Below are 55,444 nucleotides of genomic sequence, written 5' to 3'. Positions count from 1 at the left end.
AGCTCCATACCGGTGCCCACCAGTGGTGCCTCACTGCGCACCAGCGGAACCGCCTGGCGCTGCATGTTGGCACCCATCAGGGCGCGGTTGGCGTCGTCGTGCTCGAGGAACGGAATCATGGCGGTGGCCACCGACACCATCTGGCGCGGCGACACATCCATGTAGTCCACCTCGGACGAGGACACGTACTCCACCTCGCCGGCCTTCCGGCGAACCAGCACGCGGCCTTCGGTGAACCGGCCTTGCTCGTCGAGCGGCGAGTTGGCCTGCGCGACGACGTGGCGGTCTTCCTCGTCGGCGGTCAGGTACTCGATCTCGTCGGTGACCACGCCGCCGACCACCTTGCGGTACGGCGTCTCGATGAACCCGAACGGATTGACCCGCGCGTACACCGAGAGCGAGCCGATCAGGCCGATGTTCGGCCCTTCCGGGGTCTCGATCGGGCACATCCGGCCGTAGTGGCTCGGGTGCACGTCGCGGACCTCCAGCCCGGCGCGCTCGCGCGACAGACCACCGGGGCCCAGCGCCGACAGGCGGCGCTTGTGGGTCAGCCCCGACAGCGGGTTGTTCTGGTCCATGAACTGCGACAGCTGGCTGGTGCCGAAGAACTCCTTGATCGCGGCGACCACCGGCCGGATGTTGATCAGCGTCTGCGGCGTGATGGCCTCGACGTCCTGAGTGGTCATCCGCTCGCGGACGACCCGCTCCATCCGGGACATGCCGACCCGGATCTGGTTCTGGATCAACTCACCGACCGTACGCAGCCGACGGTTGCCGAAGTGGTCGATGTCGTCGGTCTCCACCGGCACCTCGACGCCGCCGGGAACGGTCATCGAGGCCTGACCCTCGTGCAGGCGCACCAGGTATTCGATGGTGGCGACGACGTCCTCTTCGGTCAGTGTCGTCGACGAGGTGTCGGCCGGCCTATCGCTCAGCCCCAGCTTCTTGTTGATCTTGTAGCGGCCGACTCGGGCCAGGTCGTAGCGCTTCTCCTTGAAGAACAAGTTCTCCAGCAGGGTCTGCGCCGACTCCTTGGTCGGCGGCTCGCCCGGGCGCAGCTTGCGGTAGATGTCCAGTAGCGCCTCGTCGGTGCCGGCGGTGTTGTCCTTCTCCAGCGTCGACATCATGTTCTCGGAGAAGCCGAACCGGTCCCTGATCTGCTCGGCGGTCCAGCCCAGCGCCTTGAGCAGCACGGTGACCGGCTGACGACGCTTGCGGTCGATGCGCACACCGACGGTGTCACGCTTGTCGACGTCGAACTCCAGCCAGGCACCGCGGCTCGGGATCACCTTGACGCTGTGCAGCAGCTTTTCGGTCGACTTGTCGATGCTCTCGTCGAAGTACACGCCCGGCGACCGGACCAGCTGGCTGACCACCACACGCTCGGTCCCGTTGATGATGAAGGTGCCCTTCTCGGTCATCATCGGGAAGTCGCCCATGAACACCGTCTGGCTCTTGATCTCACCGGTGTTGTTGTTGATGAACTCGGCGGTGACGAACAGCGGGGCCGCGTACGTCATGTCCTTGTCTTTGCATTCGTCGACGGGCGCCTTGACCTCGTCGAACCGTGGATCGGAGAAGGACAGCGACATCGAGCCGGAGAAGTCCTCGATCGGCGAGAGCTCGTAGAGCACCTCTTCGAGGCCGCCGACCGGTTTGGCGTCGCCGCGGGCAGCCGCGACCTCGCGCCAGCGCGGCGCACCGATCAGCCACTCGAACGAGTCGGTCTGCACATCCAGCAGCCCGGGCACCTCGAGTGGTTCGCGCAGCTTGGCGAAGGAAATTCGGTTAGGAGCTCCAGGTACGGAGCTGTTAGAGGAGGTAGAACCCAAAGAACCTAGTGGGTTTTTCTTGCTCTGGCGGGAGAGTGCCAAGATGCATCCTTCCAGCACCTAGTGCGACTAACGGTGCCGGCGGCCACCGGACCTATTCGTCGCTATAACTGTGTCGGTTCGGCTGGCGGACGAACTGTCCGGATCACACGCACGCAGCTAGGTCACTGAGCCAGAAACGGGCTCAGGCTGGGACCACGGTGTCAAGTGGCGGGTGAGGTGGGCAGGAAGCAGCCAGCGCAACGTCCAACAATAGCGCAGGACTGCGCATTCCTCAACTACCGTGCTCAGGGATATCGGCGCTGGCTGGCGTCTGTATCTACCCGTTCACGCATACTGCCCAACAGATTGGCCCCTTCGGGCGCTTCCGTCAAGAGGTGACGCGCCAAGTTGGTGGATCAACTCCTTCCGGACAGGCCAAACAGAGGTCAGTAGCCCCGCTGGGTGGGAATGGATGCGGTGTCCGCGTCATCGTCGCGGTGCCGGCCGGTGGGGTCGTAGTCCTGCACGGGGTATTTCTGGTTGCCGCCCTCAAGCGACTCGAGGATCGCTTTCTGCGCATCCTTGGGTAGCAGGTGCAGGTTCTCCCGGACCCGGGCCTGCCGACGGCCGACCGCCTTGCGCTCCGGCATCCCGGGAGTGGTGGTGATCTGCGGTGGCACGCCCTCGATCTCGTCGACGCCGCCGTCATGGTGGCCGGCGTCCAGGTGGGCCTGCTCCTCGGCCATGGTGGCCTCGTCCTTTTCCTCCGACATACCGATCGGGCCGATACGACGACCGTTGAGGAACTGCCGCACCACCGGCTCGTCGCTGGTCAACAAGACCTCACGGGGACCGAACATCACCAGATGCCGGCGGAACAACATGCCCATGTTGTCCGGCACCGTGCGGGCGATGTTGATGTTGTGCGTCACGATCAAGATCGTGCAGTCGATCTGCGCGTTGATGTCGATGAGCAGCTGGCTCAAATAGGCGGTACGGACCGGGTCCAGACCCGAGTCCGGCTCGTCACACAGGATGATCTGCGGGTCGAGGACCAGGGAGCGGGCCAGGCCGGCGCGCTTGCGCATACCACCGGAGATCTCACCGGGAAACTTCTTCTCATCCCCGCCCAGACCCACCAGCTCCAGCTTCTCCATGACGATGTCACGGATCTCGCCTTCCTTCTTCTTGGTGTGCTCACGCAGCGGGAAGGCGGTGTTGTCATAGAGGTTCATCGACCCGAACAGCGCGCCGTCCTGGAACATGACACCGAACAGCGTGCGGATGTCGTACAGCTCCTTGGCCGAGCACTCGGTGATGTCGGTGCCATCGACGATGATCGAACCCCGCTCCGGGCGCAGCAGGCCGATCAGCGACTTCAAGAAGACGGATTTACCGGTACCCGACGGCCCCAGCAGAACACTGACCTCGCCCTCCGGGATCTCCAACGTCACGTCTTCCCAGATTCGCTGGGACCCGAAGGACTTCGTGAGTCCCTCAACCTGGATACCAATACCCATGCGAAAACCCTCCCACTGACGTTGGTCACCGCTGCCCAAGCCCAGCTTGTGGCATGAGTCACTGTAGCGCACCGGTGATGAAGGGGTCGCGATGTGCGCCTATCGCTGAAAATTCATGATCGGCCACGATTCCGTCACGCGCAAGGCGACCAGTTGCCATGAAAGCCCATCGGAACTCGCTGCGGCAAGTGCACGGTGGCTACCGATTCGCAGGTTTGCGCGTCGAGCAACACCAGTTGGCCCTCGTCGCGGCCGCGGTGGTAGCCGTATCCGATCAGGATGCCGTCATCCTCGGCGGCGTCCGGCGAGCCAGCGCCGGGACGCGGGACGAAGGACATTTCACCGATCAGCAACTCGGGGTCGAGTGGGGCGACCGTGCTGGATCCGGTCTCGTAGTCGTGCTTGTACAGCGATGTCGACAATTGCGTTCTCCCTGAGTCGAGGAAGCCGCCGTCGATGCCCACGGTGTAGCCGAAGCGATGCCGGCCACCGAGCAGGGTCTCGTTGATCCTGGGGAACTCCTGCGCACGGTCGTCGCGGCGTTCGCTGCTCACCGCTCCGGTCGCCAGGTTGATCGTCCACCGGTCCAAGGTCGGCCTGCTCTCTCCGGGCCCGCGCCGATCGCGGTCGAACATCCGCTGGTAGCGCACCACGTCGAGCACCAGCACCTCGCTGCCACCGCGAATTTCGGAGTAGGCGTTGAGCGGGTGGTAGACGTAGCAGGGTTCGATGTCGAACCACCGGATGTCGTCGTTGGTGCCCTCGCGGGGCATGACGCCGATGCGCGCCGGGTAGCGGGGATTCCATGCGTAGGGCAGCCGATAGGCCTGGCGCTCCTGGCGGTTGACCATCGCCGCGATCGGCCCGGGTACCCGCAAGCGTCCGATGACAGATTGGGCCACCAGCTTGGCCGGGTGTCGCATCCAAGCGGGCACCTTTGTTCCTACGACCTGCATGGGGTCGAGTGTCACGGGCAGGTCGTAGAGCACCACATATTTGTCGGTGAGCGAGAAGTCGTGCATCATCGGCGACCCCGACACCTCGATGTCGACGGTGCGGCGAGCGTGGCCGTGATTGTCGATCACCGAGTACTGCACGGTCCGACCGCGGGCGAAGGAGTAGGACACCGCGTGCAGTTCGCCGGTTCTCGGATCGCGGTGGGGATGTGCGGTGTAACCGCCGGGCAGGGTGCCGTCGAAGTCGCATGCGCCCACGGTGTCGAGCTCGTCGGTGAGTTCGTAGTTGGCCACGCCGCCTTCGACGAGAGCCAGGGTCTTTCCGGCGTGGGCCAGCACATTGGTATTGGCGCCGAGGGACTGCATTCCGGCCAGCAGGTTAGGCGCGGCGGTTGTCGGCTCACCAAGGGCCGCGCGCACACCCGCGCTGCGGACCCAGCGGTTGCGGTACCAGCCGGCCTTGCCGCCCTGCAGTGCCACTCCGTGCACCATGCCGTCGCCGGTGAACCAGTGGTAGGTGGCGGGGTCGACCTCTGCGACGGGGTTGGGCCCGTTACGCAGGTAGCGCCCGTCGAGGAACTCGGGGATGTGTCCGGTGACCGGCAAGTCGGTCGCGGTCACCTCGGCGTTCACCGGCGCCAGGACGTCGTCGAGATACGGGTTCGCCGGTGCGGCGGTGGCGGCAGTGGTCATGTTGGCCTCCTAGCTCGCATAACATTGATATTTCATTGTTATACACACTGAGCGCGGGCTGTGTCAAGATGCAACCGTGACTTCGCAGGCCGAACGCGACGTGCGAGCCGAGTTGCTGCATGCTGCCGTGCAGATCCTCAACGAGGACGGCCCCGACGCGTTGCAAACCCGCAAGATCGCCAGCGCCGCCGGAACCTCGACGATGGCGGTGTACACGCATTTCGGCGGCATGCCTGCGCTGATTGCCGCGGTTGCCGCGGAGGGGTTGCGCCAGTTCGATGCCGCGATGACGATGCCGTCGACGGCGGACCCCGTCGCGGATCTGATGGCCACTGGGATTGCCTACCGGCGTTACGCCATCGAGCGTCCGCATATGTACCGGCTGATGTTCGGCAGCACCAGTGCACACGGCATCAACGCGCCGGCACGCGATGTTCTGACCTTGACGCTGGCCGAGATCAACGACCACTACCCCAGCTTCGCCCACGTCGTGCGGGGCGTGCACCGGTCGATGCTGGCTGGGCGGATCGCCGCGGGATCGCCCTCCGACGACGCCACCGTGGTGGCCATCGCCGCTCAGTTCTGGGCGTCAATCCACGGCTTCGTGATGCTCGAGCTCGCGGGCTATTACGGCGCTCAGGGCAGCGCTGTCGGGCCGGTGCTCGGTACGTTGACGACGAACCTTCTTATTTCACTTGGCGATTCGCCTGAGCGAGTGCGACAGTCGCAGCGGCTGGCGGTGCAGCGCTGAGTACACGAAACCCCCGGAGCCTCGGTGGCTCCGGGGGTTTTCGCTGAGTCGACTACTTGACGGTGACGGTGGCGCCGGCGGCCTCGAGCTTGGTCTTGGCCTCCTCGGCAGCCTCCTTGGGGGCCTTCTCCAGGACCGCCTTGGGGGCGCCGTCGACCAGGTCCTTGGCCTCTTTGAGGCCCAGGCCGGAGACGATCTCACGGACAACCTTGATCACGCCGATCTTCTTGTCGCCGGCGGCCTCGAGGATGACGTCGAACTCGGACTGCTCCTCGGCTGCCTCGGCGGCCGGGGCGGCCCCGCCAGGAGCGGCGGCGGCAACGGCGACCGGGGCGGCCGCGGTTACCTCGAAGGTCTCCTCGAACTTCTTCACGAACTCCGAGAGCTCCAGCAGGGTGAGTTCCTTGAACGCGTCGAGCAGTTCGTCGGTGGACAACTTGGACATGGTGTGGGTCCTTCCTTGGTGGGTTTGGGGTTATTCGGTGGATTCGGTCGCTGCGGCCTCTGCGGCCGGAGCCTCGGTCTCTGCGGCCTCGGCGGCTGGGGCCTCGGCGGCCGGAGCCTCCGGAGCCTCCGCGGCTGGGGCCTCGGCCGGCGCCGCAGGCTCTTCTGCGGCTCGCTTCTCCTGCAGCGCGGCAGCAAGCCGGGCCACCTGCGAGGCCGGCGCGTTGAACAGCGCGGCTGCCTTCGACAGGTTGGCCTTCATCGCCCCCGCCAGCTTGGCGAGCAGCACTTCGCGCGACTCGAGGTCGGCGATGCGCTCGACTTCGGCGACGGTCAGCGGGTGGCCGTCCATGTAGCCGCCCTTGATGACCAGCGCCTTGTGCTCCTTGGCGAAGGTCTTGATCGCCTTGGCGGCGTCGACCGCCTCGCCGCTGACGAACGCGATCGCGGTCGGTCCGACGAACAACTCGTCGAGGCCCTCGATGCCCGCCTCCGAGGCGGCCCGCTTGATCAGCGTGTTCTTGGCGACCGAGTAGGTCGCCGAGCCGGCCAGCGACCGACGCAGGTCGGCCAGATTAGCGACGGATAGACCGCGATATTCGGTGATCACGGTGGCAGTGGAAGCCCTGAACTGCTCGGCGATGTCCGCAACGGCGGTGGCCTTATCAGCGTGGGCCATGCATACCTCCTTGGGGGTCACGGCCCGGAAATAACGAACGCCCCGACGCAGGAAGCGGTCGGGGCGCGAACTGTGCGTCGGCGTACGCCGACGAGGGTCTGCCTCGTCCTCCTGCGTGGGCCGCCGGGAATTCCCGGACCTTCAACCGATTGCTCGGTGACCGACGGTCTTCGGTGGATCGGGCTCCACAATAGCGTGGCCCGCCGCTATCAGCCAAAACGGTCAGACCCGGTGATCGGCCCGCAGCGTGAGTACTCGTCGATGAATCCGGTGCTCGGTGCTGCGCGGCAGTTGACCGGGACCGTATACGCCGCGCGCGAGGCGGCGCGCCCTCCCGCGGCGCCGCTCCCACCGCAGCGCGTCCGACACGGATTTACCGGCCGGGCTGTCAACCACGAACCCGTGGAGGCAAGCGCCTCGACCAAGTCTTTGATGGTGGCGCGGCCGTGGACGGCAAGGTGCATCGTGAGTACGTAACGCAGCTCGATACCCCGCAGCTTGTTCATCGTCGGACGGTCGCATGTCGATACGACATCCCCCCGAAATCGCTCGTAGGCGGGCACAAAGCCCCCTGGCCTGGATCCGCCGAGTGACTCAAGTGACAGATGCGACAAGTGCTGCCGCGCCGATCAATCCGGCGTCGCCCCCGAGCGCTGCCGGTACCACCCGCAGGCCTCGGATGAATTCCAGACGCGCGTAGCCGGCCAACGCCTCGCGCAACGGGTCGAACAGCGTCCGCCCCGACTTGGCCACTCCGCCCCCGATGACAACGAGATCCAGGTCGCACGCCGCCGCGACCGAGGCGATCATCGCGGCCAGCGCGGTGGCTCCACGGCGAAATGCCCGGACCGCCACCGCGTCACCGTTGCTGGCTGCTTCGGCCAGCGCCGCCGCGTCAGCCCCGGGCGCCGCCGCCCAACCGTTGGCCACCGCCCACCGTGTCAGCCAGGGTCCGGCCGCGATCGTCTCCACGCAGCCGTGGCCGCCGCAGGAGCACGGCTGCCCGTCCGGTTCGACCACGACGTGACCGACATGTCCGGCATTGCCGGTCCGCCCGTGATACGGCGCACCATCGAGCACCAGCCCACCGCCCACGCCGGTGGAGACCACCATGCCGAGCAGGAAGTCGACGCCGCGCCCGGCGCCGCGCCAGTGTTCGCCGAGCGCCATGCACACGCCGTCGCCAGCCAGTCGCACCGGCACGCCCGGCACCGCGGCCGCAACCCGGTCCCGCAGCGGAAAGCCACGCCAGGAGGGGATGTTGATCGGGCTGACGGTTCCCGCGGCCAGGTCGATGGGGCCGGCCGACCCGATACCTACCGCGCAGACACCACCCCCGGCGGTTTGTATCGCGTCGGCGATCATCCGGCGAGTCAACGACCAAACCTCTTCTGCGCCATGGTTCTTCGGCGTCGGCCGGGTAGCGGCCTGCACGAGCGTTCCGGCCTGGTCGACCAGGCCGGCGGCGATCTTGGTGCCGCCGATGTCGAGGGTCAGGGTGAGCATGCGGGGCTTCAGTGCCGGTGGGTGTTGTCGGGTTGACGCGGGTCGCCCGGATGCTCGTATCCAGGTGCCAGCCGCACCAGCTCAGCCCGGCGTTCGTCGAGCCATACCCGGAAGGCTCGGCGCCGCGCCGCCGCCCGCAGATGGTCGGCGATCGCGGCGCGCACCTGATGCAGCGGCGGGGCGGCGACGGCCGGGCCTCGCCAGCCGTGGCGGTCGGGGCTCGCCGCGGCGAACCGCAGCGGGTTTCGGGCGTGGTAGCCGGCCACGTCGTCGTCGGTGACGTCGACCGCGGCGGTGACGCGGGCGAACACTGCGCGCGCTGAAGGGTCTGACAGCGCCCCCGCGGCGATGCTGCCGATCTCCAGCCGGGCCGTGGTGTCGGGTAGCAGCTCAGCCTCGCTCGGCGCGTTCCGAGCGGTCACGCCCAGCGCAGCGGCCTCGGCGGCGACTACCCGCTCGGTCACGATCAGTTGGGTCAGCCAGCGACGCAGCTGCCTGCCTTCACTGGTACCGGCCGCCGGCAGCGCAGCCGCCAGCGGGCCGTCGCGCAGCCGCGCCTCGCGCTCGTCTACCTCGTCGATGCGGACCGCAACACCGCCGACCGTCGCGACATTCATCGGACCGTCACCTTCACCGTGGGTGAGTACACCAGCCGGCCGGCGCAGCCCACCCGGACCAGCGCCCACCACTGTCCGGGTTCTACCCAGGCCGGCGGGTTCACATCGAACCCGAGCTCGACCGTGCCGCCGGCCGGCAGCACCGCGCCTCGCGTCGCCGGGCCGATCCACTCCCAGGTCCCCCACGGGCTGATCAGATGGGCCTCCAGACTCAGGTCAGCGCACGCGTCGGTGCCGATCGTGACGGCCAGACGAGCTGAGCCGCCGGCGACCACCTCGACGTCAGTCGGCCCGTCGACCAGGTACACCGCTCGGCCATCGTCAGCGCCTCCGACCGAGACCATGCACACGTCTTCGACGACCTGGCGCCAGGCAGGTGGCACGTCGGTGCCGGTGAGCTCCAGCTGGGCCCGCACCGGATACAGGCCGGAAACGACACCCGGCAGCGTCTTCAGCACAACATCGGCCTCCAGGTGTCCCCCGGGTTGCAGCGTGAAGGGCAGCGTGGCCGGGTTGGCCGACCAGCCGGGTGGACACACCAGCGTGACGGCACCGGCCAGCGGTGCGTCGCAGCTGTCGCTGGCCGCGGTCAACCGCAGCGTCACGTCGGCGCCCGCGGTGGCGGTGAGCCGATGCGGATGCAGGTGGGCCACCGCGGGCAGCCCGCCGAGCGGGGCCGGCCCGCGATTGTGCAGCCAGTACCGCGCGTACAGCGGCTGGCAGTGCTCGGTTTCAGGAGCCAACGCGGCACCTTTGGCATCGAGCAGCTTGGGCAGGTCCAGTCGGGCCAGCGCGGTGCAGATCTGGTAGCCGTGCAACGTGCCGAGTCGGCGCTGGCCCAGGGGTCGCTCAAGCAGGTCGGCGTGGTGCAGCTCGGACACTGTGCCCAGCGGCGAGCGCACGGCGACATGGGTATCACCGCCCCGGGTTTCGACCAGCCGGATGGCCACTCGGCCGGGGTCGACGGGTTGGGCGCTGCCGTGTGCCAGCGGGTTACCCGCCGCCTTGAGCGCACCCAAGTGCACCGCGCCCGCCGGGTCGACCTGCAGCAGCGAACCGGTCGCGGGCAGCCCGCCAACTCGCTCGGGCGCCGTCACGGCCAGCATCGGGTGGGAGAACTCCGCGCTGTGGGCTGGGATCTCGGCGTGGCGCCAGTCGCCGGCGCCGCAGACCAGCGCGTAGTCGAAGACATGTGTCCAGTGCTGCAGCTGGAAGTTCGAGCCGTCGGGCGCGGTGCGGCGCGGCTCGTCGATCCACACACCGGACGGCCAGCCGGTGCAGGACCGCATCAGCGCGGTGTGCAGGGTTCCGTCGGTTTCGACGGCGAAGCTCGGGACTCCGCGGTTGAGCAGCGCGACGGTAAAGGGCTCGAAGCGCTGCAGGCCCGACGGTGCCTGCTGCCTGACGACGATCTCGGCGTCGACCAGGTCGTCGGCTACCGATGCGATCGCCGGCCCGAGGTCGGCGTCTTCGCGGCTGGCGATCACCAGCACCGGCAGCGCTCGCGAATCCCGCAGGTCCGCGCTGGGAACCCAACCGGCCGCCAACGGCGTCGCAGCGGGCACCCAGACCCGGGCCCGGCCGGTGTCGGCAAGCTGCCGCTCGACCTCGACGGTGTACGCCGGATCGGCGGCGGCCAGCACCGCCTTGGTGAACGCGTTCTGGCCCGGTCCGCCCAACGCGATGCGGGCGTCCGGCAGGTTGGAGTCGACGCCGAGGCGGCCGTAGCGCGGCTTGCCGGCGCTGCTGCAGGTCGCCGTCACCCCGGCCCGCACCAGCGCGACCACGAGGTCGCGCGCCAGCGGGCCGCTCATCGCCTCGGTCGGCGCGACCACCTCGGCCACCGACACCGCCCGCACACCGTCCCCGACGCGCACCCGGGCCGCCGAGGACAGCCCGAACCAGCCGTAGGCGGGGTTGTCCAGCGTCCACGGATGGTCCGCGGTGTCCACCGACCCAGCTTCGTTGTGCAGCAATGCGAAACCGCGCCCGACGACGGCGTCGCCGACCTCGCTGACCGGCATGGCGCCCGGCACCGGACACGGCCAACGCAGTCGTAGCAGCTGGTCGGCGGCGGTGAAGTCGTGGATCGTGGTGGCGCAGTCCACCCGGTCAACGCCGTGCCACAGCGTCAGAGTCTGGGTATAGCTCAGCAGCTCGGCGATTCGGCCCTGCACCACCAGCCGCTGGCCCAGCGCGCAGTGGTAAGCCCGTACCTCCGCTGAGGTTTCCGACGAGCTGACCATCGGCCCCTTGGGCAGCAGGTGCCATGGGCCCTCGCCACCGGTCGGATGCGCCGGGTATTCCTCGTACACGGCCAACTCGTTGCCGACTTGGTTCTCGCTGATCAGCTGCCGGTCGCCGTGCACCAGCGACGACACCCCACCGCCGCGGGCCGGGTCGACAACCAGCCGGTAGTGCTCGTTCGCAATCTGATTGCCGCGCAACGGTTTCCAGGTCGTCGAGGTGTCGCCGGCGAGCAGCCGATAGGCCCGCCAACCCAGCGAGGGCACATCACGGGCCAGCCAGCTGACCGATCGCCCGTCGTGCTCGACAAGCGCGGGCAGCTCGGCGCCGTCGTGGTCCAGCACCCGCGCCCCGGCGCCGACGGGGACCTGGAGCCGGACGGTGACGACATCGGTGCGGTTGTGCGCCAATGGATTCCACAGCACGGTGTTGATAGGACCGTCCCCGTCCACCGCACTGGACAGCAGGGCCAGCGAGTTGTCCCTGGCCGCGCGGCCAAGCTCCCACGCGTCGCGCCAGCCGGTCAGCAGGTCGAGGTAGACCTGGTCAGACTCCGAGCCAGTAATGGCGTCGTGGTGCGCGCCGTAGACCAGCTGCACCCACGCCTTGGCCAGTGCGGCCTGCGGGTAGTCGGCGCCGGCAAGCTGCCCCGCGAACACCGCAAACTTCTCGGCGTCCAAGACGGCGTTCTCGGCGGCCCGGTTCGCTTGTTTGGTGTCGATGAACGACACGTCCTTGCCGGTGTAGATCGGGTTCATGTCCCGGGTCTGCGGCGACGGCACCAGCGCACGGCTGTCCAGTTCGGCGCGGACGGCGGCGAAGAACTCCCTCGGCAGCGCGCAGACGAACCGCGGCCAGGTGTAGCGCGAACCCCAGTCCCGGTGAATCCCGGTGACCCACTTGTTCGGTGGGGTGTAGTCGGTGCCGACGGGCAGCAACACGTTGCGGGTCAGCGTCACCTTCTTCAGCTCTTCGAACAGCCGGTAAGTGGCCTGCTCCGCTTCGGCCAACGAGGTGGACTCGTCCATCGACCAGCCGGCCCCATAGTGCGCGGGCATGTAATGGGTGAGCAAGCCACGCCCGGACGGAGCGATCCACTCGAACTCGCTGCAGAACTGCATGCCTGCCACGCCGCCCTCGCTGTGCATCGGGCCCCACTGGTGGTGCGGTCCGCGCGCCCACGAACTCGAGGTCAGCCCGGCGTCGGCGGCCATCCCCGGAAACTGCGGGTCGTGGCCGAATACGTCGAGCTGCCAGGCGGTGGCCGGGTTGGCGCCGAGCACGTCGCGCTGAAATCCACTACCGTGCACAAAGTTTCGGATTGTCGTCTCCGGGCTGGTGAGGTTGGTGTTGGGCTCGTTGTAGGTGCCGCCCATGATCTCCACCCGGCCCTCGGCGATCAGCCGCCGCAAGTCGGCGCGGTCCTCGGGGTGGGTGTCCCAGTACGGCTTGAGGTAGTCGACCTCGGCGAGCACGAACTTGTATTCGGGTTCGCGACGGGCCATCTCCAGATGCGCATGAACCAACTCGAAACCGTTGGTCTGCCGTCCGGGCGGGTCCTCGGTCCACAGGCTGGTGTAGCCGCCTTGGGTGTTCCACCACACCGGGTCGTAGTGGAAGTGGCTGATCATGAACATCGTCCACCCTGGCTCGGCGACGGTGAAAGCAAACGGTGTTGCGGTCCCCGCGACGTACACCTGGGCGGTCCGCCGTTGGCCGATAACCGGGTGCTCGACGGCAACGGGCACCTCGATGACATCTTCGCCGGTGCCGGCGAGCGTCTCTCCGCTGAGGCCCTCGCCGTCAACCCGGACCGGTGTGGGCTTCGTGCCGCCGCTGACCGTCACCCGCGCCAGTTGCAGCGGCGCGTCGGGCGGCCCGACGAAAAGTTCCGTCGACTCTGCCGAGATCACCCGCATTCCCGCACCCTACGGCCGGACCAGGCGCCGCGCGGCGTCACTGGCGCGGCGTTTTTCGGCTTGGTATGACGGGTTCATGCCCGCTCTCGCCTCGCCCGTGACCGATGAACGTAGCGCCCTGCGTGAGTACCTGGCCTTTCACCAGAGCGCGTTCTTCGCGGTGGCCTATGGCCTCACCGACGAACAGGCTCGCTCACGGCCAACGGTCGGCGCATTGTCGGTCGGCGGGCTGATCAAGCACGCCACCGGTATGCAGCGCAGCTGGATGGCCCGGGTCGCCGCCGCGCCGGACGCCCCGCCGCGGGACACCCGACCGTTCGACGAGATCGCCGCGGACTTCGCCGACCAGCACGTGATGCGGCCCGACGAGACGCTGGCCGACCTGCTGAGCGGTTACCGGGCCCAGAACGCCGCATCGCTGCATCTGGTGGACACCGCCGACCTGGACGCCGCCGTCCCGGTCCCCCACGACATCCCGTGGTTCCCGAAGAATCTCGAGGCGTGGTCGGTGCGATGGGTGATCCTGCACGTGATCAACGAGCTGGCCCGGCACTCCGGGCATGCCGACATCATCAGGGAGAGCATCGACGGCGCCACCATGTACGAGCTGATCGCCGGTCTGGAGGGCTGGGAGATCACGGGCTGGGTAACGCCCTGGAAGTCTCAGCAAGAACCGACGAAGAATGCTGACTCGTAGCGGCCTCGCCCGCCGTGAGACGGCGCAGGGCGCCGTCGAGCTCTATTACGAAGACCTCGGCGACCCGGCCCGCCCGGCGGTGCTGCTGATCATGGGGCTCGGCGCCCAGCTGCCGATGTGGCCGGACGGCTTCTGCGCTCAGCTCGTCGACGCGGGGTATCGGGTGATCCGGTTCGACCACCGCGACACCGGGCTGTCGGCCAAGATGCACGGGATGCGGGCCCAGGGCGCGGTCCATCGCCGGGTATGGCGCTATCTGCTGGGCCGCACCAGCCCGGTGCCCTACACGCTGGTCGACATGACGCACGACGTGGTCGCACTGCTCGATCATCTCGGCATCGCCCGGGCACACGTCGTCGGCGCCTCGATGGGCGGGATGATCGCCCAGATCCTGGCCGGCACCGAACCGCAGCGGGTGGCATCGCTGGGCATCATCATGTCCACCACGGGCAAACCGTTCTCCCGGTTGCCGGCGTGGCGGGTGATCCGGCTGGCGTTCGGCGGTCCCGGCGACGATGCCTCCGACGAGGACAAACTGGCCTTCGAGGTACGCAACGTCGCGGTGTTCAACGGCCCCAACTTCTTGCCGCCCGAGGCGCAGCTCCGCGAGCGCGTCCGGCAGCTCGCCGAGCGGTCCAGCTATCCGCCCGGCATGCTGCGCCAGTTCGACGCCGTGCTGGGCACTGGCAGCCTGCTGGCCTACAGCAAGGCGATCACCGCGCCGACGGTGGTGCTGCACGGTTCGCGCGACCCCATGGTGCGGCCGCGCAACGGTCGCGGGGTCGCCGCGGCCATCCCGGGCGCCCGGTTCGTCGTCGTCGACGGCATGGGCCACGACCTCCCCGAACCGGTGTGGCGCCCGATCGTGGAGATCCTCACCGAGAACTTTGCTCGCGCACGCGCCCGGTGAGCGGGCTCACAGGAATTGGGACTTGACACCACCGGTTTGGCAGACTGCACAAATGAGTTCCAACAACCACCGCGAGGTAGCCAAGCTTGACCGGGTGCCGTTGCCGGTCGAGGCGGCCCGCATCGGCGTGACCGGTTGGCAGCTCACCCGCACCGCCGCGCGCGTCATCACCAAGCTGGCGACCAAGGGTCCGATGCAGCAAAAGGTGATCAAGCAGATCCCGCAGACCTTCTCTGACCTGGGTCCCACTTACGTCAAATTCGGCCAGATCATCGCGTCCAGCCCGGGCGCGTTCGGCGAAGAGCTGTCGCGTGAATTCCGCGGCCTGCTCGACAGCGTGCCACCGGCAGACAAAGACGAGGTGCACAAGCTGTTCGCCAAGGAGCTGGGCGCCGACCCGTCGGAGCTCTTCGCCAGCTTCGATGACGAGCCGTTCGCGTCCGCGTCCATCGCCCAGGTGCACTACGCCACCCTGCGCACCGGCGAGGACGTCGTAGTCAAAATCCAGCGGCCGGGTATCCGCCGCCGGGTGGCCGCTGACCTGCAGATCCTCAAGCGCTTCGCCCAGGCTGTCGAGCTGGCCAAGACGGGCCGGCGATTGTCCGCACAGGACGTCGTCGCCGACTTCGCCGACAACCTGGCGGAGGAGCTGGACTTCCGCCTCGAGGCGCAGTCGATGGACGCCTGGATCTCTCATCTGCACGGGTCACCACTGGGCAAGAACATCCGGGTGCCGGAGGTGCACTGGAAGTTCACCACCGAGCGGGTGCTGACGATGGAACGGGTGCAAGGCATCCGCATCGACAACGTCGCCGAAATCCGCAAGGCCGGGTTCGACGGCACCGAGCTGGTCAAAGCGCTGGTGTTCTCCCTGTTCGAGGGTGGGCTGCGGCACGGCCTGTTCCACGGCGACCTGCACGCCGGCAACCTCTACGTCGACGACCAGGGCCGCATCGTGTTCTTCGACTTCGGCATCATGGGCCGCATCGATCCGCGCACCCGCTGGCTGCTGCGGGAGCTGGTGTATGCGCTGCTGGTCAAGAAGGATCACGCCGCGGCCGGCAAGATCGTGGTGTTGATGGGCGCCGTCGGCACCATGAAGCCCGAAGCTCAGGCCGCCAAGGACCTGGAAAAGTTCGCCACGCCGCTGACCATGCAGACGCTGGGCGACATGTCCTACGCCGACATCGGTAAGCAGCTCTCGACGCTGGCCGACGCCTACGACGTCAAGCTGCCACGCGAGCTGGTGCTGATCGGCAAGCAGTTCCTCTACGTCGAGCGGTATATGAAGCTGCTGGCGCCGAGCTGGCAGATGATGTCCGACCCGGAGCTCACCGGGTACTTCGCCAACTTCATGGTGGAGGTCGGCCGTGAGCACCAATCCGACGCTGAGGTTTAGAGAGGTCTAGCCCCTGTGGAAATCCGAAGCGGCACAACACGTTCCGGCGATCTGGATATTTACTACGAGGACATGGGCGACCCGAAGGATCCGGCTGTGCTGTTGATCATGGGGCTGGGCTCGCAGCTGCTGCTGTGGCGCGACGGGTTCTGCGAGAAGCTGGTCGCAGAAGGACTGCGGGTGATCCGCTATGACAACCGGGATGTCGGCCTGTCCGGTAAGACGAAGCGGGGGCATTCCGAGGGGCCGTTGATCCCGCGGATGCTCAAGTTCTGGGTGGGGATGCCCGGCCAGGCCGACTACACGCTCGAGGACATGGCCGACGACGGGGCCGCGGTGCTTGATCACCTCGGGATCGAACGGGCGCACATCGTCGGGGCCTCGATGGGCGGCATGATCGCCCAGGTCTTCGCCGCGCGGTTACGCGCGCGGACGCGGTCGCTCGCGGTGATCTTCTCCAGCAACAACCGGCCGTTCTTGCCGCCGCCGGCCCCGAGCGCCCTGCGCGCGCTCCTCAACGGGCCGCCGCCCGGTTCGCCGCTCGACGTGATCGCCGACAACGCCGTGCGAGTGTGGGGAGTCATCGGCAGTCCCCGCTATCCGGCTCCCCAACAGCGGATCCGGGCCGAAACGATCGAGGCCTACGAACGGTGCTACTACCCGTGGGGCATCAGCCGGCATTTCAGCGCGATCATCGCCAGCGGCAGCCTGCTCCGCTACGACCGCCAGATCACCGCGCCCACCGTGGTCCTGCACGGCCGCGCCGACAAGTTGCAGCGGCCATTCGGCGGCCGGGCGGTTGCCCGCGCGATCCGGGGCGCCCGCCTCGTCTTGATCGACGGCATGGGCCACGACCTGCCCGAGCAGCTGTGGGATCGCATCACCGGCGAGCTGACGGCCACGTTTGCCCAGGGCTGACCACCCGACGACAGGTTTTCCGATTGGGTCGGACCAGGCCGATCGACTACCATGACTGGCGGATCACTGGGGGGCGGGCAGTCGCACTCGCCGGGGGTGGACACCGTGAAAACCAGGAAGGCGCACGCGCGCATGGCGGGAAAACTCAGGCCGCATTTCGAGGACGTCCAGGCCCACTACGACCTGTCTGACGACTTCTTCCGGCTCTTCCTCGACCCGAGCCAGACCTACAGCTGCGCCTACTTCGAGCGTGACGACATGACGCTGGAACAGGCTCAGCAGGCCAAGGTCGACCTGGCGCTGGGCAAGCTGGGCCTGCAGTCGGGAATGACGCTCCTCGACGTGGGCTGCGGCTGGGGCAGCACGATGCGCCGCGCGATCGAGAAGTACGACGTGAACGTCGTCGGCCTGACCCTGAGCAAGAACCAGGCCGCGCACGTGCAGAAGATGTTCGACGAGCTGGACAGCCCGCGCGACAAGCGGATCCTGCTGGAGGGCTGGGAGCAGTTCGACGAGCCGGTGGACCGGATCGTGTCGATCGGCGCGTTCGAGCACTTCGGCCACGACCGCTACGACGACTTCTTCAAAATGGCCCACGGAGCCCTGCCCGACGACGGGGTGCTGCTGCTGCACACGATCACCGGCCTGACGCCGGCGCAGATGACTGAGCGCGGCATGCCACTTACCTTCGAGTTGGCCCGTTTCATGAAGTTCATCATCACCGAGATTTTCCCGGGCGGCCGGTTGCCGTCGATCGAGAAGGTGGAGGACCACTCGTCAAAGGCCGGCTTCACGCTGAGCCGCAGGCAGTCGCTGCAGCCGCACTACGCCAAGACCCTCGACCACTGGGCCGCGGCGTTGGAGGCGCACAAGAGCGAAGCCATTGAGATGCAGTCCGAAGAGGTCTACGAGCGCTACATGCACTATTTGACTGGATGCGCGAAGGGATTCCGGGTCGGATACATCGACGTCAACCAATTCACACTGGAGAAATAGCGTTCAGCCACGCGAAAGAAAAACGGAGACTTCGTCCGAGTATTGGACGATGCCGGGTATGGTGCTCTCACCACAGACGACTTGTGCAATCGGCGAGCACACAACCCGGGAGCGGCAACACCCCAAGCAGTAGGAAGGCCAAGAAAGCAGATGCCTGACAAGCACGCCAGTTCCACAGAGACGCGGACGCGTCCCGAGGACATCCAGGCACACTACGACCTCTCCGACGACTTCTTCGGATTGTTCCAGGACCCGACGCGGACATACAGCTCGGCCTACTTCGTGCGCGACGGCATGACGCTGGAAGAAGCCCAGATCGCCAAGGTCGACTTGAACCTTGACAAGCTGGACCTGAAGCCCGGCATGACGCTGCTGGACATCGGCTGCGGCTGGGGCACCACGATGAAGCGCGCCGTGGAGAAGTACGACGTCAACGTGATCGGCCTGACGTTGTCCAAGAACCAGCACGCGCGGGCCCAGCACGTGCTGGACGGCATCGACACCCATCGCTCGCGGCAGGTGCTGCTGCGCGGCTGGGAGGACTTCAGCGATCCCGTCGACCGGATCGTGTCTATCGAGGCGTTCGAGCACTTCGGCTTCGAGAATTACGACCGCTACTTCAAGAACACGTTCAACATCATGCCCGAGGACGGGCGGATGACGGTGCAAAGCAGCGTCGCCTATCACCCCTACGAGCTCAACGCGCGTGGCAAGAAGCTGACGTTCGAGACGGCGCGGTTCATCAAGTTCATCCTCACCGAGATCTTTCCCGGGGGCCGCTTGCCGTCCACCGCGATGATGGTCGAGCACGGTGAGAAGGCGGGTTTTGTGGTGCCCGAACCGCTTTCGTTGCGACCAAGCTACATCAAGACACTGCGAATCTGGGGCGACGCGCTGGCGGCCAACAAGGACAAGGCCATCGAGATCACCTCGGAAGAGGTCTACGAGCGCTACATGAAGTACCTGCGCGGCGCCGAGTACTACTTCACCGACGAAATGCTGGACGTCAGCCTGGTCACCTACCTCAAGCCGGGAGCCGCGGCTTAATCTTTTTCCGCATTTCCTAGCGCCTGCTGTCGGATTGTGGCTGCGCCGTTCGTCGGACAGGTAGAGAGTGGAACACAGGGTTCCGCTCACTACCGGAGGTAACCACAATGCAGTACTTAGCTTTGTTGATCGGCCAGGAGCGGGAGCTCACGCCCGACCAGGGGGCCAGCGAGATGGCGGCCTACCAGAATTTCCACGCCAAAGCGGCGTCGGCGATCCGCGGCGGTGACGCGCTGTTGCCCGCGGCGACCGGTGTGCGCATCTCCGGCGGCCCGGACGCGCCGACGATCACCGACGGCCCGTTCGTCGAGGCCGCCGAGGTCGCGGGCGGCTATTACGTGTTCGAAGCCGAAAACCTCGACGACGCATTGGCGTTGGCCCGCGATATTCCTGCCGCCAAGTACGGCGCCATCGAAGTTCGGCCGATCTACCACACCGTCGATCCCGAATGGTCGCGCTCCGACGGCCAGTGGCTGGCGCTGCTGCTGGAACCGCCCGCATCGGCCAATGTCCCCGGCACGCCGGAGTGGGAGGCGGAAGCAGCGCGGCACGGTGAATTTGCTGCTGTCGCAGGCGATCACATTGTCGGCGGGGCCGCATTGCACGAGCCGGCGACGGCGACCACGGTGCGCGTCCGTGACGGCGAGGCGCTGTTGACCGACGGGCCCTACGCCGAAGCCGCCGAGATCGCCACCGGCTTCTACGTGCTGACCGCCGGCGACCGTGACGAGGCGGTCAAACTGGCCGCGATGATCCCTGCCGGCGCGGTGCAACTGCGCCAGTTGGCGGGAGTCTCCGGCCTGTAGAGCATGGCTGACCTGGACGGCGTCTTCCGGCGCGAGTGGGGCCCGGCTGTGGCCACGCTGGCCCGGTGGTCGGGTGATCTCAGCGTCGCCGAGGACGCCGTCCAGGAAGCCTTCGCCGAGGCGCTGCGGGTATGGCCACGCGACGGCGTGCCCGACAACCCCGGCGGGTGGGTGCTGACTGTGGCCCGCAACCGTGCCCGCGACCGGCTGCGCCGCGAATCGGTCCGTCCGGGAAAGGAATCGGCGGCCATGAATGGGTACGTGGAGAGCATCCGGGCGCGCACCGATCACGCCGAACCACATCCCGTTCGTGACGACGAGCTGCGGATGATGTTCACCTGCGCACACCCGGCCCTCGACCGGGTGTCGCAGCTCGCGCTGACCCTACGACTGGTCTCCGGGTTGACCGTGGCGGAGATCGCCCGCGCACTGCTGCAGACCGAGGCCGCGGTCGGCCAGCGAATCACCCGCGCCAAGAACAAGATCCGGCACGCCAATATCCCGCTGCGGGTGCCACCCGCCGAGTTGCTCCCCGAACGCACATCACATGTGCTCAGTTGCGTCTACTCGGTGTTCACCGAAGGTTACTGGTCGACAGCGGGCCCGTCGGCGATTCGCGACGAGCTATGCGACGAAGGGGTCCGACTGGCTGGCGAGTTGTGCACCCTGATGCCGACTGAGCTGGAGGCGCATGCGCTGGCCGCCCTTGTCCTGCTGCATGATTCGAGACGGACAACCCGGGTTGACGCCGCCGGCGCGCTGGTGCCGCTCGAAGAGCAGGACCGTCGCCGCTGGGACGGTGGCCGGATCTCGCGCGGCCTGGATCGGCTGCGGGCGGCCCACGGTTCCACCGGCCCGTATCTGCCACAGGCGGTGATCGCCGCAATGCACGCGACGGCGCCATCGTGGGAACAGACCGACTGGCGCGGTATCTGCGCGGCCTACGACACCCTGTTGGCGATGACCGATTCGCCGGTGGTGCGCGCGAATCGGGCTCTGGCGGTTGGTTTCCGCGACGGCCCGGACGCCGGACTGGCCGCGTTGGAGAAGGTGGCACATGATCCGCGGCTGGCGCGCTCCAATCTGGTCGCGTCGGTGCGCGCCGACTTGCTGCGGCGGGCGGGACGACGCGACGATGCCGTAACCTGGTATCGAACGGCGTTGGCGTCCAATGGTTCCGAGCCGGGGCGCGACTACTTGCGCCGCCGCATCACCGAATGCGGCGGGTAGGCGCTATTGCCCAGCCCGGTCAGTGTTGGCCGCGTAGGCCCAACTCGCCGTTGAGATACTGCGCCCGACACGCCCGACGCGCCAGCTTGCCGCTGGTGGTTCGCGGGATGACGCCGGCGGCCACCAGCAGCACATCGGACAACGGCAGGCCATGCCGGCGCGATACCGCCGCCCGGATGGCATCGATCACCGGCTGCAGGTCAGCCCGGCCCGCGCCCACCGCCCGTTCGGCAACGATGACCAGACGCTCGCCGGCCTCATCGGCGGGCGCTCCCGGCACCTGGTTCGCCGGCACCGAGAACGCCGCGACATAACCCGATCGCACAGCCGACGACGCCTCGGCCGTGGTGGCCTCGATATCCTGCGGATAGTGGTTGCGGCCATCGACGATGATCAGATCCTTGATACGCCCGGTGATGTAGAGCTCGCCGTCGAGGTAGACACCGAGATCACCGGTCCGCAGCCAGGTGGCCTCGCTCGGTGCCCCGTCCGCATGACTGCCTACCGGCAGTGGGCGCTGCAGCTTGTTGCCGAACACCTGCTCGGTTTCCGCGGGGCGTGCCCAATAGCCGCGGCCGATATTGTCGCCGTGCAACCAGATCTCGCCGACCTCCCCGTCGGGCAGTTCTACCTCGGCATCCGGGTTCACGATGACGCCCCACTGACTGCGGGAGATCCGGCCGCAGGAAACCTGTGCGATGGCGTTGGCCGCGTCCGGCGAGACCCGAACGGCACGCCCGACGCCCAACTGGTCGCGGTCCAGGTAGACAAGGGTTGCCCCGGCAGCGGGGGCGATGGTCGAGACGAAAAGGGTCGCCTCGGCCATGCCGTACGACGGCTTGACCGCCGTGCTCGGCAGGCCGTACGGGGCGAACGCCGCGTTGAACTTTGCGATCGAGTAGATGCTGACCGGTTCGGAGCCGTTGATCAGCGACACCACATTGCTCAGGTCGAGGTCCTCGCCGGCATCCGGAAGCCCGCGATCCACGGCCAGGTCGAACGCGAAATTCGGAGCCGCCGCGAATGTGCGCCCATGCCGAGACTCCGCTGCCAGCTGGCGGATCCACCGATGCGGCCTTCGGACGAACGCGATCGGCGACATCAGAGTGACCTGGGTGCCGAATACCGCCACGCACACGATCATCAACAGGCCCATGTCGTGGTAGAGGGGCAACCAGCTGACGCTGCGGATGTCGTAGTCCATACCGGTCGAGATGACCATCTGCAGCACGTTGGTGCCGATTGCCCGATGGGTGATCTCCACACCGACCGGGGCCCGTGTCGACCCGGAGGTGTACTGCAGATACGCGATGTCGTCGGTGTCGAGTTGAACCGGCGCGAATGTGGCGCCCACCGAGTTGGGGATTTCATCGATCGCGATGACCCGCGGTCTGCGGCTGCGCGGCAACGACCGGACAAACTCCTGAACCGCCGCACCCGCGGCCGCGGTGGTCAGCACCGCCGCGGGCTGGGCATCGCCGAGCACTGTGTCGAGGCGCTCCGCATGCCCAGGCAACTCTGGCGCGAACAACGGCACCGCGATGTTACCGGCCTTGATCGCGGCGAAAAAGCCGACGATGTAGTCGATGCCCTGCGGAGCCAGTATCGCCACCCGATCACCCCGGGAGGTCACCTGCTGCAGGCGAGCGCCGATCGCCCGCAACCTGGTGCCCAGCTCGGCCCAGGTCAAGCTGATGGCCGTGCCGTCGTCGTTCCGGGTGTAGTCGAGATAGCGGTACGCGACGGCATCGCCGATGTCGGCGATGTGGCGGTCCAGAAATGACACCAGGTTGACGCCGTCTGGCAGGGCGATGCCGCCATCCGCATCGAGGTAGTCGGTCAACTCCAGCCGATTTCCCCGACCACGAGTTTCGTTCCCTGAGGCACTTCTCATGGAAAAAGTCTAAGAGACGGAGGTGTGTTCTACTATCGATGACCCACCGTGAATACCCGAGTGCTTAGGCCTCGGCGACGTTACGGGTGATCGACGGGTCGACCGGGATGCCCGGGCCGGTGGTCGTCGACACCGTGATCTTCTTCAGGTAGCGACCTTTCGACGACGACGGTTTGTGCCGCAGCACCTCGTCGAGCGCCGCGCCGTAGTTCTCCGCGAGCTGCTTCTCGTCGAAGGACGCCTTACCGATGACCAGGTGCAGATTGGCCTGCTTGTCGATCCGGAAGTTGATCTTGCCGCCCTTGATGTCAGACACCGCCTTGCTGACGTCCGGGGTGACGGTGCCGGTCTTCGGGTTGGGCATCAGGCCACGCGGCCCGAGGATCCGCGCGATCCGGCCGACCTTGGCCATCTGGTCGGGGGTGGCGATCGCCGCGTCGAAGTCCAAAAACCCGCCCTGGATCTTCTCGATCAGGTCGTCACTGCCGACCACGTCAGCGCCGGCCGCGGTTGCCTCCTCGGCCTTTTCGCCCACCGCGAACACCGCCACCCGGGCGGTCTTACCGGTGCCGTGCGGCAGGTTCACCGTGCCGCGGACCATCTGGTCGGCTTTGCGCGGGTCAACACCGAGCCGAATGGCCACCTCGACGGTCGCGTCCTGCTTGGTCGACGACGTCTCCTTGGCCAGCTTGGCCGCTTGCAGCGGCGTGTAGAGGCTGGTGTGGTCCACCTTCTCGGCGGCGGCGCGATATGCCTTGCTGTTCTTGCTCATTCGATAATCCAATCTGATGTTGGGTTGTGGTTAATGAAGCGGGCCGAAGCTGGCCCTCCCACGGATATTGAATTGTCGTTCTCCGGCCGAGAGCTACTCGACGGTGATCCCCATCGACCGGGCGGTGCCGGCGATGATCTTGGCGGCTGCGTCGATGTCGTTGGCGTTGAGGTCGGCCTTCTTGGTCTCGGCGATCTCGCGGACCTGATCCCAGCTGACCTTGGCGACCTTGTTCGTGTGCGGCTCGGCCGATCCCTTGGCCACCCCAGCAGCCTTGAGCAGCAGCCTGGCCGCCGGCGGGGTCTTGAGCGCAAAGGTGAAGCTGCGGTCCTCATAGACCGTGATCTCCACCGGGATGACATCGCCGCGCTGGCTTTCCGTCGCAGCGTTGTAGGCCTTGCAGAACTCCATGATGTTCACGCCGTGCTGGCCGAGCGCGGGGCCGACCGGCGGCGCGGGGTTGGCTTGCCCGGCCTGGATCTGGAGCTTGATCAGCCCGACGACTTTCTTTTTCGGGGCCATGAGATGTTGATGTTCCTTTCGTGCAGCGCTAAATCTTCGAGACCTGGGTGAAGCCCAGTTCCACAGGTGTTTCGCGGCCGAAGATGGACACCAGCACCTTGAGTTTCTGTTGTTCGCCGTTGACCTCGTTGATCGTCGCCGGCAGCGTGGCGAACGGCCCGTCCATCACGGTGACCGACTCGCCGACCTCGAAGTCGACCTCGACCACCGGACGTTCCAGACCGCCTTCGCTGGCCGCGGCGGCAGTGCTCGCCGCGCCCTTGGCAGGTTTCTTGGCCGCGCCCTGCGGCAGCAGGAACTTCACCACGTCGTCCAGCGAGAGGGCCGACGGGCGCGAGGTCGCGCCGACGAACCCGGTGACGCCGGGGGTGTTACGCACCGCCGACCAAGAGTCGTCGGTCAGGTCCATGCGCACCAGGATGTAGCCGGGCAGCACCTTGCGGTTGACCTGCTTACGCTGGCCGTTCTTGATCTCGGTGACCTCTTCGGTGGGCACTTCCACCTGGAAGATGTAGTCGCCGACGTCCAGGTTCTGCACGCGGGTCTCGAGGTTGGCTTTGACCTTGTTCTCGTATCCGGCGTAGGAGTGGATGACGTACCAGTCGCCGGGCTTGCGGCGCAGGTCGGCTTTCAGTGTGACGGCCGGGTCGACGTCTTCATCGTCTTCATCGCCCGACGCGGCGGCCTCGGCCGACTCTTCGGGCGCAGCGGCCTCCGCAACGGTGTCGTCAGTCAACGTCGTGGCGTCGTCGGCCACCGCGTCCGGGGCACTCGCCTCGTCGGTGACCTCGTGTAAGGCCTGTTCGATGTCGACCGTCTCACCCACGGGCAGATCGCCGTCGGAGGTAGTCACGGTTTTTTGGTCCTTCCTATACGTCAGCTCTGGCACGTCTGCGGCCTCAGCCGAATACCTCTAGCACCAGCTTGGCCAAGCCCAGGTCCACCAGGCCGATCAATGTCACCATGAACACCAGGAATGCCAGCACCACCGAGGTGTAAGTCATCATCTGCTTGCGGTTGGGCCAGATGACCTTGCGCAGCTCGGCGACAACCTGCTTGAGGTAGTTGTAGACATAGACGATCGGGTTGGTCGACGACCCTTGTGATTTGCGGGCCTTCTGAGCCTTTTTAGCCTTCTTGGGCTTCTTGCCCGCCCCATCGTCTGCGGTGCTCTCGGTGAGCTCGACCGCACCCGACGAGCTCTCATAGGTGTCGTCGTTCTCCGCGCCCTCCGCTTGCTGACGGGACCGCTTGCCGGTAGGGCGCTGCGGCCGCGTCACCACTGCCGTGCGGCCGCGCGCTTCCTCGGCTGCGGCGTCGGCATCGTCGCGTTCGTCGCTCACCGCATGCTCCTTCGTTCAACCTCGTGTTGGTGGTCACTCTCCAGTGTCCACCATCGCACTCACTTCTGGTCCGGCTTCTCCCCGGGCCGTTCCGGCCCGCATCGTCACCGCTTCAACTTCTGGTCCGGCTTCTCCTCGGGCCGTTCCGGCCCGCATCGTCACCGCTTCAACTTCTGGTCCGGCTCCTCCTCGGGCCGTTCCGGCCCGCATCGTCACCGCTTCAACTTCTGGTCCGGCTCCTCCCCGGGCCGTTCCGGCCCGCATCGTCACCGTACGTATTCAGCAGGGGCGACAGGACTTGAACCTGCAACCTGCGGTTTTGGAGACCGCTGCTCTGCCAATTGAGCTACGCCCCTTCGCCGGTTGGCAGGCCAACCTGCTGGTGCCGGGGCTTTACCTGTGCGCCGCTCCTCCGCATCGCTTCGCTCTGCATCGTCGTCGGCTCGCACAACGCGCGCGCTCTCCACCTGTTCGAGTGAAGAAAACACGCTGGTAATGGGAAAACCCCGAGGTCCGAGTGTACATCGGAGCAGGTGTCAGGTACTAATTACGCCGTCCTGACGACCTGCCCGGACTCCATGTCCCACTTGAGATTGATCGAGTCGTCGCCCTCGTGACCCATCACCGTGGTGTAGGCCTCCAACACGACCTCTCCGGCCTGGTTGGTGCAGGTGTTCCTGGTGACGACGATGTCGGCGCCGAACCGTTCGGCGACGGAGTAGACCTCCATCCGGGCATGCAGCACATCACCGGCCAGGATCGGCTTGTGGAAGACGAAGCGCTGGTCGACCTGGACCATCTGCAGCGTCTCGTAGCCGGTGTCGACCTTCCGCATGAAGTCCGCCTGGACCAGCTTCCCGAGGATCGTGACGAAAGTCGGCGGCGCGACGAGGGCGTCATACCCAAGTTCAGCGGCCGCCTCTTCATCGAAGCAGGCGGGGTCGTCGGCCTTCACCGCCCCGGCGAATTCGCGGACCTTCTCCCGGCCCACCACCCAGAAGTCGGGGTACTCCCACACCATGCCGAGGATGTCGCTATTGATCGCCATCGTTACGCCAAATTCGCCGAGGCGACGGCCCGGCCGAAGATCTTCTTGCCCCCCGTCGTGGCAGTGATCGCGACCGTCACCGACTTGCTGTCGGGATCGAGCGACTTCACTCGGCCGGTGAACACGATCTCGGCGCCCTTGTCGTCGTTGGGTACCGGCACCACCGCGGTGAACCGCACGTTGTACTCGGTCACCGCGCCGGGGTCGCCGACCCACGAGGTGACGTAGCCGCCGCCCAGCCCCATGGTCAGCATGCCGTGCGCGATCACCGTGTCCAGCCCGACAACCTTGGCGATCTCGTCGTCCCAGTGAATCGGGTTGAGATCACCGGAGACACCCGCATAGTTCACTAAATCCTGACGGGTCAAGGCATAGACCTTCTCCGGAAGCTGGTCACCCACCTTCACCGAGTCGAATTCACGCAGTGGCATGGCTGAAACCCTCTTCCCCTTCTTCAGCACGGCCCGCCAGGGTCGTGTAGGTCTCCTGTACGACCTCACCAGCTTCGTTGGTGACAGTTTGCTTGGTCACGATGATCTCGGTGCCGTGGGCGCGCCGTACCGACTCGATGGACACATCGCAGTACAGGCGGTCACCAACCTTGATCGGTGCCAGGAACGTCAAAGTCTGGTCGACCTGCACGATCTGCGCGTCGTCCGTCACGATGTTGGCGTGCTCGAAGCACGCCGCCACCGCTTTGTACACGAACACCGAGATGAACGTCAGCGGCGCCACCAGCCCGTCATAGCCGAGCTCGGCCGCGGCCTTCTCCTCGAAGAAGCAGGGGTCGTCGTTTTTGACGGCGACGGCGTATTCCCGGATTTTCTCCCGCTCCACCACGTAATGGTCGGGAAAGCGGAAGCGCAATCCGACCACGTCTTTGCCCAACGACACAGCTCTAGAACCTACCTAGTCAGTCTGAGTAATAGCGCGCGGTGATCCCTAGCGCGTCTCGCGGTGGGCCTGGTGCTTGCCGCAGTTGGGGCAGAACTTCTTCAGCTCCAACCGGTCGGGATCGTTGCGGCGGTTCTTCTTGGTGATGTAGTTGCGGTGTTTGCACACCTCGCACGCCAAGGTGATCTTGGGCCGTACGTCGGTACTGGAGGCCACTTCGGTTCTCTTTTCGAATTGTGTCGTTGTTGTCTTGTAGCGATGGCCGGACTCGAACCGGCGACCTAACGATTATGAGTCGTTCGCTCTAACCGACTGAGCTACATCGCCTCGGGGCCTCAGCCCCCGTTCTGGGCCGCCTGCCTGCTCGGCGTCCGCCGAGCCCCCTAACGGAATCGAACCGTTGACCTTTTCCTTACCATGGAAACGCTCTACCGACTGAGCTAAGGGGGCCTCACCCGAAGCGACCAGTCGGGTCGTACCGCGGGCCTAAAAGAGGGTACAGCCTGCGTTGCGGGCGCACCAAACCCAGCGGCTATCCGAAAATCGCCATCGGCGAGTCGCCCGGATTCACCCGGCGTCGCGGCGATGGCGCGAATCCAGCGCGGCCAGACCGAACGGATCGTCGTCGTCATCCGCGCCGGCTTCGAAGTCGGCAGTGAGCAGCGACCGGAGCGCAACGTCGACGGCTGGGGGCCATAGGCTGAGCAGGTGCCTGATTCCGACCGGCTGTACTTCCGCCAATTGCTCTCCGGCCGCGACTTCGCCAAGGGTGACGGGGTCGCGACGCAGATGCGCAACTTCGCGTACTTGATCGGTGATCGCCAGACCGGCGACTGCCTGGTGGTCGACCCGGCATACGCGGCCGGCGATCTGCTCGACGCGCTCGAGGCCGACGGCATGCACCTGTCCGGGGTGCTGGTCACTCATCACCATCCCGACCATGTCGGCGGCTCGATGATGGGCTTCGAACTCAAGGGGCTGGCCGAGCTGCTGGAGCGGATCGGCGTTCCGGTTCACGTCAATTCCCATGAGGCGCTGTATGTTTCGCGCGTCACCGGGATCAGCATGGGCGACCTCACCCAGCATGAACATGGCGACAAGGTCAGCGCCGGCGACATCGACATCGAGTTGCTGCACACCCCAGGCCACACGCCGGGCAGCCAATGCTTCCTGCTCGACGGTCGGCTGGTTGCCGGTGACACGCTGTTTTTGGAAGGTTGTGGCCGCACCGATTTTCCCGGCGGCGACTCCGACGAAATGTTCCGCAGCCTGCAAAAGCTTGCCCAACTGACTGGTGATCCGACGGTATTTCCCGGACACTGGTATTCGCTCGAACCGAGTGCGTCGTTGTCAGAGGTCAAGCGCTCGAACTATGTCTATCGGGTCGCCAATCTCGATCAATGGCGAACGTTTATGGGGGGGTAAATGCAGCATTTACGGGCCGCTCAGCGAATTTTCACGCCCGTAAGCGCTGTGGTATAAGCGGAGGGATGGATTCGATGGGATGGATCCAAGATCATTGGCACCAGGTGGCGGGCGCGGCGTCCGGCACCTGGTTGGCGTCGGCCGTCTGGGCTTTGCTTGTGCTCGGCGTGGTCGCCCTCATCTTTGCCAATCAACAGATCCGACGTAATCGTCGGCTCGCAACCGAAGAGACTCGACCACACGTCGGGATGTTCATGGAGCCGCATGCCTCCGACTGGCATGTGATCGAGCTCGTGGTGCGTAACTTCGGCAAGACCTGCGCCTACGACGTCCAGTTCACGTTTCCACACCCGCCCACCGTCGCCGAATACGAAAACGCCACCGACGGTTATGCGGATGTCGTCGAACTGCAACTCCCCCACCAGTTGCCGGCCCTGGCGCCCAGCCAAGAGTGGCGCACGGTCTGGGATTCCGCGCTCGACCGCGCCGAGCTCGGTGAGGGCATCGAGTCGCGTTTCCCGGGCACGGTGACCTACTACGACCGCGTCGATACTCCTCGCGGGTGGAAGTTCTGGCAGCGACGTCGGCGTCCGTTCGAAACCAAGGTGGTGCTGGACTGGGCGGCGCTTCCGCCCGTTCAGCGGATCGAGTTGATGACCAACCACAACCTGGCCAAGCGGGAAAAAGAGAAGCTCGAGTTGTTGCGCAGCCTGCTGACCTATTTCCACTACGCCACCAAGGAAACTCGCGCAGATGTCTTCCGCAGCGAGATCGAACGGATGAACCGCGCGGTGGAGGAAACCAAGGATCGCTGGCGCACCCGTCAGATCGACGCGCCGCCGACCGATGTGAGTGTGCGTTGGGGTGACGCCCAGGACGAACTGGGCAAGCACCGCGGCGAGCGGGTGGTCTGACGACGCCGCTACGGCTGGCGCCAGGTCGATCTGATTCAATCGAGCCTATGAGCGGCCCGGTCACCTATCGTCTCGACGATTCCATCGCTTTCATCACCATGGACGACGGCAAGGTCAACGCGCTCGGTCCGAGCATGCAGCAGGCCCTCAACGACGCGCTCGACAACGCCGACCGCGACGACGTCGGCGCGGTCGTGATCGCCGGAAACAACCGGGTGTTCAGCGCTGGGTTCGACCTGAAAGTCCTCACCTCCGGTGAGGTTCAGCCCGCGATCGACATGCTCAAGGGCGGCTTCGAGCTGTCGCATCGGCTGCTGTCCTACCCCAAGCCGGTGGTGATGGCCTGCACTGGCCACGCCATCGCGATGGGCGCGTTCCTGCTGGCCAGCGGCGATCACCGGGTGGCGGCGCCGGCCTACAACATTCAGGCCAACGAGGTCGCGATCGGCATGACGATCCCGTATGCGGCACTGGAGGTGATGAAGCTGCGGCTGACCCGGTCGGCGTACCAGCAGGCCGCGGGGCTGGCGAAGACGTTCTTCGGCGAAACCGCAATAGCCGCAGGCTGGTTGGACGAAATCGTGTTGCCCGATATGGTGCTCAGCCGCGCCGAGGAAGCCGCACGGGAATTCGCCACCCTCAAGCAGCACGCGCACGCCGGAACGAAGTTGCGGACCCGGGCCGATGCGCTCGCCGGCATCCGCGCGGGGATCGATGGCATGGCAGCCGAGTTCGAGGTCTAGCGCAGGGCAGCCAAGCTCTGGCCCTCGCCTCCTCCCGTGGATCCAGTGTGGCACATCGGCGCCCTCGGGTCATTTCGAGCGGCGCGACCTTCCTCACACCGCTCGTCGGTAGCGATCCAGGTATTGCGTCCAGTTCCAGGTCGACAAGAACGCCTCCGCTGCGTCGTAGCCGCGCTGGTAGAGCCCCTGCATCTGCTGTTTGGAGATCTTGAAGTCGAGAAATCCGACTTCGGTCGAGTCGACGCGGATGGCCCGCGCACTCACCCAGGGCTGGTTGAGGTAGGCCTGGTCGCGGCCGACGATCATCGTGGTGATCAGCTCTTCCAGCAGCGGCGGACCTCCGAAGAGCCAATTCACCGGCCCCAATGCGGGAATCACCTTGTCGTTGCCCTGCGGAAGATTGGGTAACAACGTGACGCCGAACGTCGGCCAACGTGGTGGTTTGCCATCACGCCGGTCGAATGAGTCGATCGGGAAGTTCGACAGCAGCCCGCCGTCCACCAGCGTCGACGTCAAGCCGCTGGTGCTGGTCAGCTTGGCCGCCTGGAAGAAGAACGGAATCGACATCGAAGCACGAACCGCGTCGGCGACCTCTTGGTCGTCGGGGTCCAGCCCGTAGAGCCGGTGGTAGTCCCACGGCAGCCGCACCAGCTGCCCGGTGGTCACGTCGGACACGGTGACCACCAACCGGTAACGCTGCTCCGGTGGCAGGCTCGCGTCGTCGAACGCAAGATCGCCGAAGGTGCGGACCCCCAGGTTCTTCAGCTCAGAACGGATCCACTCGTGGGCGTAATCGCCTTTGTAGATACCGGTTTCGCTCAGCACACCCCACGCCGGGCCGAGCAGCGGAATGCCGGTGAGCGGTGTCGGGTCGAGGAATTTGGGGTACGGCAACGTCATGGTGAGCTGCTCGACCTGCTCGGGGGACAGCTGGTCGGCGCCGGCCGCCAAGATGGCGGCGACGATCGAGCCCGCCGAGGTCCCGGAGACGCGTTCGATCGCGTACCCCGCCTCCATCAGCGCGACGACGGCGCCGGACAGGCCGATGCCCTTGACGCCGCCACCGGAGAGGACAAGATCCGCCTTCAGCGGGGCGTGCTGTGCCGAGGGTTCGTTAGTCATGGCGCGACTGTAGCCGCTACCGACGACGGTGCTCGCTTGACTCAGCGTGCCCGTCCGCCGTAATCGAATCCGTTGCTAATCGGTGTAACCTCGGCCAGCCGTGGCGTCGCGGTCCGGTCGACCAGCGCCATGACCACCTCGTAGCGCTCTGTGACGTCTTCGCGGTCTGAAGGGTCGGGTACCGTGGCCAGGTTGGACCGCTGTATCGCCTCGGCCTGGCGGATCAACGGGGTCTGGTGTGCACGGTCAGGGGTTTGTTCGATGATCTTAGCCAGCGCTTCGAGTTGCCGGATCATGATGGCGGGCATGCCAACTGCGGCCTGGCGGATGGTATCGAAGGTGCGCTCCACGAGCCGCTCGAAATCGGGCTGGTAGGCGATGACGCGTATGTGGCCCTCAGCGTCGCGCCGGATCCGCTGTGGGCGCCATGATTTGGAAATTCGGCACAAGCCATCGGCGATCCAGTCTACGCAGGTCATCCCGGTGAACGTGTCGTTGACTGCCGGCGATAGTGCGCGCAAAGCGATCTCGACCAGTTGATCGAAGCCGAACGAAATGTCCTGTGGAAGTGTGCGATAGGCACCAGTGATGTGGCCCAGTGCAAGCCTCACTGCGACAGATTCGGCAGCCTCGGGCGGCCACACCGCGGCGATCACCTGACCTGCGACCACGAAATGCCCAGGGCGGTAAGGTAACTGAATGACCGCATCGGCCTCGGTAGCGATCTTCAGCAGAGAGTCATGCCGGACGACCTGGAGATAGCCGCTGCGCGGCGTGCGGATCGGGGCACCAGATTCCGCCAACCGGGCACACAATTCTTCGTGCGACGGGCCACGCGCCGCGCCGACCCCGAACTCGACACCGCGATCCAGCGCCGCGATCTCGTTGTCCAATGTTGCCGCAATGCGGGCAATTACCACCGGGAGCTGGATCATCGAAGCGATGTGATTGAGGAAGAAGATCAGTACGGCCACGTCAGCCAACGTCAGCATGAACGTCACCGTGATCGACAGATGCGGAACGAAATCACCGTGCGGGCCGCCGCCGACCGAAACCAACGCGACCATCGCGTAGCAAAACGACGCGACGAACGTTCCCAACGAAAGTTGAGTTCCCGGATCGCGCACGAAGTTGCGCAGCATCCGCGGCCCGAACTGCGTTGAGGCCAGTGTCAGCGCCACGATGGTGATCGAGAAAACGATCCCGACCACGGTGATGATCGCCGCCGCGACCGTGGCCAACACGACTCGAGCCGAATCGGCGCTGCCATTAAGCACCCAATTCGGCAGCCGGATCCATCCGTCATAAGCGGAGCGATCGACCGTGTAGGTGATGCCGAACAGCACGACTATCCCAAACGTCTGCAATATCGGAACGAGCCACAGGTTGGTCCGCAGCTGCTCCCGCCGCCAATCGGCTTCGAAGTAGGGACCGCGCATCTAGTGGATTCCGTCCGCAAGGGGTCCAAGTGCCAACGCCGGCAAGAAGGTTAGCGCGCACAGGATCACCGTCACCGCCGCGACCAGGCCGACGAATTGCGGGCGATGGGTAGGCAAGGTGCCGATCGACGCCGGCGTGTGACCCTGGCGGGCCAGCGATCCCGCGAGCCCGAGCACCAGGATCATCGGCAGGTACCTGCCCAAGAGCATCGCCAGGCCTAAGGCGGTGTTGTAGAACGTGGTGTTTGCCGCCAGGCCCGCGAACGCCGAGCCGTTCGTGTTGCCCGCTGAGGTGAATGCGTAGAGCACTTCCGACAAGCCGTGTGGCCCGGTGTTGGCCATGCTGGCCCGCGGGCCCGGGAACGCCATCGCGATCCCGGTGCCAACCAATACCGCCAGCTCGGTGGCCAGGATAAAGGTTGTCGACAAGGTCATTTCGCGGGCTCTGATCTTCTTGCCGAGGTATTCCGGTGTGCGTCCGACCATCAGCCCGGCGATGAACACCGATATCACTGCCAGCAGCAGGAGGCCGTAAAGGCCCGAGCCGATCCCGCCCGGCGCCACCTCACCGAGCTGCATGTTGAACATCGTCATCAGCCCGCCCAGGCCGGTGTAGGAGTCGTGCATCGAGTCGATGGCGCCGTCGGAGGTGAGCGTGCCGGTGTCGGCAAAGATCGCCGAGTCGAAGACCCCGAAACGCTGCTCGATGCCCTCCATGGCGCTCCCGGCCGCCGTGGGGACGGTGCCGTGATGTCCCGACTGGAACAGCAGGATCAGGGCGATGCTCATCACGGCGAGGACGCCCATGATCGCGGCGATCGCGTAGCCCTGTTTCTTGCTGTTGACCATGCGCCCAAAGGTACGGGGCAGCGCGAAGGGGATCACGAACATCAGAAATATTTCCACCCAGTTCGTCCACGAGCTGGGATTCTCGAACGGATGCGCGGATTGCGCGTTGTAGAACCCGCCGCCGTCGCCGGTGATCAGCTTGACGGGTTCCTGGCTGGCGATCGGTCCCCCGGTGATGGTCTGCTGGGCACCGCTCAACGTGGTGACGACCTGGTCGTGCAGGTGGAAATTCTGGATGATCCCGCCGGCGAGCAGCACGATGGCGCCGATGAACGCGATGGGCAGCAAGATGCGCAACGCGCCCCGGACCAGATCCACCCAGAAGTTGCCCAGCTCTTCGGTCTTTTCTCGGGCAAAGCCGCGGACCAGCACCACCGCCACCGCCATGCCCACCGCACCGGAGAGGAAGCTTTGCACGGCGATGCCGGCCATCTGCACCAGGTGGCCCTCCGTCGACTCACCCGCATACGATTGCCAGCTGGTGTTGGTCACAAAGCTGACCGCGGTGTTCCACGCCAGCGACGGGGTCATCTTGGTCGCCGGATCATGCAGGTGCAGCGGCAGTTTGTCCTGGAATAGCTCGAAGAAGAACAGGACCAAAATGCCGACCGCCGAGAACGCCATAACGCTGCCGGCATACCCGCGCCACGTCTGTTCGGCTTTGGGGTTGACGCCGGCAATGCGGTAGATGGCCTTTTCGATTTTCAGGTCCCGCGGCGAGGTGTAGACGCGGTACATGTAATCACCGAGCGGTACATGCACCGCCACCAGCGCTGCCACCAGCAAAACAAGAAAAGCGATTCCCGCGAATGTAGTACCCAAATTACGACCCTTCCGGAAATAGCAGCACCGCGACCGGGTAAGCCGCCAAGACCGCCAAGAGCGCCAAGCCGACGAGGACCATCGAAAGGCACCGTCCAATCCGTTGACGAGCACCAAGCGACTCGGCTCTCGCCGTTAAGTCTTTGCAAAGAAATTATGCGTCGACGGCGGATGCCGCTCGCTTGTTGACGGTTTCTTTACGGGCTGGCGGGGACGGTCATATCTGCCCCACGAGCAACTGCGCGCTCAGCCATTGGCGGAAACCCAGTCGTAGGGAAGGAATTTTCCGTCGAACGTCACCACAACCCGGTCGCCGGACGGGTGCCTCTTCTTCTGCAGGTCGACGCTGAAGTTGATCGCGCTCATTATCCCGTCACCGAACTGCTCATGGATGAGCTCTTTGAGGGCCCCGCCGTACACCTGCAGGGCCTCGTAGAAGCGGTAGATGGTCGGGTCGGTGGGCACCGCGGTGGGTAGTCCACCGCGCATGGGCGGTGCGGCCAGCACCGCGACCGCTGACTCGTCGAGACCCAGCTTCGCGACCAGCACCTTGCCGAGTTCGGCGGGAATCGGGTGCTGGCCGAGCAGCGCCGAGGTGGTCCACACCACCGGCCTGCCGATCGCGTCGGCCAATTCTTGCCACGTCAAGCCCTTAGCCAGGCGGGCGACGACGATCTGCTCGGTGATCTCGTTTCGGGTCATGGGAACCAGCATGCACCCAGGTCCGCGAATCCGTCTCCCCGTCAGTGCTTTTCGCAGCCCTGTGATTGCTGCCGCGGCGGGATGTACGCTGCGTAGCGTTGGGTCTTCAGCCACGACGATCGAGGTCGCCATGCGGATCGTTATCGACCTGAACCGCTGCCTGGGGTATGCGCAGTGCGTACCGCTCGCACCCGACGTGCTCAAGCTCAGCGGCGAAGAGACCCTCACCTACGACCCGAATCCGGACGACGGTCAGCGTCTGCGGGTGTTGCGGGCAGCGGCGTCATGCCCGGTGCAGGCGATCATCGTGGACCAGCTCGACAGCGACTAGCGGGCCAGCGCCGATGAACGGGGATGGCTTCAAAGACAACGGCCGCATCGTCATCGTCGGTGCTTCGCTGACTGGGCTTCGTGCCGCCGAAGCGTTGCGGGAAGAGGGTTTTCGCGGGCAGCTCACCATCATCGGCGACGAGCCGGACGAACCCTACGACCGACCGCCACTGTCCAAACAGGTCCTCAAGGGCTGGGTGGCCGCCGACCACACGAAGCTGCCACGGCTGCGCCAGGTGGATGCCGAGTGGCGACTCGGAGTGGCCGCGACCGCTCTGGACCGCGCCAACCGGCTGGTGCGGCTGGCTGACGGCGGCGAGGTTCATGGCGATCGGCTGCTGATCGCGACGGGTGTGCGGGCCCGGCGATGGCCCAACACGGAGGAGGCCGCGCTCGAGGGCGTTCATACCCTGCGCACGAGTGCAGATGCCGCACGGCTGCAGGCGGCTTTGGCCGCCCGTCCCCGGCGGGTGCTGATCATCGGCTCGGGGTTCATCGGTTCGGAGGTCGCCTCGGTGTGCCGCGACCTCGACCTGCAGGTCACCGTCACCGAGCGCGGCCCGGCCCCGTTGTCCGGGGCGCTCGGCGGGGTGATCGGGGCGATCGCCGCGGAAATGCAACGCGCAGCCGGGGTGGACCTTCGCACCGGTGTCTCGGTGCTGGCATTGGAGGGCGACACGGCCGGGCATGTGCGCCGTGCGCGGCTCTCCGACGGCAGCACGCTCGACGTGGATGTGGTGGTGACGTCGTTGGGGTCGATCCGCAACGTCGAGTGGCTCGCCGGGTGCGGGCTGGCGGCCGGATTCTGGGGGGTGGGTTGTGACGCCGGGTGCCGCGCGTTCGACATCAACGGGGTGATCACCACCAACGTCTTCGTGGCCGGCGACGTCGCCCGCGCCCCGCATGTGCTCTACGACTACCAGTTCCTGGCGATGGAGCATTGGGACAACGCCGTGCTCGGTGCCCGGGTCGCTGCGCACAACATGGTTTGCGACGAGGTCGATCGCTGGGCACACCTGCTGATCCCGCAATTCTGGTCGGGCCAGTTCGGTGTGAACATCAAATCCGTTGGCGTGCCGTCGTTTGGCGACGAAATCGTCTTCACCCAGGGCTCGGTGAAGCAGCGCCGGTTCGCCGCGGCCTATGGTCGCCGCGGCCGCATCGTCGGCGCGGTTACCTTCAACCATGGCAAGTGGATCGAGCACTACCGGGAGGAGATCGCGCGGTCGGGACCGTTTCCGCCGCACCCGCCCGGTTTTGATTTCCCAGAGGACATGCGCGTGATGCCCGCGGACTTCCCGCCGCGCGGCGTGCCGACGGAGGCCCCGGATGTGGTGTTGACGGGACATGACCCAAGCGAACGCCACGCGGAATTCCGCCCACGGCAGCGATGAGGAGGAGCGGCGCCATGACACCGGAAGAAGCCTTTGACGCCGCCATGCGGTATGAAAACCGCGCGAATCCCTATCCCTTCTTTGACCAGCTGCGCAAGACGCCGGTCGTGCGAGTGACCAACGGCATCTATGCCGTCACCGGATACGAGGAGCTCATCGCGCTGGCCCACGACCCTCGGGTGAGTTCGGATCGCCGCAAAGTCACAGGCGACCGGCGAATCGTCGACGAGTCCATGATGGAGATGATGGAGGTCTACGACCGAGACCCAAGCATGATCGCCTCGGATCCGCCCGACCATGACCGTGCGCGCCGGCAATGCATGCGCTTTTTCGGGCCGCCACATTCGCCGGACGTGATTCCCAGCCAGGAGCCGCTGTGCCAGCGGATCGTCAACGAACTGCTCGACAAGGCCGTGGGCAAGACCCGCATCGATGTTGTCGACGAGTTCGCCTATCCGCTACCGGTGAACGTCATCTGCCGGATCATCGGCGTGCCGATCGAAGACGAACCACGGTTTCACCCCTGGATCGCCGACGCGATAACCGGACTGTTCGATCTCGGCCCCGACATCGTGACCGAGGAGGGCCAGGCCCGCCGGGCCAAAGGTGAAGCGAGCAACCTTGCCTTCAAGCAATACATCATCGGGTTAGTCGAGAATGCCGAGAAATCCCCTGGGCCGGGCATGATTTCACAGTTGGTACACGATGACGGACCGGATGGGCGGATGTCGCCGAGTGAGATCGTCAACAACACCATGTTGCTGTTTGCCGCCGGTCATGACTCGACGGTCAATCTGATATCCCACTGCGTGCTGACCGTACTGCGCAACCCCGAATCGATCGAATTGTTGCGCAGCCGGCCTGAATTGATTCCCGGCGCCATCGAGGAAGTGCTGCGGCTGCAAGCGTCGGTCCAGTTCTTCCCGACTCGATCGGCGCTGGCCGACATCGAGATTGCCGGCACGACGATCCCGCGAGGATCACCCATCTATCTCATCTACGCTGCGGCCAACCGAGATCCGCGACGCTTCCCTGACCCCGACAGGTTCGACCCACAGCGCATTGACAACGAGCACGTCGGTTGGGGGCGCGGTATTCACGTTTGTTTCGGCGGGCCGTTGGCCCGACTGGAAGTCAACACCGCGTTCGAAGCGTTTCTTCGTCGGGTAGAAAACCCGCGGCTGGTCGAGGACCCACCGCCGTACCGCATCAGCCAGGTGTTCCGCGGCCCGCGGCACCTGCTCGTCGATTGCGACGCGATCAGTCCTGATCGACGGTGACGAGCAGCTTGAACGTTCTGCTGCCGTCGCCGACTTTGGTGGTGAGAACCAGCGGGTAGTACCCGTCGCGCACTGACTGCGCCACCGTGATGGCGACGGTCGCGCTGGCGGATCCGTCTGCACCGAACTGTCCGGATGTCTTGGCCGCCTTGATCCCCTCGACGTCGGAAGCGCCGGTGATGGTATAGCCGCCGGGACCATCGATCATCCGTTGCACATCGACGGTCACGTTGCTCGTGGTTCCCCGCGCGATTTCGACGACGGCGGGCGAAACGTTGGCGGTCACCGTCGAGGTGCCCGCACCGAATGACGGGGGCGCCGACAAGTCGCCAGCGCCCCAAGCTTTGTTCGGCCTGGGAGACAGCGAGAACGACAGGTCGCCGCCGGTGTGGATGATCGACTCCGGAAGATACGTCTTTTCGGTCGGACGGCCGTCGATGTGCAGGCTCTTGATGTAGCGCATCCGGTTGGGTCCGGATGCGCCCGGGGCGGACATCTTGATGAATTTGCCTTCGGGCAGCGCTATTACGACGCGATCGAAAAGCGGTGTGTTCACCGTGAGGATCGATGTTCCCGGTGTACTCGGGTACACGCCGAGCGCGGCCCAGACGTACCAGCTGGACATCGCGCCGAGGTCGTCGTTGCCCGGCTCGCCATCGGGTGTGTCGGAGAACAATTCGCTGCGCACCCGGTCGACTAGTTGCTGGGTCTTCCAGGGTTGGCCGATGTAGTTGTACAGCCATGGCACGTCGAAACCCGGCTCGTTACCGGCCCACAGGTAGGGTTCTTCCGGGCCCGCGTTGAGCTGCTTGGTGAAGCGGTCGAGCCGGTCTTCCACCGCTTTTCGGCCCCGCAGAGCCGTGACCAGGCCCGCGATGTTCTGCGGTACATACCAGACGTATTGCTCGGCGTTGCCCTCGTCGAATCCGAGTTGGCTGAAGCAGCCCTGGGCCGGCGGCACAACCCCGGGACCCACCGGAAACAAGCCCATGGCATCGCGGGGCGAGATGTAGTGGGTGGTGGGATTGAACAGATTCTGCCAGTACTGTGCCCGGTTCTGGAATTCGGTAGCGGTCGCGGAATCGCCCAGCGCGTCGGCGAATCGGGAGATGGCGAAGTCGTCGACCGACCACTCCAACGTGATCGAGGCACCCGGGATCGCACCACCGGCGCACGAGTCTGCCGTCTCCGGTAGGTAGCCGCGCTCGAGATAGGTGGCGATTGCCGGCCGCTCGACGTAGCCATTGAGCCCGTCACCCCCTTTGGTCGCGGCGTTGACCATGTAGCGCAGCGCCGCATGGACGTCAAAGTCCTTGGCGCCGAAGGCATAGAAGTTCACCATCAACGGGACGACGCTGTCGCCGCTCATCTCGGCGGTCGCGGTATTCGCCAGTGCCCACCGCGGAAACGCCCCGCTCTGCTCGGCGTCGTACACCAGCGACTGGGCCATGTCGCTGGCTTGCTCCGGGAACAGCAATCCATGCAGCGCACCCAGCCCCCGGTAGGTGTCCCAGTCGGAGAAATTCGTGTACTGGTTGTGGCCCACGGGCAGCTCGTGAACATCGCCGTCGAATCCGATATAACTGCCGTCGACGTCGTTAAAGGTGTTGGGATTCAACAGCGAATGGTAGAGCGCCGTGTAGAAGGTCTCCACGTCGGCGTCGTCGGCGCTGGCGATCGAGATGCGTGACAACTTGTCGTTCCACTCTCGCGCTGCGGCGGCGCGGACGTCGTCGAAGCTCGCTTTGCCCTCGGCGGCGAGGTTGGCTCGCGCTCCGTCGAGGCTGACATAGGACAGTGCGGTGCGCACCTCGAACCGCGAGCCCGCCGGAAACCCCACGTATCCTCCGCTGGACCCGCTGTAACTCGAATACGCGCTGCGGGTACCCGCGAAGACCGAGTAACCGTCCCAGGTGCCGTAGGACGTGAACGGCCGGCTGAACTTCATCGCGAAGTACACCGTGTAGACGTTGTCCTTGCCGCAGAAGCCGCCGCTGGTCGCCGATCCCGTGATCGTGGTGTTGTCATCGCCGATCTGGATGTTTGCGGCGGAGGTACCCCCAAGCGACGCACCGGAATTCACATGCAACAGCGCGGGCCGTCCGTTGTCGGGGTAGCTGAACCGGCCCACGCCGGTGTGGGTGGTCGCGGTGAGTTCGGCGACCACTCGCGTTGTCGGAAACCGCACTGTGTAGTAGCCGGGCACCCCGACCTCGGTGTCGTCGTGGGCGATCTCCTCGGTGGCGCCCCAGGGCTCGGAGCCGATGTGGGCGGTGGTCGGCAGCATCGAGATGTCACCGAACGCCGCGCACCCCACCGAGGCGTGCGTCATGCTGAATCCGGTGGCCCGTGCATTGCCGTGGTCGTAGCCCGCGTAGTTGCCGGCGGTGTCCGGCGAGTACTGCACCATCCCGAACGGCACGGAGGCGCCGGGGAAGTTGTTGATCTCCCCCACCCTTTGGCCACCCGTCCCGGTACCGATCAGCGTGTCGACATGGTCGACCGGATTGGTGACGACGGCCGGCGGATCGTATGACGTGGGCACCGCGCTGGCCAGCATCACGAAAACCAGCAGCACCGCCCCCAACAGGGCGGCAAGGCGCCGTCGTGTCCACATCGCTGTCGTCTCCCAGCAACGACGTTACCGCCTGGGATGCTTTGCTCAGGCTAGCCACACCGGATTCGTCAACGCGACCATCGCGCCCAGCGGGCGTCGCTGCGATTCTCGCACTTCCAGTCGCGCGAAGAGCGCCGACGCCGCGTCAAGTTCCCACTGCAGCCGGGCCGACGTGCCTATCGTCGCGCGTCCCACGCAGCCTGCCGCGGTGATCAGAGCGATGGTCGTGTCGGGAGCTCCGCTGATGACGGCGGTCACGGTGACCGGCGCGCCCTGCGGCACCCGCAGTGTCTGACCGGGGCCGGCCATGCCCTCGCTATTGGCGCAGGAGGCGGTCAGCTCCAATGCGACGTCGCATGATCGGGCGAGGTACGAACGGCCACGACGCAGCCCATCGATAATCGCCGGTACCGATAGATCACCCGCGTGCACGACCGTCTGCGGCGAGCCGACCGGTTGGTGTTTGCCGTGCGAGTCGCTGCCGCCGACGGCCACCAGGCGTCGGCCCTGTCGCAGTAGCCGCTGCCAAATACGAAGCGACATTTCGTCATCGAGGTTCCACCGGCCATTCCACACCTCGACCGCGTCCACGTGGTCAAAGCCGAACTCCCACGCCGATCCCGGTGCCGGCACGGACGGATGTGCGGCGACCACCAGGCCGCCGGCTTCGCGGACCTCGGCGGCAAATCGCGGAAACACCCCATCGCCTGGGCCATATCGCCAGTCGACCCAGCCACGCGGCGACAGGCCGACAGCCAGCCAGTGTCCGTGCCGGGTGGTGACCTCCTCGCCGGGAATCACCAGCAGTCCGCCGGTGCGGCAGGCCGGCCACGCCCGGTTGGCGGAGTTGGTGTTGTGGTCGGTCGAGACGATGAAATCCAGCCCGCTGGCGCGTGCGGCCGACGCCAGTTCACCGGGATCACGCTGACCGTCGGAGTGAACGGTGTGCAGATGCAGGTCGCCCCGATACCAACGCCCACCGCAGATGGACGGCGGCGGTGCAGCCGCGACCACGGGTTCGACGTCCGCGGCTTGCGCAGCGGGGTCCCCGCGTTCCATGGTGACGTGCACGTCCCACGCCATCCCCCAAGGGCTGAGCACCACCGGGCCAAGCGCCACCGCCCACACACCCGGTTCGATAGGGCCGGCCAGATAGCCCGGGGTGGCGTAGCTACTGGAGATGACGAAGCTGTCGCGGGCGCCGCCCGACCAGCCCCGAAACCCGGCAGCATTACCCAAGTCGTAGCCGGCGGGGCCAAAGATTCCTAGATCCAACATATTTCGTGCCGAGGCACCCACGCCGAAGTCCGAATGAGATGTGCTAACCCGGATTCGCTGCACACCCGCCGGAACCTCGAACGGCAGGTAAGCCCAGCGGTAGATGCCAAACCCGAATCGTCCCGAGAACACGACCTCGATCGCAGGCGCGATTGTCGCGATCCCCATGGCGCCAGCATCCGTCATGCGGACCTAACTAACCGTTACATCGACACGAACGGCGGCCGTCGGGCGGCTTTAGGGTTGACGAGTCTGTGCAGCACAAGTTTGTTGGACGAACAAAGTTCACCGAGCTGACCACGTCGAAGGGCCTCAGAAGAAGTACACTGGAATCGCCCGGTTTACGCCTCCGCGCGGGCTACACAGCGGCTTTGACCGCAACAGACAACTCGTTCAACGCCAAAGCAAGGGCGGTTTTTGTGATGGCCAAAGTAGCCTCGGGCAACGGTGTTCGACCCGTTCAGAGCACCGACCAGCCCGTCATCGTCTCTCGCAGCGGCAGAGTCGCACGTCTGGAATCCAGCCTGACCCCGCACGAGGCGCAGATCGAGGATCTTGTTTTTGTCCGCAAGATCCTAAAAAAGGCGAATATTCCGTTCTTGTTGATCCGCGATCACAAGAACCGCCCGGTTCTCGCCATCGATATCGAACTGCGTTCAGCGGTCGAGGCCGAGCTGACGACGGCGTGCGCCAGCGAACCGATGTACGCCAAAACGGTTGATGTTCGCGGCCTTTCGCCTATCTTGATGGCCGACGGCAGGCTGTCCAGATTGGATGATCCGCGTATCGTGCGGCTGTATCGGCGGCGGATCGCGCCCGGCGGCTTTCGGTACGGCTCCAAGTTCGGCGTCGAGCTGCAATTCTGGGCGTACGAGGAGACGGTGATCCATTGCCCCGTCGAGAACTCGCTGACGCGTACGGTGCTGCCGCGGCGAGAAGCCGTGCCCGCGACCGCAAAGCTCTACGGGTATAAATGGCCGACCATCGAGGGGATGTTCACCCCACATACCAGCGACGTGACGTTTGACATCGACATGGTGTTCTCCTGGGTCGACGGCAGTGACCCGGAGTTTCGGGCCCGACGGGCGGCGCAGATGTCGGAGGTTGTGGTCGGTGAAGGCGACGAGGCCGAAGCGCGCATTCGGCAGATCGACGAGTTGAAGTACGCGCTGCGGTCGGTGAACATGTTTGCGCCGTGGGTGCGGCGGATCTTCGTTGCGACCGATTCGGTCCTTCCGTCCTGGCTGGCCGAGCACCCCAAAATCACCATTGTTCGCGCGACAGAACACTTCTCGGATCCAGCCGCGTTACCCACCTACAACTCGCACGCGATCGAGAGCCAACTTCAGAACATTCCAGAGCTGGCTGAGCATTTCCTGTACTCCAACGACGACATGTTTTTCGGCCGACCGCTGCGAGCCAGCGTGTTCTTCTCGCCCGGCGGGGTGACGAGGTTCATCGAAGCCAAGACCCGGATAGGACTCGGCGCCAACGACCCCACCCGCAGTGGCTTCGAAAACGCGGCACGGGTCAACCGGCAGCTGCTCTTCGAGCGGTTCGGACAGGTCACCACCCGCCATCTGGAACACACTGCAGTTCCGTTGCGCAAAAGCATACTGAGGGAGATGGAACGAGAATTCCCAGAAGAATTCGCCCGCACTCAGGCCAGCGCGTTTCGGGCCAGCACCGACATCTCGGTCACCAACTCGTTCTACCACTATTACGCGCTGATGACCGGGCGCGCCGTCCAACAAGAAAAAGCCAAAGTGCTGTACGTGAACACCACCACCCGCGAAGGGCTCGATTTACTTTCCGAGCTGCGAAGGAGCCGCCGGTATCACTTCTTCTGCCTCAACGACAGCAGCTTCCCGGAAGTCTCGGCGGTCGAGCGCACCGAACGGGTGACCGATTTCCTTGACCGGTATTTCCCCATACCCGCTCCCTGGGAGAAGGTCACCGCCGACATCGATCAGCCCGGTTTTGCCGAGCCGATGACGTTGACGCCGTCGACCGGTGCGTGAAGGCCGAATAGCCTAAACAGCCGCGTCTCGAGGCTTGAGGATCAGGCTGGTCGCAAAGGCGGCGATGCCAATGGCGACGGCGATCCACAGCGCCGAGTGGTAGGACGCCTTGGTCCCCTCCCCGACAACCGTTCCGGCCCAGGCAAATCCGAGTGAGCCACCGATGCCGAATGCGGCATTGCTGATTCCAGGCAGTGACCCCGGCTCATCCTCGGGCGCTTGTATGACACCCAGCGCAGCCAGCGGGGTGAGTGCAACACCCATCGATGCTCCGAAGACGAGCATGAGCAGGATGGCCATATTTCGGTCGAGCGCAAAGACCGCGAGCAGGGCGGTGGCAGCCAACGCACAGACCAGTCCCGCCCGCAGCACCGTCACCCAGCCGATCCGCACCGCGAGCCGTCCGATCAATGGCGCCACGACCAGTTGCACCAGCGCGGCGGGAGTGATAAACAGCAACGCCGTCGTCATTCCGTTGGCGCTGAAGCCAACCGATCGGTTCTCGGCGATGGACGGGATGAGGAAGCCCAGTACGACCATGAACGAGGCAAAGGACAGGATGGTCACGGCGATTACCGGCCAGGCGTATCGCGAGCGCAACTCATCGATATGCACCAGGGGATACACCACGCGCTTCTCGACCACGACGAACGCCACGAACGCCACGATGGCCGCGGCGATACACGCGACCACGAACGGCGACGACCAGCCCAGGTCTCCACCGTTACCGATGAACAGTGTGATCCCCGCGACCGTCACCGCGATCAGGACGGCCCCCACCCAGTCCATCCGGCCGGGAGTCACGCGTTCAGATTCGTCCGCGGGCACCGCTTTCCACCCAAGCGCGACGGAGGCGATTCCAATGATCAGAGTCAGGACGAAGATGGAGCGATATCCGAAGTGGTCGACCAGGAAACCGCCCAGCAGCGCATCGGTGCCGGCCACGCCGCCGTTGACCGCCGAAAGAATACCGCAGCAGACGCCGAACACCGCGGCGGTAAGGCGTTCGCGCATGATCAGGAAGGCAAGGCCGAAGGTAACGTTGGACGCTCCCTGCAGCACCCGGCCCGCGACCACCACCGGCAGCGAGGTGCCGAAGAGACACAACAGTGTTCCGATGCACATCATGATCAGCACGCCGATCAGGACGCGCTTGCGACCGATGTAATCGCTCCACCGGATCAGCACCACGTTGGCGATCGCACCGGCGAGATAGCTGTAGCTCGACATGGATGCGAACGCGTTGTGCCCGAGGTGGGCGTTGATGTCGCCGATCGCCGGCGACAGCATGGTGGCGTTGAGCATGAACGAGATCACCGACAAGACCAACGCTGCGACCATGAACACGGTCTGGCGGCGCGACAGGAAGCCCGCGGGCTCGCTTTCGATGGTCGTTGCGGGTTGCTCAGTCATGACGATCCCCTCCTATTGCCGACGCGCGGTTCTTGCTGCGAGTGATCCCCAGCACCGCCAAGCCGGCGGGTAGCAGCAGCGCGGCGATCGCCGCGAGGATGGCTCGGATGCCGTCGCCGGTGCTGACACCTTGATGCTCAAGCACTTCCAGCACGCTGCTCGACACCGCGACCCCCACTCCGGCAAGCGTGACGAGCGACGTGAGGGTGACTCCGGCCGCCTCGCCGGCCCGTTCGGGAGCGACGACCGCCTGGGTCGCCACGGTGGTGAACGCATAGACGAAGCCCATGGTGAAGCCACATGCCGTCAGCGCGGCCAGGTACACCGCGAAGTTGTCGGAGGCGGCCAGCACGGCCAGCGACACCGCGGCGGCGGTGCAACCGATACCCATGACCGCGAAGGGTTTATTGCGCGTCGCCAGACGTCCGGATACCGGGCCGCCCAGCGCCGCTCCCGCGGACGGGCCGAGGAAAGCCAGCCCGGCCATCAACGGGTCCAGTCCGCGCACCTGTTGCAGGTTCATCGTCGACAAGAACACCGTCACCACGTATGCGATGTTGGCAACCGTTCCCGCGACAACCAATACGGTGAAGCGCGCATTGCGCAGCAGCGAGAGGTTGATCAATGGGTAGCGCACGCGCGTCTCGACGGCGACGAATGCCGCCAAAAGTGCGACGGAAAGCAAGAATACAGCGATCACGGGTGCCGACAGCCATCCCCAGTCCGGCGCGCGGTCAAAGGCGAACGTGAACAACCCGATTCCGAACACGATCAGCGCCAGACCACTGAGATCCACACGCCGGGGCACGGTTTCGTCGGATGTTTCGGGAATCGATTTCATGCCGATGACGAACGCGGCCGCCGCCAATGGCACGAGCAACCAAAAGACCGCGCGCCAGCCCAGCGTCTGGGTGAGCAGGCCGCCCACCAGCGGGCCCGCTGCGTTACCCAGACCGGCGATGCCATAGGCCACTCCGATTGCATGGCTGGCCTTTTCGGCCGGCAGGGTATTCGTCAGGATGCTCACTGACACTGGAAAGATGAGAGCGGCGGCCAGACCTTGTGCGGCCCGGAAGATGATGACCACCGTCGCCGACGGGGCTATCGCGCAGAACACCGAAGCGATTCCGAACAGCGCGATCCCGACCAGCAGCGTGCGACGGCGGCCGAAGATGTCCCCGATGCGGCCCGCGGGTGCCATGAAGGCGCCCAAGGCCAGCATGTAGACGCTGATCACCCACTGCAGGTCGGTCGTGGTGCTGCCAAGGTCCGCTGCCATCCGCGGCAAGGCGAGGTTCATTGCGAAGTAATCGATCTGCACGCAGAACAGCGCTGTCGATATGGCCGCCAGTATCCAGCGACTGTGTTTCTCGTGCCCCGGCGAGTTCACGAATCGACGATAGGACTGAAAGACCCGCCGTCGAAGGCGAATCGCTGGGCCTAATTCGACAGTTTGAGTAAACGCTCGGCGTTGAGGTGGGCGATCTTTTCTTTGTCGGCCGGGGTGATCGGCATCTGTTCAAGGAATTGCCGACCGGCTTTCATGCTGGCGAACGGATAGTCGGCCGTGAAAACGACTCGGTCGATGCCGATCACGTTGACCATGGACTGATAGGCGTTGAACGACAGGCTCCAACTCGGATCCGTCGCGCCCGGCTCTTGGTACGCGTAGTCGCCGGCCAGGATGCCGCCATAGAAGTTCTCCCGGAAGTACTCCTTGATAGTGCGTTTGAGGCCGCTTTCGCTGACCGGAAACGAGTAGTCCGTCCGCCAGGCCATCCAACTCAGGGCCTCGAAATGGTGCCCGACGATGAGCTGCAGATCGGGAAACCGGTCGAACACGCCGCCGAGGATCAACCGGAGGCAGTGGACCCCGGTGTCGATGTGCCAGCCGACTCCAGCGATGGACAGCCTGGCTGATACGGCGGGCGCGAAACCTTGGTAATAGGCGTCGATCACCGGCTTTGGCGGCACGGTGGGATGCAGATAGATGGGCACGCCCAGCGATTCGGCGGATTCGAACACCGGCCAAAAGAATTTGTCGTCAAGGTAGCGGCCGTTCACGTGGCCGTTGATCAACGCGCCGACGAAGCCGTGATCGCGCACCGTGCGCTCGAGTTCAGCCGCGGCGGCCTTCGGGTCGCCCATCGGCAAGGTGGCAAAGCCGAGGAACCGGTCGGGGTGTTTTGCGGCGGCGGCTGTTACGGCGTCGTTGGCCTGCCTGGCCAGCTCCACCGCCAGCGGCACCTCCACGGCCTCCGCGCCGGGAACGTTGGAGAGGATCTGCACGTCGATGCCGGCCGCGTCCATCGCCGCGATCCGGCCCTCCCCCAGGTCACGGATGCCTGTCGGCCACCCGCCGTCCGGGTCGCTATCGCTGCCGGGCTCGTTGCGCATCGTGTCGAACAATTTGCGGGGACTGTTCGGATTCGCCTCGGCGATAGCCGGGAGCATGTAGTGCTCCTCGAAAGCAATGATCTTCATGACAACCACTCAACCACTCGTACCCGAGTGGCCTGGTCAGCCAGTGGTGCGAACGATCAGGACGTCGATCTTGGCCTTGGTGGCGACGGCTCCGGGGATCGAGAACACCCGTCCGACGATCGCGGATCGCGCGTCCAGTCCGACATTGCCGACCACGAGCAGGTCGGCTCCGACCTTCTCGGCGAGGTCAACCAGCGCCTGCACCGGACCAGCTTCAATTGGCTGATCCTCGATGTTCTTCGCCCCGGCCGCCTTTGCTCGGTCGTGGGCATCGTGCAAGATCGCGTAGATGGGCGCGCTGCCGCGCACCTTGTAACCCTCCTCGCCCAGGATGTCGGCGGCACGCTTGTCTTCCGCCTGGGTGAAGTAGCCCGTCGCAATAACCAGCTTCGCGTCCGAATCGGCGGCAATCTTGGCCGCACGGTCGACCGCGCGCAGCGACGACTCCGAGCCATCGGTGCCGACCACCACAGTCTGGTAGGTCATGTGCCCTCCCCAGCGTCGTTTGCAATGCCCACCAGAGACAGTAACCCTCCCACCGCTGGAGACCTGGGGATTTCGCGCAATCGACCGTCTCGCCGCGTACCCTCAGGCGGTGGCCGATATTGACCGCACCTGCACCGTCGCCGCCGACCCGCAGCAAGTCTGGGATATTCTCGCGGACTTCGGCTCGATCAGTTCGTGGGCGGACAACCTCGACCACTCGTGCATCCTCAATCACGGCAGCGACCCGGTCGGCACCACCCGGCGAGTCCAAATCGGCCGCGATGCCCTCGTCGAGCGGATCATCGAGTTCGATCCGACATGGGCACTCGCCTACGAGGTTGAGGGCCTGCCCAAGCGCCTGCGCCGGTTCACCAACCGCTGGACACTCCGGGCGGCCCAAGGCGGTACAACCGTTGTGACATTGACCACTACCGTCGAAATCGGGCCTGGCGCAGTACAAAAGCTCGTCGAACGTGCGGTGTGTCGCGTTCAGGTGCGACAGTCCGACGTGCTGCTCGCCGGGCTGGCGAAACGATTGGAGAAGTCTGGTGTCTGATCGCCCCGACATCATCATCCTGATGACCGACGAGGAACGGGCGGTTCCGCCGTACGAGTCACCCAAGCTGCTCACCTGGCGCCACCGAACGCTGCACGGCCGGAAGTGGTTCGACGAGCACGGCGTCAGCTTTGCGCGGCACTACACCGGATCGCTGGCCTGCGCGCCCAGTCGTCCAACCATTTTCACCGGGCACTATCCCGACCTGCACGGCGTCACCCAGACCGACGGTCTCGGCAAGACGGCATACGACTCACGCATGCGCTGGCTGCGCCAAGGAGAGGTGCCCACGCTGGGCAATTGGTTCCGGGCCGCGGGTTACGACACCCACTACGACGGCAAATGGCACATCTCGCACGCCGATCTGCGCGACGCCGACGGGCGCGTGCTGGCGACCAACGACGATGACGGTGTCGTCGACCATGTCGCGGTGCTGCGTTATCTCGACGCTGATCCCCTTGCGCCGTATGGCTTCTCGGGATGGGTCGGTCCCGAGCCGCACGGAGCGTTGATGGCCGATGCCGGCGTGCGCCGCGACCCGTTGATCGCCGACCGCGTCGTCGCCTGGCTGATCGATCGTTACGCGGCCCGCCGCGCCGGCGAGGAGGCCGCGCTGCGTCCATTCCTGTTGGTGGCCAGCTTCGTCAACCCGCACGACATCGTGCTGTTCCCGGCCTGGATGCGCCGCAACCCGTTGCAGCCGTCACGGCTGGATCCACCGCACGTGCCCGCGGCGCCCACCGCCGACGAGGACTTGGCGACCAAACCGGCCGCACAGATCGCCTACCGGGAGGCGTACTACTCCGGCTACGGGCCGGTGCCGGTCGTCGATCGGACCTACGCCCGCAACGCCCAGAAATACCGCGACCTCTACTACCGGCTGCACGCCGAGGTGGACGGGCCGATCGACCGGGTCCGGCGGGCGGTCACCGAAGGCGGATCGGACAACGCGGTGCTGGTGCGCACCTCCGATCACGGCGATCTGCTCGGCGCGCACGGCGGGCTGCACCAGAAGTGGTTCAACCTGTACGACGAGGCCACCCGGGTGCCGTTGGTGATCGCCCGCATCGGCGAGTCCGCGACGTCGCCGCGGGTGGTCACCGCGCCGACGTCGCATGTCGACCTGGTGCCGACCCTGTTGGGGGCGGCTGGTGTCGATGTCGCGGCGGCGGCCGCCACGCTGGCCGAGTCGTTCTCCGAGGTGCACCCGCTGCCGGGCCGCGACCTGATGCCGGTGGTGGACGGGGCGCCGGCCGACGACACCCGCGGCGTCTACCTGATGACCCGCGACAACATCCTCGAGGGTGATACCGGCGCCTCGGGTCTCGCGCGGCGTTTAAGACGGACGGCGAATCCGCCCGCGCCGCTGCGTATCCGGGTGCCCGCGTATGTGGGGTCGAACTTCGAAGGCTTGGTGGTCCGCGTCGACGACATCGACGGCGGCGAGGGCCACCTGTGGAAGCTGGTGCGCACCTTCGACGATCCGGCGACCTGGACCGAACCGGGGGTCCGTCACCTCGCGGCGAATGGGCATGGCGGGGAGGCGTATCGGATGAGCCCGCTGGACGACCAGTGGGAGTTGTACGACCTGACTGCCGATCCGACGGAGTCCCGCAACCTGTGGACAGATCCGGGCCTGCACGAGTTGCGCCAACATCTGCGGACGCAACTCAAGCACGCGCGAGCCAGCTCGGTCCCGGAGCGAAACCGGCCCTGGCCCTACGTGTCTCGTCGACCGCCGACAGCGCGGCATTCCCGCATTCGCAAGGCACTCAAAAAGGTGGCTAAACGATGACTCTCCCGCCCCCATCGCAAGACTCGGTCGCCCTAGTCACCGGCGCCTCCTCTGGTATCGGCGAGCAATTCGCCCGTCAGCTGGTGGCCCGCGGTTACCGCGTCGTCGTCACCGCCCGCCGGGAACATCGGCTGCACGCATTGTGCGCCGCGTTGGGCGGCGACAAGCACGCCGTCGCGGTGGGCACCGATCTCGCCATCCCGGAGGACCGAGACCGGCTGGCCGCCCGCATCGATGAGCTGGGCGCCCAGGTCGACATCTTGGTCAACAATGCGGGCCTGGGCATCTACACCAAGTTCGGCGCCGAAGGCCGCGACCAGGAACTGCAGATGCTGCGTGTCGACGTCGAGGCGGTGGCCGACTTGATGTTGCGCTACCTGCCGGGCATGGTCGAGCGCGGCCGCGGCGCGATCATCAATCTGTCGTCGGTGTCGGGATTCCAGCCGGCCCCGTACAACGCCAACTACGCCGCGTCCAAGGCGTATGTGCTGTGGCTGTCGGAGGCGGTCAACGCGGAAGTCGCCGACAACGGAGTGACGGTCACCGCGGTCTGCCCGGGCCCGGTGCCGACGGAGTTCCAGGCCACCAACGACGCCAACTACCTAGTCGACCGGATGCCGGGATTCACCCAGGTGTCCGCCGAGCGGGTGGTCGCCGACGCGCTGAAGGCCGCCGACCATGGTCACGCGTCGGTGGTCCCGGGCGGACCGCAGGTGCGACTGGCGTTGGGGGCCTCCCGCCACGTGCCGACCCCGTTGGTCTTGCCGATCCTCAAGCGAATGTTGAAGCGCTAGCCCGACTTTGGGGTCGGGATCGGCGTGAGCGGGTTGCCTTTCAGGATCGACGAACAGTTCTCCGGCACTGGTACGCCGTCGAAGCGTTGCTTGATCCAGGCGATCGAGTGCAGTAGCCAGATCGGCACGCTCCAGATGTGGCTCAGCGCCTTGTATTCCTCGTAGTGGACCTTGGTGCCCTTCGCGCAGTAGTCGCGGGCCAGGGTACGCACGTCGCCGGCGATCATCACGCCGTCACCGGCGCCGATGCCCTTCTTGTCGCCCGGTGTGCCCTCGAGAAGCTCGCCGTTGGCGCCCTGACCGATGAACAGTGGGATCGTCGGCGTACCGCCGGTGCCCATGATCAGCTTGTTGGCGCATTGGACGAAGAGCGGCAGCTTCTCGGGACTCGGATACTCGGGGATGACCAGGTCCGCCCACTTCATACCCGGGTATTGGCCGAGGACGTTGACGATCGACGCGGTCTGCATCTCGTGAAAGATCCTCGCGCCCTTAGTGCTGAGATATCGTGCCAGCTCGGTCTCGATCTCGAATGCACGCGCGATCCCGACCAGCGCCATCGCCATGACGCCCGCCCAGAACCCGGTGCCCTCGACGTAGTGCAGGTTGTGCGCCGGGTCGACCAGCACGCCGCCGATCGCCGCGCCGATCAGGCGCTCGTTGACGTCGGGCGCGTAGGTCGGGGCCAGCTCGGCAGCCCACTCGGTGGCGATCGCACCGCCGGAGTACCCGAGCATCGCCACCCTCGCATCGCTGGGGATGGTCGACGAGCTCAACGCGGCGCGGATCGAGTCAAGGGTGTTCATCCCGTACTCAGGGCCAGCGGCGAAGTCCGCCCGCTGGCCTTCGGTGTCGGGAACGATGACTGTGTACCCGTCGGCGATGAAGGGGCCGAAGACCGCCGCCTCGACATTGGGGATGACTCCGCCGAGCCGCCGGCCACCCGAGATCGCATACGACGGCTCGTCATTGCGGTTGAGGGAGTCGTAGGCGGACTGGTAGGAGATCACTTTCGTCTCGTCGAATTGGATCGGCGGCACAATGATCGAGGTGACGTTGACGGTCGGCTTGCCGGTCTGGCTGGTCGACCGGTAGAGCAGCTGGGTGGTCTCGAGCAACGTCGGGAAGCCGAAGATGTGGTAACGAAAGGTGCGCGTCTGCAGCACAGTTCCCGGCGCGATGCTATCCAGCGACTGGGGTCCGGTGTACGAGTAGAACGGATCATCGTTCGGCTGCAGCATGGCTACCGAGATGCCGGGCGCATCAACGCGATCGGGATACCAACCTGGTTGCACTGGTTCGGTCATGGGCTCAAATCATTCCGGCGCGTTGCAGGGATGCGGCACAGTCTACGGCGTGGTTTCCGAGGATCCTTCCCAGTGCGGTATACGCCGCGAACTGAGCCTCGTTGAACCATTGGTCAGATGTCGGGTCATGAGGAAACACTTCACTCTGTGCGGCATAAGTCAGCAGCCACTCCGGACAATCCTTCCAGAGAAGGGCTTTTGCGAAGATCAAAACGCCGCTCGGCTTCTGCGGGCTCGCCAATCCCGCTGCCAACGGGTATTTAATTCTGGCGAAAGCTACTGTTCCTTTTGTGATTCGGCTGTTCAACCGAGCGAACGCGTGTCCTTCGGGAAACGGCGTTCCTGAGCCAGGAGCCAGGTCGTTCACCGAGTACGGGCCTCTTTCGTTGAACTTAATCGTCACGCCCAGTTCGTATTCCGCCAGCCGCATTGCATCGGACAGTGTGCTGAGTAGCGGAGGAGCATCGCCGCCGGCGTCGATGCAGAAGATGAGTCGACACCGCCTGCGCAGTGCCTCGACCAGCCCAAGGTTTTCGTAATGGCCGCCGTCGGTCACCTGTACAAGCCGAGCATCGTCGTAGTTGATGCCCAGCACTTCGCGGTAGAAATAGCCCGCGCCGCGGATGGTAGGCAATGACGTTGGCCAAGGCCCGTATTCGTCTTCCCGGTCACGTTCGTCGCCCTCCTCGCCGCACACCAGCTTGCGGATGCGTTCACGCAGCGACTCTGGCTGCGGTCGGTTTTTGTCTTTCGGCTCGGCGCCGGCCTGTTCTTGGGCCCGATATTGGGCGTCATAGAGCTTTGCGACCAGTCTGGGATTCGGTAGCCACGTGCCCAGTCGGGCACCCGAGATGGCGAGGAGCTTTTGATATCCCTTGTTCTGTCGTCCCATTGCTGACGCGAACGCCGCACCGCTTACCGCGATTGATGCCACGACAGTGAGATCCTGCTTGATTCGCGGCGGTGCTACGGCTAGCAACTGCCGGGTGTTGAGCCAGCCGAGCTCAGGGCCACCGATGTGGTCCGCGCTGAGAACATAGGACACCGCGTCGAGCCCGGGCGCTGTCGTTGCTTGTCCTGACAATGTGGCCGCGGTTGCGAAGATGAATTTGGGGCCATCGTGTGGGGCTTTCCCGTATTTCGTTAGCCATGTCCATTCGACCTTGCGGAAGCGCGCGGCTTGCAAAACTCCCGACGGTGACTCCACACGACGTACCGCGAAGGTGTTTGCTAGCCGCGACCGATAAAACGGGTGCAGGCTCAGCGAAGTGACGTCGGCAAAGCCGAGCATGAGCACCGCCAGGACGAGCAGCCATAACCCTTCGCCAGGCATGTGGGGGACGCCGTTCTCGCATGCGTGGGGTGCCACTTCCTTGAAAATGCCGAGAGCAAAGCCTCCGAGCATGACAAGCCACGCCGACGCCAACAACGCGAAGGTCAACAGCACCAGTATCAACTGCAAGACGGCCGGCGGGAGTAGCCGTTTCCATAAGGACGGCTTCACCGCCTCGACAAGAGGCGATATTGCGTGCTTCCTTGTCACCATCGTGACGATCGCCGCCACATAGTTGAGCCCGACAACTCCGGACACAATCTTTGTGGCGCCTCCAGGGTCTAACCTGGCCATCGAGCAGAGGTGCATGAGTCCGGGTAGCCCGGCGACGACTGCCAAGACGAGCACCGCGAAAACCGCACTCCCTCGTGCGGCTTTCAGTAGGCCCAGGCGCATGCGTTCACTGCGCTCATTTGCCCGAAACCACTCGACGAGGATGGCGGTCATCACGGCGCCAACGGCGAAGATGGCGAAAACGCCAACAGCCCACCACGACGCGGCGTGGGATGCCTGCCACGGCACATGAGGCAGCGGGCAGTTTTTGGGGTTAATGTCCTTTAAGTCTTCAGGTTTCAGCGGGACGAACGTCGCGAACGAAAAGTATGAAACCGCTGATAGGTACCCAAAGACCCATCCCAGCACCGCCGGAACGGTAAACAGGATGGCCAATGAGGCGATCAAATTTTTCAGCACTACCGCCAAAGCAGCGATCAGTTCC

47 protein-coding genes, 3 tRNA genes and 2 pseudogenes are annotated in these 55,444 nt (G+C 65.4%); 19 read left to right on the top strand and 33 right to left on the bottom strand.

Translation table 11 applies throughout. From position 1 onward, the window contains the following. The 3 genes and pseudogenes from VNW74_RS03870 to VNW74_RS03860 form a co-directional block, all read right to left on the bottom strand. A pseudogene (locus tag VNW74_RS03870) lies at window positions 1-1,874 on the bottom strand (DNA-directed RNA polymerase subunit beta); the annotation flags it as partial. A gap of 386 nt (window positions 1,875-2,260) precedes the next feature. Then, window positions 2,261-3,334 (bottom strand): ABC transporter ATP-binding protein, encoded by a 1,074-nt coding sequence (locus VNW74_RS03865; RefSeq protein WP_325675285.1) that lies wholly within the window; start codon window positions 3,332-3,334, stop codon window positions 2,261-2,263. A gap of 134 nt (window positions 3,335-3,468) precedes the next feature. Then, a complete protein-coding gene (locus tag VNW74_RS03860; RefSeq protein ID WP_325675284.1) occupies window positions 3,469-4,983 on the bottom strand; it encodes a carotenoid oxygenase family protein in 1,515 nt (504 codons plus the stop codon). A gap of 76 nt (window positions 4,984-5,059) precedes the next feature. Here VNW74_RS03860 and VNW74_RS03855 point away from each other — a divergent pair, with 76 nt between their 5' ends. Further along, on the top strand, window positions 5,060-5,734 hold the full coding sequence (locus tag VNW74_RS03855; RefSeq protein WP_325675283.1) for a TetR/AcrR family transcriptional regulator: 675 nt from the start codon (window positions 5,060-5,062) through the stop codon (window positions 5,732-5,734). Between the two features lie 52 nt (window positions 5,735-5,786). Here the strand turns inward: VNW74_RS03855 and rplL are convergent, their stop codons facing one another. The 6 genes and pseudogenes from rplL to VNW74_RS03825 all read right to left on the bottom strand — a co-directional run bounded on the left by rplL (window position 5,787) and on the right by VNW74_RS03825 (window position 13,146). Further along, window positions 5,787-6,179, bottom strand: coding sequence for a 50S ribosomal protein L7/L12 (rplL, locus tag VNW74_RS03850; protein WP_325675282.1), 393 nt, complete (start codon window positions 6,177-6,179; stop codon window positions 5,787-5,789). Between the two features lie 30 nt (window positions 6,180-6,209). Then, window positions 6,210-6,857, bottom strand: a complete 648-nt coding sequence (gene rplJ, locus VNW74_RS03845; RefSeq protein ID WP_325675281.1) for a 50S ribosomal protein L10 — start codon at window positions 6,855-6,857, stop codon at window positions 6,210-6,212. 222 nt (window positions 6,858-7,079) lie between these two features. Next, a pseudogene (locus tag VNW74_RS03840) lies at window positions 7,080-7,363 on the bottom strand (hypothetical protein). Between the two features lie 88 nt (window positions 7,364-7,451). After that, window positions 7,452-8,363 carry an ROK family protein gene (locus VNW74_RS03835; protein ID WP_325675280.1) on the bottom strand — a complete coding sequence of 304 codons (912 nt, stop codon included), beginning with the start codon at window positions 8,361-8,363 and terminating at the stop codon, window positions 7,452-7,454. An 8-nt stretch (window positions 8,364-8,371) separates the two neighbouring features. Beyond that, on the bottom strand, window positions 8,372-8,980 hold the full coding sequence (locus VNW74_RS03830; protein WP_325675279.1) for a DUF7158 domain-containing protein: 609 nt from the start codon (window positions 8,978-8,980) through the stop codon (window positions 8,372-8,374). Then, window positions 8,977-13,146 (bottom strand): NEW3 domain-containing protein, encoded by a 4,170-nt coding sequence (locus tag VNW74_RS03825; RefSeq protein WP_325675278.1) that lies wholly within the window; start codon window positions 13,144-13,146, stop codon window positions 8,977-8,979. The genes VNW74_RS03830 and VNW74_RS03825 overlap by 4 nt, the downstream gene beginning before the upstream one ends. Before the next feature lie 97 nt (window positions 13,147-13,243). Here VNW74_RS03825 and VNW74_RS03820 point away from each other — a divergent pair, with 97 nt between their 5' ends. The 8 genes from VNW74_RS03820 (at window position 13,244) to VNW74_RS03785 (ending at window position 21,149) form a co-directional block, all read left to right on the top strand. After that, window positions 13,244-13,843: a DinB family protein gene (locus VNW74_RS03820; RefSeq protein WP_325675287.1), complete on the top strand. Its 600-nt coding sequence runs from the start codon at window positions 13,244-13,246 to the stop codon at window positions 13,841-13,843. After that, on the top strand, window positions 13,830-14,753 hold the full coding sequence (locus VNW74_RS03815; protein ID WP_325675277.1) for an alpha/beta fold hydrolase: 924 nt from the start codon (window positions 13,830-13,832) through the stop codon (window positions 14,751-14,753). Before VNW74_RS03820 ends, VNW74_RS03815 begins: the two co-directional genes overlap by 14 nt. Window positions 14,754-14,805: 52 nt before the next feature. Then, the gene (locus VNW74_RS03810) at window positions 14,806-16,152 is read left to right on the top strand and encodes an AarF/ABC1/UbiB kinase family protein (protein ID WP_325675276.1); all 1,347 of its coding nucleotides are present in this window, start codon (window positions 14,806-14,808) and stop codon (window positions 16,150-16,152) included. A 72-nt stretch (window positions 16,153-16,224) separates the two neighbouring features. After that, window positions 16,225-17,070, top strand: coding sequence for an alpha/beta fold hydrolase (locus tag VNW74_RS03805; RefSeq protein ID WP_414686588.1), 846 nt, complete (start codon window positions 16,225-16,227; stop codon window positions 17,068-17,070). Window positions 17,071-17,202: 132 nt separating this feature from the next. Further along, complete coding sequence (locus tag VNW74_RS03800; protein ID WP_325675274.1) at window positions 17,203-18,066, top strand: cyclopropane mycolic acid synthase family methyltransferase; 864 nt, start codon at window positions 17,203-17,205, stop codon at window positions 18,064-18,066. 150 nt (window positions 18,067-18,216) lie between these two features. Further along, window positions 18,217-19,113 (top strand): hydroxymycolate synthase MmaA4, encoded by an 897-nt coding sequence (mmaA4, locus tag VNW74_RS03795; RefSeq protein ID WP_325675273.1) that lies wholly within the window; start codon window positions 18,217-18,219, stop codon window positions 19,111-19,113. Between the two features lie 107 nt (window positions 19,114-19,220). Then, the gene (locus VNW74_RS03790) at window positions 19,221-19,919 is read left to right on the top strand and encodes a YciI family protein (RefSeq protein WP_325675272.1); all 699 of its coding nucleotides are present in this window, start codon (window positions 19,221-19,223) and stop codon (window positions 19,917-19,919) included. A 3-nt stretch (window positions 19,920-19,922) separates the two neighbouring features. After that, window positions 19,923-21,149: an RNA polymerase sigma factor gene (locus tag VNW74_RS03785; RefSeq protein WP_325675271.1), complete on the top strand. Its 1,227-nt coding sequence runs from the start codon at window positions 19,923-19,925 to the stop codon at window positions 21,147-21,149. 19 nt (window positions 21,150-21,168) lie between these two features. Here the strand turns inward: VNW74_RS03785 and VNW74_RS03780 are convergent, their stop codons facing one another. From VNW74_RS03780 to VNW74_RS03725, 12 genes are all read right to left on the bottom strand, one after another. Next, window positions 21,169-23,043, bottom strand: coding sequence for a fatty acyl-AMP ligase (locus tag VNW74_RS03780; RefSeq protein ID WP_325675270.1), 1,875 nt, complete (start codon window positions 23,041-23,043; stop codon window positions 21,169-21,171). Window positions 23,044-23,107: 64 nt separating this feature from the next. Beyond that, complete coding sequence (gene rplA / locus VNW74_RS03775) at window positions 23,108-23,815, bottom strand: 50S ribosomal protein L1 (protein WP_325675269.1); 708 nt, start codon at window positions 23,813-23,815, stop codon at window positions 23,108-23,110. A 93-nt stretch (window positions 23,816-23,908) separates the two neighbouring features. Further along, complete coding sequence (rplK, locus tag VNW74_RS03770; protein ID WP_325675268.1) at window positions 23,909-24,337, bottom strand: 50S ribosomal protein L11; 429 nt, start codon at window positions 24,335-24,337, stop codon at window positions 23,909-23,911. Between the two features lie 28 nt (window positions 24,338-24,365). Then, on the bottom strand, window positions 24,366-25,094 hold the full coding sequence (gene nusG / locus VNW74_RS03765) for a transcription termination/antitermination protein NusG (RefSeq protein WP_414686587.1): 729 nt from the start codon (window positions 25,092-25,094) through the stop codon (window positions 24,366-24,368). Between the two features lie 142 nt (window positions 25,095-25,236). Beyond that, on the bottom strand, window positions 25,237-25,680 hold the full coding sequence (gene secE, locus VNW74_RS03760; RefSeq protein ID WP_325675266.1) for a preprotein translocase subunit SecE: 444 nt from the start codon (window positions 25,678-25,680) through the stop codon (window positions 25,237-25,239). A gap of 283 nt (window positions 25,681-25,963) precedes the next feature. Next, a tRNA-Trp gene (locus VNW74_RS03755) sits at window positions 25,964-26,036 on the bottom strand. Window positions 26,037-26,227: 191 nt separating this feature from the next. Continuing rightward, window positions 26,228-26,728 carry a (3R)-hydroxyacyl-ACP dehydratase subunit HadC gene (gene hadC, locus VNW74_RS03750; RefSeq protein ID WP_325675265.1) on the bottom strand — a complete coding sequence of 167 codons (501 nt, stop codon included), beginning with the start codon at window positions 26,726-26,728 and terminating at the stop codon, window positions 26,228-26,230. Window positions 26,729-26,730: 2 nt separating this feature from the next. After that, window positions 26,731-27,159: a (3R)-hydroxyacyl-ACP dehydratase subunit HadB gene (hadB, locus tag VNW74_RS03745; RefSeq protein ID WP_325675264.1), complete on the bottom strand. Its 429-nt coding sequence runs from the start codon at window positions 27,157-27,159 to the stop codon at window positions 26,731-26,733. Further along, window positions 27,146-27,622, bottom strand: a complete 477-nt coding sequence (gene hadA / locus VNW74_RS03740; RefSeq protein ID WP_325675263.1) for a (3R)-hydroxyacyl-ACP dehydratase subunit HadA — start codon at window positions 27,620-27,622, stop codon at window positions 27,146-27,148. The genes hadB and hadA overlap by 14 nt, the downstream gene beginning before the upstream one ends. A gap of 48 nt (window positions 27,623-27,670) precedes the next feature. After that, the gene (gene rpmG, locus VNW74_RS03735) at window positions 27,671-27,838 is read right to left on the bottom strand and encodes a 50S ribosomal protein L33 (protein WP_003898538.1); all 168 of its coding nucleotides are present in this window, start codon (window positions 27,836-27,838) and stop codon (window positions 27,671-27,673) included. A 37-nt stretch (window positions 27,839-27,875) separates the two neighbouring features. Then, window positions 27,876-27,949, bottom strand: a tRNA-Met gene (locus tag VNW74_RS03730). Window positions 27,950-27,999: 50 nt separating this feature from the next. Beyond that, window positions 28,000-28,072: transfer RNA gene (locus tag VNW74_RS03725), tRNA-Thr, on the bottom strand. Window positions 28,073-28,330: 258 nt separating this feature from the next. On the opposite strand from VNW74_RS03725, the gene VNW74_RS03720 reads away from it, so the two are divergent. From VNW74_RS03720 to VNW74_RS03710, 3 genes are all read left to right on the top strand, one after another. After that, window positions 28,331-29,047, top strand: coding sequence for an MBL fold metallo-hydrolase (locus VNW74_RS03720; RefSeq protein WP_325675262.1), 717 nt, complete (start codon window positions 28,331-28,333; stop codon window positions 29,045-29,047). A 74-nt stretch (window positions 29,048-29,121) separates the two neighbouring features. Beyond that, entirely contained in the window at window positions 29,122-29,961 is an 840-nt protein-coding gene (locus VNW74_RS03715) for a hypothetical protein (protein WP_325675261.1), read from the top strand. 47 nt (window positions 29,962-30,008) lie between these two features. Continuing rightward, complete coding sequence (locus VNW74_RS03710) at window positions 30,009-30,704, top strand: crotonase/enoyl-CoA hydratase family protein (RefSeq protein WP_325675260.1); 696 nt, start codon at window positions 30,009-30,011, stop codon at window positions 30,702-30,704. Between the two features lie 93 nt (window positions 30,705-30,797). Here VNW74_RS03710 and VNW74_RS03705 read toward each other — a convergent pair whose 3' ends face one another. From VNW74_RS03705 to cynS, 4 genes are all read right to left on the bottom strand, one after another. Continuing rightward, window positions 30,798-31,826: a patatin-like phospholipase family protein gene (locus VNW74_RS03705; RefSeq protein WP_325675259.1), complete on the bottom strand. Its 1,029-nt coding sequence runs from the start codon at window positions 31,824-31,826 to the stop codon at window positions 30,798-30,800. Window positions 31,827-31,867: 41 nt separating this feature from the next. Beyond that, window positions 31,868-33,265, bottom strand: a complete 1,398-nt coding sequence (locus VNW74_RS03700) for a DUF2254 domain-containing protein (protein ID WP_325675258.1) — start codon at window positions 33,263-33,265, stop codon at window positions 31,868-31,870. Beyond that, window positions 33,266-34,936, bottom strand: a complete 1,671-nt coding sequence (gene kdpA / locus VNW74_RS03695) for a potassium-transporting ATPase subunit KdpA (RefSeq protein WP_325675257.1) — start codon at window positions 34,934-34,936, stop codon at window positions 33,266-33,268. A gap of 246 nt (window positions 34,937-35,182) precedes the next feature. After that, window positions 35,183-35,650 carry a cyanase gene (gene cynS / locus VNW74_RS03690; RefSeq protein WP_325675256.1) on the bottom strand — a complete coding sequence of 156 codons (468 nt, stop codon included), beginning with the start codon at window positions 35,648-35,650 and terminating at the stop codon, window positions 35,183-35,185. 118 nt (window positions 35,651-35,768) lie between these two features. Between cynS and VNW74_RS03685 the strand changes: the two genes are divergently transcribed. From VNW74_RS03685 to VNW74_RS03675, 3 genes are read left to right on the top strand one after another with little or no spacing between them, the layout of a single operon-like run. Continuing rightward, window positions 35,769-35,969: a ferredoxin gene (locus tag VNW74_RS03685; RefSeq protein WP_325675255.1), complete on the top strand. Its 201-nt coding sequence runs from the start codon at window positions 35,769-35,771 to the stop codon at window positions 35,967-35,969. A 13-nt stretch (window positions 35,970-35,982) separates the two neighbouring features. Then, window positions 35,983-37,362 (top strand): NAD(P)/FAD-dependent oxidoreductase, encoded by a 1,380-nt coding sequence (locus tag VNW74_RS03680; protein WP_325675254.1) that lies wholly within the window; start codon window positions 35,983-35,985, stop codon window positions 37,360-37,362. Between the two features lie 14 nt (window positions 37,363-37,376). Continuing rightward, the gene (locus tag VNW74_RS03675) at window positions 37,377-38,642 is read left to right on the top strand and encodes a cytochrome P450 (protein WP_325675253.1); all 1,266 of its coding nucleotides are present in this window, start codon (window positions 37,377-37,379) and stop codon (window positions 38,640-38,642) included. Here the strand turns inward: VNW74_RS03675 and VNW74_RS03670 are convergent. Further along, the gene (locus VNW74_RS03670) at window positions 38,623-41,259 is read right to left on the bottom strand and encodes a GH92 family glycosyl hydrolase (RefSeq protein WP_325675252.1); all 2,637 of its coding nucleotides are present in this window, start codon (window positions 41,257-41,259) and stop codon (window positions 38,623-38,625) included. The two genes, VNW74_RS03675 and VNW74_RS03670, sit on opposite strands and share 20 nt — an antisense overlap. A gap of 45 nt (window positions 41,260-41,304) precedes the next feature. Beyond that, window positions 41,305-42,705: a CehA/McbA family metallohydrolase gene (locus VNW74_RS03665; RefSeq protein ID WP_325675251.1), complete on the bottom strand. Its 1,401-nt coding sequence runs from the start codon at window positions 42,703-42,705 to the stop codon at window positions 41,305-41,307. A gap of 254 nt (window positions 42,706-42,959) precedes the next feature. On the opposite strand from VNW74_RS03665, the gene VNW74_RS03660 reads away from it, so the two are divergent. Continuing rightward, entirely contained in the window at window positions 42,960-44,558 is a 1,599-nt protein-coding gene (locus VNW74_RS03660) for a stealth family protein (RefSeq protein ID WP_325675286.1), read from the top strand. 12 nt (window positions 44,559-44,570) lie between these two features. Here the strand turns inward: VNW74_RS03660 and VNW74_RS03655 are convergent, their stop codons facing one another. The 4 genes from VNW74_RS03655 to VNW74_RS03640 are packed head-to-tail and all read right to left on the bottom strand — an operon-like array spanning window position 44,571 to window position 48,941. Further along, window positions 44,571-45,971, bottom strand: coding sequence for an MFS transporter (locus VNW74_RS03655; RefSeq protein WP_325675250.1), 1,401 nt, complete (start codon window positions 45,969-45,971; stop codon window positions 44,571-44,573). Further along, window positions 45,964-47,361, bottom strand: coding sequence for an MFS transporter (locus VNW74_RS03650; RefSeq protein WP_325675249.1), 1,398 nt, complete (start codon window positions 47,359-47,361; stop codon window positions 45,964-45,966). The genes VNW74_RS03655 and VNW74_RS03650 overlap by 8 nt, the downstream gene beginning before the upstream one ends. Before the next feature lie 50 nt (window positions 47,362-47,411). Continuing rightward, the gene (locus VNW74_RS03645) at window positions 47,412-48,455 is read right to left on the bottom strand and encodes an amidohydrolase family protein (RefSeq protein WP_325675248.1); all 1,044 of its coding nucleotides are present in this window, start codon (window positions 48,453-48,455) and stop codon (window positions 47,412-47,414) included. Window positions 48,456-48,491: 36 nt separating this feature from the next. Continuing rightward, complete coding sequence (locus VNW74_RS03640; protein ID WP_325675247.1) at window positions 48,492-48,941, bottom strand: universal stress protein; 450 nt, start codon at window positions 48,939-48,941, stop codon at window positions 48,492-48,494. Between the two features lie 109 nt (window positions 48,942-49,050). Here VNW74_RS03640 and VNW74_RS03635 point away from each other — a divergent pair, with 109 nt between their 5' ends. From VNW74_RS03635 to VNW74_RS03625, 3 genes are read left to right on the top strand one after another with little or no spacing between them, the layout of a single operon-like run. Then, on the top strand, window positions 49,051-49,497 hold the full coding sequence (locus tag VNW74_RS03635; RefSeq protein ID WP_325675246.1) for an SRPBCC family protein: 447 nt from the start codon (window positions 49,051-49,053) through the stop codon (window positions 49,495-49,497). Beyond that, window positions 49,490-51,292 (top strand): sulfatase-like hydrolase/transferase, encoded by a 1,803-nt coding sequence (locus tag VNW74_RS03630; RefSeq protein ID WP_325675245.1) that lies wholly within the window; start codon window positions 49,490-49,492, stop codon window positions 51,290-51,292. The genes VNW74_RS03635 and VNW74_RS03630 overlap by 8 nt, the downstream gene beginning before the upstream one ends. Beyond that, window positions 51,289-52,086 (top strand): SDR family oxidoreductase, encoded by a 798-nt coding sequence (locus VNW74_RS03625; RefSeq protein ID WP_325675244.1) that lies wholly within the window; start codon window positions 51,289-51,291, stop codon window positions 52,084-52,086. The genes VNW74_RS03630 and VNW74_RS03625 overlap by 4 nt, the downstream gene beginning before the upstream one ends. On the opposite strand, the gene VNW74_RS03620 is transcribed toward VNW74_RS03625, so the two are convergent. Together VNW74_RS03620 and VNW74_RS03615 are read right to left on the bottom strand one after the other, a co-directional pair. Beyond that, the gene (locus tag VNW74_RS03620; protein WP_325675243.1) at window positions 52,083-53,393 is read right to left on the bottom strand and encodes a lipase family protein; all 1,311 of its coding nucleotides are present in this window, start codon (window positions 53,391-53,393) and stop codon (window positions 52,083-52,085) included. The genes VNW74_RS03625 and VNW74_RS03620 overlap by 4 nt on opposite strands. Before the next feature lie 4 nt (window positions 53,394-53,397). After that, window positions 53,398-55,444 (bottom strand): hypothetical protein (locus VNW74_RS03615; RefSeq protein ID WP_325675242.1); only part of this gene is annotated, 2,047 nt, incomplete at its 5' end.

The sequence above is a fragment of the Mycobacterium sp. genome (assembly GCF_035570115.1).
In the GTDB taxonomy this organism is placed as follows: Bacteria; Actinomycetota; Actinomycetes; order Mycobacteriales; family Mycobacteriaceae; genus Mycobacterium.
The sequence above is the reverse complement of the archived record's forward strand: the minus strand, read 5'-3'. Positions and strand labels throughout refer to the sequence as shown.

Coding starts and splice junctions, on each gene's coding strand:
- VNW74_RS03865 (WP_325675285.1), bottom strand. CDS start 3,334: ATGGGTATTGGTATCCAGGTTGAGGGACTCACGAAGTCCTTCGGGTCC.
- VNW74_RS03860 (WP_325675284.1), bottom strand. CDS start 4,983: ATGACCACTGCCGCCACCGCCGCACCGGCGAACCCGTATCTCGACGAC.
- rplL (WP_325675282.1), bottom strand. CDS start 6,179: ATGTCCAAGTTGTCCACCGACGAACTGCTCGACGCGTTCAAGGAACTC.
- rplJ (WP_325675281.1), bottom strand. CDS start 6,857: ATGGCCCACGCTGATAAGGCCACCGCCGTTGCGGACATCGCCGAGCAG.
- VNW74_RS03835 (WP_325675280.1), bottom strand. CDS start 8,363: ATGCTCACCCTGACCCTCGACATCGGCGGCACCAAGATCGCCGCCGGC.
- VNW74_RS03830 (WP_325675279.1), bottom strand. CDS start 8,980: ATGAATGTCGCGACGGTCGGCGGTGTTGCGGTCCGCATCGACGAGGTA.
- VNW74_RS03825 (WP_325675278.1), bottom strand. CDS start 13,146: ATGCGGGTGATCTCGGCAGAGTCGACGGAACTTTTCGTCGGGCCGCCC.
- VNW74_RS03815 (WP_325675277.1), top strand. CDS start 13,830: ATGCTGACTCGTAGCGGCCTCGCCCGCCGTGAGACGGCGCAGGGCGCC.
- VNW74_RS03810 (WP_325675276.1), top strand. CDS start 14,806: ATGAGTTCCAACAACCACCGCGAGGTAGCCAAGCTTGACCGGGTGCCG.
- VNW74_RS03805 (WP_414686588.1), top strand. CDS start 16,225: ATGGGCGACCCGAAGGATCCGGCTGTGCTGTTGATCATGGGGCTGGGC.
- VNW74_RS03800 (WP_325675274.1), top strand. CDS start 17,203: ATGGCGGGAAAACTCAGGCCGCATTTCGAGGACGTCCAGGCCCACTAC.
- mmaA4 (WP_325675273.1), top strand. CDS start 18,217: ATGCCTGACAAGCACGCCAGTTCCACAGAGACGCGGACGCGTCCCGAG.
- VNW74_RS03790 (WP_325675272.1), top strand. CDS start 19,221: ATGCAGTACTTAGCTTTGTTGATCGGCCAGGAGCGGGAGCTCACGCCC.
- VNW74_RS03785 (WP_325675271.1), top strand. CDS start 19,923: ATGGCTGACCTGGACGGCGTCTTCCGGCGCGAGTGGGGCCCGGCTGTG.
- VNW74_RS03780 (WP_325675270.1), bottom strand. CDS start 23,043: ATGAGAAGTGCCTCAGGGAACGAAACTCGTGGTCGGGGAAATCGGCTG.
- rplA (WP_325675269.1), bottom strand. CDS start 23,815: ATGAGCAAGAACAGCAAGGCATATCGCGCCGCCGCCGAGAAGGTGGAC.
- rplK (WP_325675268.1), bottom strand. CDS start 24,337: ATGGCCCCGAAAAAGAAAGTCGTCGGGCTGATCAAGCTCCAGATCCAG.
- hadC (WP_325675265.1), bottom strand. CDS start 26,728: ATGGCGATCAATAGCGACATCCTCGGCATGGTGTGGGAGTACCCCGAC.
- hadB (WP_325675264.1), bottom strand. CDS start 27,159: ATGCCACTGCGTGAATTCGACTCGGTGAAGGTGGGTGACCAGCTTCCG.
- VNW74_RS03715 (WP_325675261.1), top strand. CDS start 29,122: ATGGGATGGATCCAAGATCATTGGCACCAGGTGGCGGGCGCGGCGTCC.
- VNW74_RS03710 (WP_325675260.1), top strand. CDS start 30,009: ATGAGCGGCCCGGTCACCTATCGTCTCGACGATTCCATCGCTTTCATC.
- VNW74_RS03705 (WP_325675259.1), bottom strand. CDS start 31,826: ATGACTAACGAACCCTCGGCACAGCACGCCCCGCTGAAGGCGGATCTT.
- VNW74_RS03700 (WP_325675258.1), bottom strand. CDS start 33,265: ATGCGCGGTCCCTACTTCGAAGCCGATTGGCGGCGGGAGCAGCTGCGG.
- cynS (WP_325675256.1), bottom strand. CDS start 35,650: ATGCTGGTTCCCATGACCCGAAACGAGATCACCGAGCAGATCGTCGTC.
- VNW74_RS03685 (WP_325675255.1), top strand. CDS start 35,769: ATGCGGATCGTTATCGACCTGAACCGCTGCCTGGGGTATGCGCAGTGC.
- VNW74_RS03680 (WP_325675254.1), top strand. CDS start 35,983: ATGAACGGGGATGGCTTCAAAGACAACGGCCGCATCGTCATCGTCGGT.
- VNW74_RS03675 (WP_325675253.1), top strand. CDS start 37,377: ATGACACCGGAAGAAGCCTTTGACGCCGCCATGCGGTATGAAAACCGC.
- VNW74_RS03670 (WP_325675252.1), bottom strand. CDS start 41,259: ATGTGGACACGACGGCGCCTTGCCGCCCTGTTGGGGGCGGTGCTGCTG.
- VNW74_RS03665 (WP_325675251.1), bottom strand. CDS start 42,705: ATGGGGATCGCGACAATCGCGCCTGCGATCGAGGTCGTGTTCTCGGGA.
- VNW74_RS03660 (WP_325675286.1), top strand. CDS start 42,960: ATGGCCAAAGTAGCCTCGGGCAACGGTGTTCGACCCGTTCAGAGCACC.
- VNW74_RS03655 (WP_325675250.1), bottom strand. CDS start 45,971: ATGACTGAGCAACCCGCAACGACCATCGAAAGCGAGCCCGCGGGCTTC.
- VNW74_RS03645 (WP_325675248.1), bottom strand. CDS start 48,455: ATGAAGATCATTGCTTTCGAGGAGCACTACATGCTCCCGGCTATCGCC.
- VNW74_RS03640 (WP_325675247.1), bottom strand. CDS start 48,941: ATGACCTACCAGACTGTGGTGGTCGGCACCGATGGCTCGGAGTCGTCG.
- VNW74_RS03625 (WP_325675244.1), top strand. CDS start 51,289: ATGACTCTCCCGCCCCCATCGCAAGACTCGGTCGCCCTAGTCACCGGC.
- VNW74_RS03620 (WP_325675243.1), bottom strand. CDS start 53,393: ATGACCGAACCAGTGCAACCAGGTTGGTATCCCGATCGCGTTGATGCG.